Genomic DNA, 57,671 nt, shown 5'->3' on the forward strand with positions numbered 1-57,671 from the left:
GGGGGGGGGGGGCTCGGGGGGGTGCGGGGGTCGTGCGGGGGTCGTGCGGGCGGGACGTGTGGGAACGTTCCCGCGCCGGGGTCGAGTGTGGCGCTGCCGGGTGAACTCCGGGTGCCTCCGGCGTCGCCGCCGGGTGAACTCCGGGTGCGGTGCTCGCTCTGGTGCGAGGTTCCGTACTCCGTGCCCGCCCTTGAGCCCTGCACCGAGTACGGAACCTCGCACCGTTCGCGCCGCCCCTCGCACCGTGCGAGGTCACCGCGACATCGGTACCCGGGCATTCCGGAGCTTGGCGCGGAACGCGGACTCGTCCCACACGTCCTTCCAGCCGTACCGGATCACACCGCGTACCTCCGGGAAGGAGCGCAAGCGGTCCTCGCGGTACTTCTCCGCGATGACGACGTCCTCCGCCGACCGCCCTCCGCGGAGCCCTGTATCGCGGTACTTCACCTCGCCGTCGAACTCGATCACCACGCCCTGGTCCGGGAGCCAGAAGTCCACGACGATGTCCGGATCGCCCGGGGTGGTGAAGCGTCGTTGCAGCACCGGGGTGGGAGCGCCGTACTCGTCCAGGCGCACCCGGACCAGCGACTCCCCGACCGAGTCAGCGGCTGGGTCCGCGAAACCGACGGACCGCAGAGCCCGGCGCCGGCCCTTCCGTCCCCGCCGCGCGACACCGTCCAGAACGGCGTCGCGGTCCGCGCCGAGGGCGAGGAGCCGGTCGAGGGCCACCACCGCTTCCGTCGTCGGCAAGGTCATGGCGAGGTCCACGGCCGTCCGGTCGAACCCCGTCAGGGTCAGGTCGTCCGCGCGGAATCGCCACGTGCCCGCCATCGACGAGTCGAAGTCGGCGTGCACGACGAACGTCGCGTTGGTCGTCCGCGCATCGCGCCCGGGGCTGGTCAGGTGGACTCGTTCCGGCCACCGGCCTACGTACGGCACACCGATGACCGCCGCCGCCGACAGGTGCGACACGACGAAGCGGGGTCTGATCCGGTCGAGGAGTGATCGCACGAGCACGTGGTGCCGCTGCTCGGGGCGGAGGCTCTTCCACCGCTCGGTGTCGGCGTACCGACCGTGCGCGATGCGGACCAGTTCCCCGGCGCGGGCCCGGACGCGGATCGCCGCGGCCTCGTCCGGCCGTGACTCGTGCGCGACGAGGACCGTGCAGTCGGGGACGGCGGGGAAACGGGGATGAGCAGCCATGCATCGGATGCTGGCGGACACCTCGCACGGTGCGAGTGCAGCCGGATCAGACTGTGGACAGCCGCATCCGTCCACAGTCACAAGCGGATGAATCAGCAGCTGCGAGAATGAGCGGGTGAACGCACGCACCTGGGGTTGGCTCGCAGCCGTCATCGACGTCGTCCTCATCGTCGTCTTCGCGCTCATCGGGCGCTCGTCGCACGGTGAGGCCAACACGGCGCTGGCGCTCTGGACCACCGCCTACCCGTTCCTGGCCGGTTGGGCGATCGGGTACGTGACGAACGGTGCCTGGGCTCGACCGCTGCGCTTCTGGCCGACCGGTGTCGTGGTCTGGGTCCTCACGGTCTTCGTCGGTCTGGCCATCCGCGTCGCCACCGGCCAGGGCGACGTCGACGGCAACCCCCTGCCGATCTCGTTCGTCATCGTCGCGACCATCGTGCTCGGGGTGTTCCTGCTCGGCTGGCGCGCGATCGCCCGCGGTGTGCTCCGGTTCACCGCGTCGCGGTCGCGACGGGACGCCGCAGCGTCCGACGCGTGAACGGCAGCCGCGGTTCCCAGCCGACCATCCTCGACGTCGCCGCACGTGCGGGGGTCTCGAAGTCGGCGGTGAGCCGCGTGCTCTCCGGGACCGGACGGTTCTCGGACGAGACCCGCGAGCGCGTCGAACGAGCGGCAGCCGAGCTCGGGTACGTCGCGAACGCGATGGCTCGCGGGCTGGTCAGCGGTCGCACGAACACGATCGGGATGCTCGTCCGGGATGCATCGTCGATGGTCTACACCGCACTGCACGCCGTGATGGAGCGCCGCGCATCGGAGCTCGGCTACCGCGTCGTCACCACGACGGGCGTCGGTCGGGTCGAGGACGAGAAGTCCGCCCTCGCCGCACTCGTGTCCATGCGCGTCGACGGGCTCGTCGTGTGCAGCGGCCTGATGCCGTCCGCCGACATCGCCGAGTTCGCGCCCCGCATCGCCACCGTCGTCGCGGGTCGGCCCGAGCTGCACCCGGCGCTCTCGAGCGTCTACTGCGACGAGGTCGACGGTGGGGCCTCCATCGCGGACGCCGTCGCCGATGCCGGCCACACCACCGCCGTGGTGTTCACCGTCCCGCTCGACAACGCGATCACGCAGCACGCGCGGTCGTCGGCGATGCTCGAGCGACTCCGAGCACGTGGCATCCGGGTGATCGACATCGACGCGAGCTTCGTGCGGCCACCCGACGACCTCGCCGCTGACCTGGTGGACGCCGTGCAGGAGTCGGGCGTGACCGCGGTGATGTGTCCGACCGACCGGCTGATGCTCGACGTGTGCGAGGCGCTCGCCCGCCGCGGTGTCGAGGTCCCGCGCGACCTCTCCGTCACCGGGTTCGACGGCGTCTACCCGCTGGCGAGCGACTGGATCGGCTTCACAACGCTCCAGCAACCGATCGAACGCATCGGCCGCGAGGCCATCGACCTGGTCATCGGCCGCATCGACGACCCCACGCGCCCGGTCGAGCACCGCTCACTGCGCGGCACCGTGATCCCCGGCCGCACCCTGCTCCCCCGCTGAGTCCGACCCGGCGACCTCGCACCGTGCGAGGCGCCACGCGATCGGTGCGAGGTTCCGTACTCGGTGCGGCCGGACGACCCTCGCACCGATTACGGAACCTCGCACCGAACGCACCCGCGCGCACCCGCGCAGCTGCGCGAGCCCGCGCCTAGAACAACCCGCTGCGCGGCCCGTCCTCCGGCCCGTCGAACCCGCGGAACATGTCCGACACCAGCGCCTCGATCTGCGGCTCCACCAGACGTTCGACCGCCTCGGCGATCCGCGGCCGGTGGTCTATGAGCGCCAGGCACACCGCGGTGCCGGTCGACCGCGCGCACTCGTCGGACAGCGCGATCTCGTGCCGGAGCGCAGCCTTCGCCTCGTCGGACAGCGGCTCACGCGGCGTCTGCTCCCCCGCACCGGTGCCGGCCAGCTCGCCGAGCGTGAACAGGAACGGCGACCCCGGCGACGGCTCGGGGTCCACGTCGAGGCCCTGGAACTCCGGCGACAACCCCTCGGCCGGCTGGTACCCCGCGTGCCGCTTCCGCGCCGCCGCCCGCTCGAGTTCGCGCTGCAGCAGCGGCAGGTTCTTCGCCGTGTAGTCGTCGACGGCGTCCTCGACGATCGTCGAGATCCGGCCGATCAGCGCGTGCTGGACGGCGTGCGGCACGTCGGGTCCGAACCCCGCGGCCGCGGCGATCGGGGACCCGGTGCACTTCCGGCAGATGCGCGTGCGCGGGCGGGCGGTCCCGATCTGCCAGCGCGGCAGCCAGCGCAGCCACAGGTCGACCGCGCCCCGCACGCGACCGTCGATGCCGTCCATCCCTCAACAGTAGGCCTGGAGGCGCGGATCACCCCCGGCACACCGCGCCGGTCGGGCAATCCGCCGGTTCTCAGGCCTGTGGTTCCGTCACGAAGTCGATCAGCTCCTCGACACGGCCGAGCAGCTCCGGCTCGAGGTCGGCGAAGGTGCGCACCTGCCCGAGGATCCGCTGCCATGCCCGGGCGATGTCGGCCTGCTCGGCGTGCGGCCAGCCGAGTGCCTGGCAGATGCCCGCCTTCCACTCGATCGAGCGCGGGATCGTCGGCCACGCCCGCAGCCCGACCCGCGCCGGCTTGACCGACTGCCAGACGTCGACGAACGGGTGCCCGACGACGAGCACGTGCGCGCCCCACTTGCCGCGCATCACGGCGTCGGCGAAACGGGACTCCTTCGACCCGGGCACCAGGTGGTCGACGAGCACCCCGACCCGGCGCTCCCGCGTCGGCTGGAACTCGTCGAGCACCGCGGCCAGGTTGTCGACGCCGGAGAGTTCCTCGACCACGACGCCCTCGACGCGCAGGTCGGCACCCCAGACCTTCTCGACGAGTTCCGCGTCGTGCTTGCCCTCGACCATGATGCGGCTGGGGAGCGCCACCCGAGCACGCTGCGACTCCACGGCGAACGATCCGGACGCGGTGCGGAGGCGACCACCGTCGGACGCCTGCCGCACGGCGGGCGCACCCCCGGGCCTCCAGTCCGCATGGACGGAACCGACGGAACCAGCGGTACCCGCACGGCCAGCGGCACCAGCCCCGACAGCACCCCCGGCAGACCGCCCGACCGGCGCCGACGGCCGCCCCAGCGTCACCAGCTCACCCTCGAGCAGGAACTGCCCGGTGAAGGGGAAGGAGCGCGTGCGGCCCTTCCAGTCCTCGAGCGCGATGTTGCCCGCCTCGAGCCCCACCACGGCACCGGCCCACCCGGAGTCCGGGTCCTCGAGCACCATGTCCCGTTCGAGCGGCACCTGCCGCACCTTCTTCACCCCGCGCGAGCGCCAGTCCCCCGAGAGCACATCGCCGCCGTACCGGTCGTCGTCCACCCGCACGAGGGTACTGTCGACGACGGCCCGGACGACGTCGACCGCGCCGGTTCCCCATCATCTCGACGGAAGGCCCGCCCGTGCGCGCAGCGATCATCCACGCCCCGAACGACATCCGCGTCGAGGAGCGCGACCGACCCGGGCTCCTGTCCGGCAAGGACGTCGTCGTCAAGGTCCTCGCGGCCTGTGTCTGCGGATCGGACCTCTGGCCCTACCGCGGCGTCACCGAGACGAAGCAGCCCCGGCCGATCGGCCACGAGCTCGTCGGCGAGGTCGTCGCCGTCGGTGACGACGTCACCGGCCTGCACGAGGGCGACTTCGTCATCTCCCCCTTCACCATGAACGACGGCACCTGCCAGGCCTGCCGCAACGGCATGACCACCGGCTGCGACCACCTGTCCGGGTTCGGCAGCACGGACGCGTACGGCGACCCCGTCGGTGGCGCACAGGCCGAGTACGTGCGGATCCCGGACGCCGACGCCACGCTCGTCGCGGTCCCCGGTCCGGTCGACCCGGCCCTGGTGCCGTCGCTGCTCACCCTGTCCGACGTCTTCTCGACGGGGCACCACGCCGCAGTGTCGGCAGCGGTCGGACCCGGCAAGACCGTCGTCGTGGTCGGCGACGGCGCGGTCGGCCTGTCCGCCGTGCTCGCCTCGAAGCGGCTCGGTGCGGAACGCATCATCGCGATGAGCCGGCACGCCGACCGTCAGGCGCTCGCCCGCGAGTTCGGTGCCACCGACATCGTGGCGGAGCGCGGCGACGAGGGCGTCGCGGCGGTCCGCGCGCTGCTCGGCGGCGACCTGGCCGACTGCGGCGTCGAGGCCGTCGGCACCGAGGAGAGCATGGACCAGGCGCTGCACTCCGTCCGGCCCGGCGGCAACGTCGGCTTCGTCGGGGTCCCGCACGGGGTGCCGACCATCGGCACGCGCTACCTGTTCGACACGAACATCGCGATCGCGGGCGGCATGGCCCCGGCCCGGAAGTACATCCCCGAGCTGCTGCCCGACGTGCTGTCCGGCGCGATCGACCCCGGTCGCGTCTTCGACCTGGAGCTGCCGCTCGACGAGGCCGCCGAGGCCTACCGCGCGATGGACGAGCGCCGGGCCATCAAGGTGCTGCTGCGCCCGTAGCGGCGCGCGTCGTGGACGCACCGACAGACGGACGGGAGGCCCGTGGCGGCGTCGCCACGGGCCTCCCGTCCGTCGTCTGGTCGCGTCGGACAAGCGGCGGCCCGCCCGCTCAGGCGTCGCGGATCGCCAGCACCCGGTGCGGCGCGGCCGCCTCGGCCCGCCATCCGCCGGGCAGCACGTCGCGGAGTTCGGGCACCGTGAAGCTCCGGCGGATCGACCGCAGGCCGTCGACGCGGATGAACGTCCCCGCCGCCACGAGCGGTGACGCCAGCGCGTAGGCACGGTAGGCCGCCGGCGACCGACGGATGTCCGAGTGCAGGCTGCGCCCGCTCGCGAGCAGTTCGGAGTCGGTCAGGAACCCGCGCCGCTCCTCGTCGCCCAGGTGGTGCAGCACGTGGTTCGACACGACGACGTCGAACCGCTCACCCGCCGCGACCAGGTCACCGCTCGACTGCTGCCGGAACGTCACACCGGTCGGGGACGACCGCCGTGCCGCGGCGATGGCACGTTCGTCCGGGTCGACCCCGACGACCTCGAGGTCGAATCCGTCGCTCGCCGCCCACCGCACCAGCGAGCGGGCCAGGTCGCCGCCGCCGCACCCCAGGTCGAGCACCCGGCCGCGCCCGCTGGCGGGCAGGGCGGGCACGACGTGGGACCGCCAGGCCGCGCGCCAGCCGCTCACGAGCGCGTTCACGACGGCGAATCGTCGGAAGGTGCGCGCGAGGGCGCGCGGGTCGCAGTCCGGGTCGTCCATCAGTTCGGTCAGGTCGAGCGCGCGGGTGCGCAGGTCGACGGCCGGGAGGCCCGTGGTGCCGCCGCCCTGACGGCTCACGCCGCGCCCGTGGTCGCGACGGGCACGCGGGCGGGCGCGACAGCGGATTCCGCCGCGGGTTCCGCCACGGGCTCTGCCGCGGGTTCTGCCGCGGGCGACGCCTCGGTCCGCACAGCGGTGAGCCGCGCGCTCTCGACGGTGAGGCCGGGGCCGAAGGCGAGCGCGACGACGGCGCTGCCGTCCTCGAGGCCGGCGTCGACGGCGTCCCGGAGCACGAAGAGCACGGTGGCGCTCGACATGTTGCCGTGTTCGCGCAGCACCCGCCGGCTCGACTCCATGGCGCTGTCGGGCAGGCCGAGCGACTCCTGGGTGCGGTCGAGGATGGCCCGGCCGCCCGGGTGCACCGCCCACACCGGCACGTCCGACGCGGGCCGGCCGTCGAGCAGCGGTTGCACGGCGCTCGGGACGTGCAGGCCGACGAGCTTCGGCACGGCGGTGGACAGGACCATCTCGAAGCCCTCGTCCCCGATGTTCCACGCCATCTCGGGCGCCCCTTCGGGCACCACGGCCGTCGTGAAGTCGTCGAAGCGCAGACCGGCTCCGTCACGGGCGACGACCGCGGCGGCCGCACCGTCGCCGAAGACGCTGTTCGCGACGATCTGGTCGGGGTCGTTCGAGGCGCGGACGTGCAGGGTGCAGAGTTCACCGCAGACCACGAGCACGACGGCGTCCGGGTCCTGGTCGACGAACGCCGCGGCGATCCGGAGCGCGGGGAACGCGGCGCAGCAGCCCATGAAGCCGATGTGGTGCCGGAAGACGCCCCCGGGGAGCCCGAGCTGCTCGACGACGTCGATGTCGGGACCGGGCTGCGTGAACCCGGTGCACGACACGGTCACCAGGTGCGTGACGGCCTCCGGCGCGATTCCGGCACGTTCGACGGCGTCACGGGCGGCCGCGACGAACAGCGGCGGGGCGAGTTCGCGGTACCGGTCGTTCCGTGAACCGGTGGACGGCGAGCGAAGGGTGCCGTCGTCGTCACGGAAGGCCCCACCGGCACGCGCGGAGTCGAGTTCCTCGAGGACGGTGTGCCGCTGGTCGACCGCCGACCCGTCGAACGCGGCAGGGACGAGCCGTCTGCCGAGCCGCCCGAGGTCGGGTTGGGCGGAGAACAGGTCACGCACCCGGGGCTGGTCGAGGGTCGTCTCGGGGACGGCGGTTCCGATGGCGCGGATCGTTGCGGACACGACTCATCCTGTCACCGGGTCGCTGACGCGTCCCCAGGATGCACACGGCAACGGGACGCACGGCGACGGGACGCACGGAGGGCACGGCACGACCGGTGCCGTGCCCTCCGTGGTGGGACCGCCTAGGACTGCTGCGCGCGCTCCAGCACGAGTTCCCGCACGCGTGCGGCGTCGGCCTGGCCCTTCATGGCCTTCATGACCGCGCCGATGATCGCGCCGGCCGCCTGGACCTTGCCGTCCTGGATCTTCGCCAGCACGTCGGGCTGCGCCGCGAGTGCTTCGTCGACCGCGGCGGTCAGTGCGGAGTCGTCCGAGACGACCTTCAGCCCGCGGGCCTCGACGACCTGCGCCGGCGAGCCCTCGCCCGCGATGACGCCCTCGAGCACCTGGCGTGCCAGTCGGTCGGTCAGGTCGCCGGACTCGACGAGCGCGATGACCTCGGCGACGTGCTTCGGCGACACCAGGTCACCGGGGGCGGCGTCCTGCGCGTTGGCGACGCGGCTGATCTCACCGGTCCACCACTTGCGGGCGGCCTGTGGTGCGGCGCCGGCGGCGACGGTGCCCTCGACCTCGTCGAGCAGCCCGCCGTTCACGACGTCCTGGAACTCCAGGTCGGCGAAGCCCCAGTCACCCTTCAGGCGACGGCGACGTGCGACCGGAGCCTCGGGCAGCGAGGCACGGAGCTCCGCGATGACGGCCGGGTCCGGCACGACGGGCAGCAGGTCGGGCTCCGGGAAGTACCGGTAGTCGTCGGCGTCCGACTTCGGACGACCGGCCGAGGTGCGGCCGGTGTCCTCGTGCCAGTGGCGGGTCTCCTGCGTGATCGTGCCACCGGCGGCGAGGATCGCGGCCTGACGCTGGATCTCGTAGCGGATCGCACGCTCGACGGCGCGGAACGAGTTGACGTTCTTGGTCTCGGTTCGGGTGCCGAGCTTCTCCTGCCCGCGGGGGCGCAGCGAGATGTTCGCGTCGCACCGCAGGTTGCCGCGCTCCATGCGGGCTTCGGAGACACCGAGCGCCCGAACGAGGTCGCGGATGACCTGCACGTAGGCGGCACCGAGCTCGGGGGCACGGTGCTCGGCGCCGAAGATCGGCTTCGTGACGATCTCGACCAGGGGCACACCGGCACGGTTGTAGTCGACGAGCGAGTACTCGGCACCCTGGATGCGGCCGGTGGCACCACCGACGTGCGTCAGCTTGCCGGCGTCCTCTTCCATGTGGGCGCGCTCGATCGGGATGTTGTAGATCGTCCCGTCGGCGAGCTCGACCTCGACCTCGCCCTCGTAGGCGATGGGCTCGTCGTACTGCGAGACCTGGTAGTTCTTCGGGTTGTCCGGGTAGAAGTAGTTCTTCCGGGCGAACCGCGAGGACTCGGCGATCGAGCAGCCGAGCGCGAGCCCGAGCTGGATCGAGTACCGCACGGCCTGTGCGTTCACGACCGGCAGCGACCCGGGCAGCCCGAGGTCGACCGGGGTGACGTTCGTGTTGGGCTCGCCGCCGAAGAAGTTCGGGGCGTCCGAGAACATCTTGGTCTTCGTCGCGAGTTCGACGTGGACCTCGAAGCCGAGCACCGGCTCGTAGCGCTCGAGCGCCTCGTCGAAGTCCATCAGCGCGTCCTTCTGCGCCATCAGATCACACCTTCCTGCGCAGCGGACTGCTGACTCTGGTCGAGGTCCGGGACCGACGCGATGAGCGGCGCGCCCCACTGCTGTTCGAGCAGACGCTCGAGGGCGGCACCGTAGCGGTACAGCCGGGCGTCCTCACGCTGGGGCGCCATCAGCTGCACGCCGACGGGCAGGCCGTCCTCGGGCGCGAGGCCGTTCGGGATGCTCATGCCGGGGACGCCGGCGAGGTTCGCCGGGATCGTCGTGAGGTCGTTGAGGTACATCGCCAGCGGGTCGTCGATGCGCTCACCGATCGGGAACGCGGTCGTCGGCGCCGACGGGCTGACGAGCAGGTCGACCTGCTCGAAGGCGGCCTGGAAGTCCCGCTGCACGAGCGTGCGGACCTTCTGCGCCGAGCCGTAGTAGGCGTCGTAGTAGCCGGCGCTCAGGGCGTAGGTGCCGAGGATGATGCGCCGCTTGACCTCGGGGCCGAAGCCGGCTTCACGCGTGGCGGCCATGACGTCCTCGACGGTGGCACCGTTCTCGGGCGTGACCCGGAGGCCGAAGCGCACCGAGTCGAACTTGGCGAGGTTCGACGACGCCTCGGCCGGGAGGATCAGGTAGTACGCGCTGATCGCGTACGCGAACGACGGGGCGTCGATCTCGACGACGACCGCACCGGCCGACTCGAGCAGCGCGACCGTCTCCTGGAAGCGCTGGGTGACCCCGGCCTGGAACCCGTCGCCCCCGGCGAGTTCCTTCACCACGCCGACGCGCAGGCCGCGGAGCGTGTCCGCCTGCAGCCCTTCACGTGCGGCGGCGGCCATCGAGGGCCAGGCGTCCGGGATGGACGTGGAGTCCTTCGGGTCGTGCCCGCCGATGACGTCGTGCAGGAGCGCGGCGTCGAGGACGGTGCGGGACACCGGGCCGATCTGGTCGAGGCTGGACGCCAGGGCGATGGCGCCGTAGCGGCTCACCCCGCCGTAGGTCGGCTTCACACCGACCGTGCCCGTCACGGCACCCGGCTGGCGGATGGAGCCACCCGTGTCCGAACCGAGGGCGAAGGGTGCTTCGTGCGCGGCGACCGCAGCGGCCGAACCACCGCCGGACCCGCCGGGGATCCGGTCGAGGTCCCACGGGTTGCGGGTCGGACCGTAGGCCGAGAACTCGGTGGTCGAGCCCATCGCGAACTCGTCCATGTTGGTCTTGCCGAGCGGCACGAGGCCGGCGGCGCGGAGTTTCGCGACGGGGGTGGCGTCGTACGGCGGCACCCAGCCCTCGAGGATCCTGGACCCGGCGGTCGTGGGCATGTCCTGCGTGCACAGGACGTCCTTGACGGCGATCGGCACACCGGCGAGCGGCCCGAGGTCGTCGCCCGCGGCACGGCGGGAGTCGATCGACTTCGCCACCGCCAGGGCGTTCTGGTTGACGTGCAGGAACGCGTGCACGTCGCCGTCGACGGCGGCGATCCGGTCGAGGTGGGCCTGGGTGGCCTCGACGCTCGAGACGTCGCGCGCCACGAGGGCGTCGGCGAGCGCCGCGGCGCTCAGCTTCGTGATGTCGTCAGTCACTGTTCTTCGCCCTACTGTTCTTCGCCGAGGATGGCGGTCACGCGGAACCGTTCGCCGTCGGAGTCGGGCGCCCCGGAGAGCGCCTGCTCCTGCGTCAGCGTCGTGCCGACCACGTCGGGTCGGGTGACGTTGCCGAGCGGCACGGGGTGGCTCGTCGCCGGGACGTCGTCGGTCGCGACCTCGGCGACCTTGGCGACGCTCTCGACGATGTGCGACAGCTCCCCGGTCAGCTTCTCGATCTCGTCGGGCGTGAGTGCGATACGTGCGAGGTTCGCCAGGTGTGCGACCTGCTCGCTCGTGATGTCAGGCATGGTGCTCCGTCGATCGGTTCGTGGAATGCCCCACAGTCTATTGGCTGCGTCGGGCGCGCAGGCGCGGCTGTGGACAACCCCCTGGAGGCCCGGTGCCGGTCCGCCGGACCGGCACCGGGCCTCCAGGGGGTCAGCGGGTCACTTCCCGTTCTGGCCCCTCGCAGCCGGTGCGGCCGGGGCCACCGTCGCGGCGGGCGCCGGTGCAGCCGGGGCAGCGGGTGCAGCCGGAGCGGCAGGCGCTGCCGGAGCAGCCGTCGGCGTCGTCTGGTCGTCCTGCGCCGTCCCCTGCCCCGGCGAGGACCCCGACGACGACGACGAAGAAGAAGAAGAAGACGACGACTTGCTCGCCTGCCCGATCATCGCCTGGCTCGGCGCCGGCAGCGCTCCCCCGCCGACGGTCTGGTCCAGGTACGCCATCATCGACTTCCCGACCCCGAACTTCGCGCTGTACCCGGTGGTGCCCTGCAGGAACGGCCAGTTCGCCAGGCTCACGCTCCCCTGCACGTTGCCGACCCAGGTGGCGTTCGTGTACTTCGTCGACGACGCGACCAGCCAGTTCTGCACGTCGCCGTCGGTGGTGCCGGTCTTCGCGAACTTCGCCACGCTGTCCCCGGGGTTCGCACTCGCCGCGGTGCCCGAACCGGACAGGACGCCCTGCAGCGCGTAGTCGACCGTGCCCGCGACGTCCGCCGAGACGCCCTGCGTGCAGGACGACGGCGTCGGGGTGATCTTCGTGCCGTCCGCCTCGGTCACCGAGTCGATCGCGGTGGGCGTGCACACGATGCCGCCGTTGGCGAAGCCCGCGTAGGCCTCGGCCAGGTCGATCGGTGACAGCTCGTTCACGCCGAGGATCGAGGACGGCGTCTGCGTCAGGTCACCGCCGTCGGCGCGGTGGATGCCCATCGACTGCGCGAGCTGGGCGATCTTGCACAGGTCGAGCTGCTTCCCCATCTGGGCGTACGCGGTGTTGATCGACTCGACCGTCGCCGCCTCGACCGACATCGACGACGGCACGCTCTCGGCGTTGGCGACGTTCCAGGTGCCACCCGCGACGTTCTGGCAGCTGTTGGTGAACTCGGCGTTCTCGAACTGGTGCTCCGAGGTGGTGACCGAGTCGGACAGGGTGTGCCCGCTGGCGAGCCACTCGGCCAGGGTGAACACCTTGTAGGTCGAGCCGGTCTGGAACCCGCCCGAGTTGCCGTACGCGGAGTCGGCGCTGTAGTTCACCGCCGTGGCTCCGGCCGCCGCGTTGTCCCCCTGCGTGTACGTGGTGTTCTGGACCATCGACATGATCCGGCCGGTGCCGGGCTCCACGGTGACGTTCGAGCCACCGACGTCGACGCCGGCCATCGTGGCCGGCACGTAGGTGGACAGGGCGGACTGTGCCTGGTCCTGCAGGTCGAGGTCGAGCGAGGTGTGGATCTGCAGGCCCTTGGTGTCGAGCGTGGCGATGCGTGCTGCCGCGGTCTTGCCGAACGCGGGGTCCTGCAGCACCTGGTCGCGGACGTAGTCGCAGAAGTAGCCGGCGTCGTGGTTCGTCGCGGCGGTCGAGCACCCGTTGGCCGTCTCGGTGATCTTCGGAGTGACCGGCGTCGCGATCGCCTTCGTCATCTGTGCCTTCGTGATCGACCCGTGCGCCTGCATCCGGCGGAGCACGTAGTCGCGGCGCTCCTTCGTCAGCTCGTACCCGTTGGCCTTGCCGTTGTCCTTGTCGCTCGGCACGTCGATGCGCAGGTTCGACGGGTTGTTGAGGATCGCGACGAGCGTGGCCGACTGCACGAGCGACAGGTCCTTCGCGTGCACGCCGAAGTAGTGCTCGGCCCCGGCCTCGGCCCCGTAGACCCGCCCGCCGAGCCCGACGATGTTGAGGTACCCGGTCAGGATCTCGTCCTTCGAGTACTTCTTGTTCACCGCGATCGCGTACCGCATCTCCTGCAGCTTGCGCTGCGGCGTGACGCCGGCCGCGTCCTCGTAGCAGGTTTCGACCTTCTTCTCGGTGGCGGCCTGGTCCTTGCCCGTGAGCTCCTCGCACTGCTGCACCAGGACGTTCTTCACGTACTGCTGCGTGATGCTCGAGCCGCCCTGCACGTCCCCGCCGACGACGGTCGCGGCGACCCCGCGGAGCGTCCCGAGCACGTCGATGCCGCCCTCGTCGTAGTAGCGCGGGTCCTCGGTGTCGATCGCCGCCTGCTTGAGCGAGTCGGCCATCTGGTCGGCCGTCACGTTCGTGCGGTTCTCGGCGTAGAACGAGGCGATCTTGACCTGCTTCCCGCCCTGCTCCGCGTACACGGACGACACCTGCTGCGGGGTCTGCACGTCGAGGTAGGTCGGCAGGTCCTCGAAGAACGAGACCGCCCCGGACGTCCCCTCACCCGCGACGGCGACCGCCGGGGTCACCGCGACGGCGACGAGCATGCCGGCGAGCACGGACATCACCACGAACATCAGGAGAGCACCAGGCCATCGCACCACACGCATGACGGCACCGTAGGCAGCAGGGCTGTACTGGTTCTGCCCTGGAACGAGTGCAGGCTGCGGTCGCGTTCAGGTTGCCACCCAGCCCGTTCCGAGGACGGGTCGCGATCCGCGCGGGCGCACCGATCCGGCCGGGAGGCCCGCAACGGCTCCGCCACGTCGGCCGCCGGTCACGATCGGGTCACGTCCACCGCGTCGCCACGACCGGCGGGTCCGCCCGGTCGGTCAGGGCCGGCCGACCACCGCCCGCCGGTCACGGCCGGTCAGTCACGGGGCTGCAGGTCCTGCGGGCGCACGAGGTACATGTCCGGCGTGGCGCCGACGATGCCGTCACCACCCGACTTGCCGCGTCGGACCTGCTCGCGCACCAGGTCGCCGCGGCCGATGCCGATCAGGGCGACGTCGTGCAGCGATGCCGTGCCCGGCTTGAGGTAGTCGTTGTGGCCCACGGGGCGGCGGAACACGTCACCGGCCGACAGCGCATCGGCACCCCCGGCCAGGTCGAGCACGGTCGACCCGAACGACGCCCCGCCCGGATCGGTGCCGAAGTACCCGGAGCCCGCGATGGGGTCGCTGTGCGCGCCGCCGACGAACACCTGCCCGGTGGCGACGGCGAGGTCGGCCGCCGTCCGGACGTCGCTGCCCGGCGATCCGAGCACGGTCAGGGTGTCGGCGGTCATCCGACCGGACGCCAGGGCCGTCATCGCCGTGGTCGACCCGTACGAGTGCGCGACGATGTTCACCCGCGGTTGGTCGCCCGCGCGGATCACGCGCAGCCCTGCGACGGTCCGTTCGAGCCGCTCCGCCCCGGTCCGTGCGAGCCCGAGCGACAGGATGTTGGACAGGTCCGGCGTCCGGTACCCCATCCACGCGACGACGGCGGCTCCCGACCCGTTGCCCGTGGCGGCGAGCGGCGCCAGGGTGGCCTGCTCACGGGACAGGTCGTTGGCGGTGTTCGTGAAGTCGGTCATCTGCCCGGTGACCGTGAAGAACATGCCCGGCACCACGACGGTGACGTCGGCCGCGGTGTCGAGGTTGCCGATGCTGATCGCCGCACGCCCGGAACCCCGGGTGTCGAGCGCCACCAGGAAGCGCCGCGGGTCGCCGGCTTGCTGCAGCAGGGAGTCCCGGACCTGCCCGAGCATCGCGGCCCGGGCTGCACCGAGGTCGGCGTCGGCGAGGCCGGACGTCAGCGTCGCACGGTTGGCCTGGTCACGGACCGCGTACGGCACGCCCTCGAGGTTCCCGACCAGGGCGGGCGCGTGCGCGAGGAGGCTGTCCTGCTCGTCGGCGGGCAGGTGCGACCACCACTGCGCGACGGTCTGCGCGGGCGGCGGGTCGTCCTGCACCGTCGCCACGACGCCGCGGTCGGTGGCCGCGCTCCGCAGGTCGGCGGCACCGAGCGCACCGAGGTCCTCGACGAAGGCTCGTCCGTGTGCGGCGGCGAGGTCGTCGACCCGCACCGCGGTCGTCGACGACGCCGCTGCCGCCACCGGCGTCGCCACGGGAGCCGACACGGATGCCGACGCCGACACGGACGCCGACGAGAGCACGTCGTCGACCGGGACGATGCGGGTCGTGGCGGTGCTGGCGACCGTGACCTGGTGCGCCGGGGGCATGCCTGGGGCCTCGATCACTCCGAGCGAGTGCACCGAGGCGGTGAGCAGAGCCGCAGCGATGAGCAGCATTCGGGTCTCCCCCGGGAAGGCCGTCCCGACGTCCCCCTGCAGACGACGGGTGATGCTCGGTCGAGTCTATGGAGATGTCCGCGGATCATCCATGCGCGATGCAACTTGTCCCCCGAACTGGGCGCGTTCGGCGGCGCGCCGCGCTCAGCGGATGCGACCGGGCGTGCTGCGCGCCCCGGTCGGTCCTCGGTCCTCAGTCCTCGGTCGTCGGCGCTTCCGGTTCGGCGAGCGCCGCGGGACCCTCGGTCACGAGCAGGTGGAACTGCTCGGCGTCGATGATCCGGACGCCCAGCTGCTCGGCCTTCGTGAGCTTCGAACCGGCGCCCGGACCGGCGGCCACGAAGTCGGTCTTCTTGCTCACGCTCGAGGCCGCCTTGCCACCGGCGGTGATGATCGCCTCCTGTGCACCTTCGCGCGTGTAGCCCTCGAGTGACCCGGTCGCGACGACGGTGACGCCGGTCAGCACGCCGCCCTCGACGTCGGCGCTGCCCGGGCCGGGGTGGCCCGGGGTGGTGAACTGCACGCCGGCCGCGGTCCAGCGGTCGATGATCTCGCGGTGCCAGTCGACGTCGAACCAGGCGAGCAGCGCGTCGGCGATGATCCCGCCGACCCCGTCTACGGCGGCGAGTTCCTCGCGCGATGCCGACCGGATCGCGTCGAGGGACCCGAAGTGGTTCGCCAGGGCTCGGGCGGCGACGGGTCCGACGTGGCGGATGCTCAGGCCGACCAGGATCCGCCACAGGGGCTTCGTCTTCGCGGCGTCGATGTTCGCGAGCATCTCGAACGCGTTCTTCGACGGGTAGCGGCTCGGCTCACCGGTGTAGTCGGCGCCGCGTGCCTCGGGGTCGAACGGCGGGTCGGTCTTCTTGCGCGCCCGGCTGAACGGCGTGACGCGCTTCGGGGTGCCGTCGTCGTCCACCTTCTCCATGCCGGTCTCGGCGTCGCGGACGATGACCTCGATCGGGACGATGTCCTGCATCGTCAGGTCGAACAGTCCGGCCTCGGTGACGAGCGGCGGGGTCTCCGGGCGAAGCGGCTGCGTGAGCGCCGCGGCCGCGACCTCGCCGAGCCCCTCGATGTCGAGCGACCCGCGCGAGGCGATGTGCTCGACCCGACCGCGCACCTGCGCCGGGCAGCTCTTCGCGTTCGGGCAGCGCAGGTCGATGTCGCCTTCCTTCGCGGGGGCGAGCTCGGTGCCGCACTCGGGGCAGTTCGTCGGCATCACGAACTCGCGCTCGGAGCCGTCACGGAGCTCGACCACCGGGCCGAGCACCTCGGGGATGACGTCGCCGGCCTTCCGCAGCACGACGGTGTCGCCGATCAGCACGCCCTTCGCCTTGACGACCTGCTGGTTGTGCAATGTGGCCTGGCGGACGACGGACCCGGCGACCTCGGCCGGGGCCATCACCGCGAACGGGGTGGCACGGCCGGTGCGGCCGACGCTGACCACGATGTCGGTGAGCGTCGTGTGCACTTCTTCCGGCGGGTACTTGTAGGCGATCGCCCACCGCGGCGCCCGCGACGTCGACCCGAGTTCCTCGTGCAGGGCGAGGTCGTCGACCTTCACGACGACGCCGTCGATCTGGTGCTCGACCGACGAACGGCGCTCCCCCGTGGTCCGGACGAAGCCGTTGACCTCGTCGATGGTGTCGAACACCCGGTAGTGGCTGCTCGTCGGGAGTCCCCAGGTCTGCAGCAGCTCGTACACCTCGGACTGGCTGCGGACGTCGGTGCCCTGCTCGAGTTCGCGGACGGGCCACGCACCGATGCCGTGCACGAGCATCCGCAGACGCCGCAGCCGGTCGACCATCAGTGCCCGCTTCGCCTCGGACTTGCCCTCTTCCTTCTGGCGGAGGGACCCGGCGGCGGCGTTGCGGGGGTTGGCGAACACGCGCTCCCCCGCCTCGCGCTGGTTGGCGTTGAGCTCGTCGAACTCGGCGACCGGGAAGAAGATCTCGCCCCGGACCTCGACCAGGGGCGGGTGACCGGTGCCCGACAGGCGGTCCGGGATCGTGCCCATGGTGCGCACGTTGCCGGTGACGTCCTCGCCGACCACGCCGTCACCCCGGGTGGCGGCGGAGACGAGCCGACCGTGCTCGTACCGCAGGTTGATGGCCAGGCCGTCGATCTTCAGCTCGGTCAGGAACCGCACCCGCTCGGCACCGGCGTCCCGCTGCACCTTGAGGGCCCACTCGGTGAGCTCGTCGGGGCTGAAGACGTTGTCGAGCGAGAGCATGCGCTCGGCGTGCTCGACCGGCGCGAACTGCGTCGTCTGCGCCTGCCCGCCGACCGTCTGCGTCGGGCTGTCGGGCGTCAGGAGTTCCGGGAACCGCCGTTCGATCGCGTCGAGGCGGTGCACCAGGGCGTCGTAGTCGGCGTCCGACAGGGGCGAGGCGTTGCCCTCGTAGTAGTCGTGGCGCAGCTCGGTGACGCGGGCGCGCAACCGGTCGACCTCGCGCGCGGCCTGGGCGGCGTCGAGCCCGTCGGGGTCGATGGTCTCGAACGTCGCGTCGGTCTCGCTCATGGCATCAGTTCTACCGTGCACCACCGACGCGGCGTGCAGCGAGCGTGTGCCCCGGGAGCGGCGGGGTCAGGCGTCGACGGGGACGGCGCTGACCGTGGTGTCGATCGTGCACTGGCCGAGCACCCGCGTGCCGACGTAGACCACGGCCGTCTGGCCGGGAGCGACCCCGTGCAGCGGCTCGTCGACGTCGATCACGAGCACGTCGTCCTGCACTCGGGCCGTCGCGGGCACCGGGTCGGCGTGCGCGCGGATCTGCACGTCGCAGGCGAACGGCGTCGCGGGGTCGGCCGGGGCCGTGCCCGCCCAGGTGAACCGTGAGCCGGACATCGAGGTGACGGCGAGGGCCTCCTTCGGGCCGACGACGACGGTGTTGTCCTTCGGGCGGATCTCGAGCACGAACCGGGGCTTGCCGTCCGGTGCCGGGCGACCGAGGGCCAGGCCGCGGCGCTGTCCGACGGTGTAGCCGGTGGCGCCCTCGTGCGAGCCGACGACCGTGCCGTCACGCTCGACGACCTCGCCGGGCGCGGTGCCGACGCGGTCCGCCAGCCAGCCGCGGGTGTCGCCGTCCGGGATGAAGCAGATGTCGTAGGAGTCCGGCTTCTGGGCGACCGTCAGCCCGCGCTCGGCGGCCTCGGCCCGGACCTCGTCCTTCGACGGCGTCGCGCCGAGCGGGAACATCGCGTGCTGCAGCTGCTCGGCGGTCAGGACGCCGAGCACGTACGACTGGTCCTTCGCCCACGCGGCCGACCGGTGCAGCTCGCGGGAGCCGTCCGGACCGGTGACGATCGACGCGTAGTGCCCGGTCGCGACGGCGTCGAAGCCCAGGGCCAGTGCCTTCTCGAGCAGCGCCGCGAACTTGATCCGCTCGTTGCAGCGCATGCAGGGGTTCGGGGTGCGGCCGGCCTGGTACTCGGCCACGAAGTCGTCGACGACGTCCTCCTTGAACCGGGCCGAGAAGTCCCACACGTAGTACGGGATCCCGAGGGCCGACGCGGCGCGCTGGGCGTCCATCGAGTCCTCGATGGTGCAGCACCCGCGGCTGCCGGTGCGCAGGGTGCCGGGCATCCGGCTCAGGGCCAGGTGCACACCCACCACGTCGTGGCCGGCGTCGACCGCCCGGGCCGCGGCCACCGCCGAGTCGACACCACCGCTCATCGCCGCAAGAACACGCATGCCTCCAGGGTAACCCGCCGACGAAGCGGTACCGCTGGCGTACCGTTGGTCGGGCGATGGCCACGACGGGGAACGACTCATTCGACTTCCGGTCCGTCCTGCTGTCCGGGTTCCTGCCCGCTGCGCTCTTCGCGATCGGCGAGGGCGCGATCATCCCGATCATCCCGATCGCGGCCGACTCGCTCGGTGCCAGCCTGGCGTTCGCGGGCTTCGTCGCCTCGCTCATCCTGGTCGGCGAGCTCATCGGCGATGTGCCGTCCGGCATCGTCGTCGCCCGCATCGGCGAGCGGAACGCGATGATCGGCGCCGCGCTCGTGTCCGTGGTCGGGCTCGTCGTCGCCACGACGGCCGCGAACGCCTGGGTCCTGGCGCTCGGGGTGTTCCTGGTCGGTGTCTCCACCGCGGTGTTCGCCCTCGCCCGGCACGCCTACATGACCACCGCGATCCCCCTGCGGATCCGGGCCCGGGCGCTGTCGAGCCTGGGTGGCGTCTTCCGCTTCGGCTACTTCGTCGGCCCGTTCATCGCCGCCGGCGTCATCCACCTGACCGGCACCACCAGCAGCGCCTTCTGGATCCACGTCGTCTGCTGCCTGGCGGCGGCGACCGTGCTCCTGGTGCTGCGCGACCCCGCGACGGGCACACGCGGTCTGCGGTTGCCGCCACGGGCCTCCCGGCTGTCGACCGACCACGCGACGGACGCGAGCGACCAACCGACCGAACCGCCTGCCGACACCGGCGCGCAGTTCGTCCAGCAGGAGGCGCAGGGCCTCTTCCGCACCATCCGCGCGAACGGGGCGGTCCTGCTGCGGCTCGGCAGCGGCGCCGGCCTGATCGGTGCGATGCGCGCCGGGCGGCAGGTGATCCTGCCGCTCTGGGCGGTGAGCGTCGGTCTCGACGACTCGACCGCGGCCCTCGTGATCGGCATCGCCGGAGCAGTCGACTTCGCGCTGTTCTACACGAGCGGGCAGATCATGGACCGGTGGGGACGGCTCGCGAGCGCGCTGCCCTGCATGCTCGGCCTGAGCATCAGCTACTTCCTGCTCGCCTGGAGCGGCCACCTGGACGCCAGGGTCGGCTGGTTCGTCGCGATCGCGATGGGCATGTCCCTGGCCAACGGGGTCGGCTCCGGCATCCTCATGACGCTCGGCGCGGACCTCGCGCCGCGCGACGCCCCGGCACCGTTCCTGGGGGCCTGGCGGTTCACCGGCGACTTCGGGTCGGCGGCCGCACCGCTCCTCATCTCCGGCGTGACCGCCGTCGCGTCCATCGCCGTCGCGAGCGGGGTGATGGGCGTGCTCGGCCTGGTCGGCGCGGGCATCCTGCTCCGGTACGTGCCCCGGTACCTGCCGCGTCCGCTGCGCTGACGCGCTGCCGTCCCGTGCGAGGTTCCGTACTCGGTGGCACTCGGCCCACCCCGCACCACGTCCGGTTCCTCGCACCGGGTCACGGAGTGCGCACGGTGCGTCCCACGGCCTGGAGGCCCGGCGCACGTCCGCCCCGCACCCCGCGCTCGGTAGACTGCCGCTGCTCGCGGGAGTGGTGGAATCGGTAGACACGCAGGATTTAGGTTCCTGTGCCCCAGGCGTGAGGGTTCGAGTCCCTCCTTCCGCACCGAGTCCCTCCTGGCGCACCGTTGCGGTCATCCGCACGCCTCGTGCAGGTCAACCCTGCGAGGGATGGCCCGGTCACTTCCGGGCGGTACCCTCATCCCGCGGGAGTCCTCCCCGTGACTCCCGCTCCACGACCGGAAGAACCATGCACTCCGTCGCACTCGCCCTGATCCCGTGGCTCGATCCGCAGTACATCCTCGACCACTTCGGGGCCATCGCCGTGCTCGTGGTCTGCGCGATCGTGTTCGCCGAGACCGGTCTGCTCATCGGCTTCATCTTCCCGGGCGACAGCCTGCTGGTCATCACCGGCCTGTTCGCCTTCGACCGCGGTGGCGAGATCGGCGGCATCCCGATCTGGGTCGCGGCGCTGATGATCGGCGCGGCCGCGTTCCTCGGCGGTGAGCTCGGGTACTACATCGGCAAGAAGGCCGGGCCACCGATCTTCGAGCGGAAGGACAGCGGGCTCTTCTCGAAGGCGAACGTCGAGCGCACCAACGCGTTCTTCCACCGCTTCGGCCCCCTGGCCGTGATCCTGGCGCGCTTCGTGCCGGTCGTCCGCACCTTCGCCCCGATCGCGGCGGGCGTCGGCCGGATGGACTACAAGAAGTACTCGCTCTACAACGCGATCGGCGCCGTGGTCTGGGGCGTCGGCGTGACGTTCCTCGGGTACTTCATCGGGCACATCCCGTTCGTGGCGCACATCGTCCGCGAGTACATCGACATCATCCTGCTCGCCGCGGTCGTCGTGACCGTCGTGCCGATGGCGCTGACGTACCTGCGCAACGCCCGCAAGGCGAAGCACACGAACGAGGCCGAGGCCACCACGGCCCCGACCGTCGACCCGACGCTCTAGCGCCCTGCACAACCGAAGTCGCCCCGGACCACGTGATCACGTGGTTCGGGGCGACTTCGGTTGTGCGGAACGAAGAGAGCGCCGGCGCTCAGACGCCGAAGTGCTCCCGCACGATCGGCGCGATGCCCCGGAACGCCTTGCTGCGGTGCGACAGGGCGTTCTTCTCGTCGCGGGTGAGCTCCGCCGACGAGCGGTCGGCGTCGTCCGGCCGGAACACCGGGTCGTAGCCGTGGCCGCCGTCACCGACGGGCTCGGTCAGCACCTCGCCGTTCCAGACGGCCTCGACGACGTGCTCCTGACCGTCGGGCGTCACGAAGGCGGCAGCGCACACGAACGCGGCGGTCCGCTCGACGACACCCTGCAGGTTCGTGAGCAGCAGCGCGATGTTGTCCGCGTCCGAGCGGGTACCGGCGTAGCGGGCCGAGTGGATGCCCGGTGCCCCGCCGAGGGCGTCGACCGCGATCCCGGAGTCGTCGGCGAGCGCCGGCAGCCCGGTGTGCGCGACGGCGGCACGCGCCTTGATCAGGGCGTTCGCGGCGTAGCTGTCGCCGTCCTCGACCGGCTCGGGGCCGTCGTACCCGACGAGTTCGACGCCCTCGCCCAGCGCCGACCCGAGGATCTCGCGCAGCTCGACGACCTTGCCCTGGTTGTGGGTGGCCAGCACCACCTCGCGGGACGTCACGCCAGACCCAGGACCGAACGCTGGATCGCCGCGAGCGACTGGTTGCCGGCCAGGCCGAGGTCGAGCAGGACGTTCAGCTCGTCACGGTCGAACGGCGCGTGTTCGGCGGTGCCCTGCACCTCGATGAACTTGCCCGACCCCGTCGTGACGATGTTCATGTCGGTGTCCGCGGCGGAGTCCTCGGTGTAGGCCAGGTCGAGCATCGGCTCCCCCTTGACGATGCCGACCGAGATCGCCTGCACGCTGTCGGTGAGCGGGGTGGCCTTCTTCGCGATGAAGCCCTTGGCGCGGCCCCACTCGATCGCGTCGGCCATCGCCACGTACGCGCCCGTGATCGACGCCGTGCGGGTGCCGCCGTCGGCCTGCAGCACGTCGCAGTCGATGACCAGGGTGTTCTCGCCCAGGGCCTTCGTGTCGACGACGGCGCGGAGCGAACGACCGATGAGGCGGGAGATCTCGTGGGTGCGGCCGCCGACCTTGCCCTTGATGGACTCGCGCTGCATGCGCTCGTTGGTCGACCGCGGCAGCATCGAGTACTCGGCGGTGACCCACCCGGTGCCCTTGCCGGCGAGCCAGCGGGGCACGCCGTTCGTGAACGACGCGGTGCAGAGCACCTTGGTGTTGCCGAAGGAGATGAGCGCGCTGCCCTCGGCCTGCGTGCTCCACCCCCGCTCGATGGTGACGGGACGGTGGTCGGAGGCGGTGCGGCCGTCGACGCGGAGGTTGTCGGTCATGGGGTCCTTTCGGTGCGGGGCAGCGTGATGGCCCCCGTCTGGAGGTGGCCGACGCTCGAGACCTCGGGACCGAGGAAGCGCCGGGCGAGCCGGATGAAGCCGTTCTTGTCGTCGCCCGTCGCCTCGAACGAGTAGGTCGGGGCGGTGGTCGCGGCGCGCTCGAGCCCGTGCTCCACGAGCCGGCGGTAGACGTCGTTCGCGGTCTCCTCGGCGCTGGAGACGAGCGTGACCTCCGGACCCATGACGAACTGGATCGCGGCGGACATGAGCGGGTAGTGGGTGCAGCCGAGCACGAGGGTGTCGACGTCGGCGGCACGGATCGGGTCGAGGTAGCCGGCCGCGATCTCGCGCAGGGACGGCGACGAGGTGTCCCCGGCCTCGACGAACTCGACGAACCGGGGGCACGCGGCGGTGGTCAGCGTGACGTCGGCGGCGACCGCGAAGGCGTCCTCGTAGGCGCGCGACGCGATGGTGCCGACGGTGCCGATCACCCCGACGCGACCGGTGCGGGTCTGCTTGACGGCGGCGCGGGCCGCGGGCTGGATGACCTCGACGACGGGGATGCCGTACGCCTGCTCGTACCGTTCGCGGGCGTCGCGGAGCACGGCGGAGGACGCGGTGTTGCACGCGATCACCAGCGCCTTGACGCCCTGCTCGACCAGGTCGTCCATGACCTCGAGCGCGTAGCGGCGGACGTCGGCGATGGGCTTCGGGCCGTAGGGCGAGTGCACGGTGTCGCCGACGTACCGGATGCTCTCGCGCGGGAGCTGGTCGATGATGGCGCGGGCCACGGTGAGGCCGCCGACCCCGCTGTCGAAGACTCCGATCGGTGCATCCGTCACGGCACCAGCGTACCGACGCCCGCCGACCAGCACCGACGCGACCACGCGCGCCACGCAGGCCGGGCGCACGGGGTGATCCGGGCCTCCCCACCGGTACGTCACTAGTGTCGGAGACGTGACCAGCGCGCTCCTCACCGACCAGTACGAGCTCACCATGGTGGACGCCGCCCTGAAGGACGGCACCGCCGACCGCCGATGCGTCTTCGAGGTGTTCGCCCGGCGGCTGCCGGACGGCCGCCGCTACGGCGTCGCGGCCGGGCTCGGACGCTTCCTCACCGCCCTCGGCGACTTCCGCTTCGGCGACGAGGAGATCGGGTTCCTGCGCGACCGCGGCGTCATCGACGCCGGCACCGCCTCGTGGCTCGCCGACTACCGGTTCAGCGGTGACGTCCGCGCCTACCGGGAGGGTGAGGTCTACTTCCCGAACTCCCCCATCCTGCAGATCGAGGGCACCTTCGCCGAGGCCGTCGTGCTCGAGACCCTCGCCCTGAGCATCTTCAACGCGGACTCCGCGATCGCCTCGGCCGCCGCCCGCATGGTGTCCGCCGCCGACGGCCGCCCGCTCGCCGAGATGGGCTCCCGCCGCACCGGCGAGTGGAACGCCGTCGCCGCAGCCCGTGCCGCGTACATCGCCGGCTTCGGCGCGACGAGCAACCTCGAGGCCGGGCGCACCTGGGGCATCCCCACGATGGGCACCGCCGCGCACGCCTTCACGCTGCTGCACGACTCCGAGGAGCAGGCGTTCCGGTCGCAGCTCGACGCGCTCGGCAACGGCACGACCCTGCTCGTCGACACCTACGACATCGAGGCCGCGGTCGAGACGGCCGTCCGGCTCACCGACGGCAAGCTCGGCGGCGTCCGGATCGACAGCGGCGACCTGCCGTCCGTCGTCGCCGCCGTGCGTGCGCAGCTCGACCGCCTCGGCGCGACGGGAACGAAGATCACGGTGACGAACGACCTCGACGAGTACACGATCGCCGCGCTCCGGGCCGCCCCGGTCGACTCGTACGGCGTCGGCACCTCGGTCGTCTCCGGCTCGGGGCACCCGGCCGCCGGCATGGTGTTCAAGCTCGTCGCGCACCGGGACGCGGACGGCGGCGACTGGGTGCCCGTCGCCAAGAAGTCGGCCGACAAGGCGTCGATCGGCGGCCGGAAGGAGGCGGGCCGACGACTCCGCAACGGCGTCGCCACCGCCGAGATCGTGCTCACGGGTGCGCAGGTCGGCCCGGACGAGCGGCCGCTGCTGGTCCCCGTGGTCACCGGCGGCGAGGTCGACCCGGCGTTCCTCGGCACACAGGGTGTCGAGGCCGCACGCGCGCACCACAAGCGCGCGAAGGCGGAGCTGCCCGCCGACGCGTCGCGCATCGGGCGCGGCGACCCCGCCATCCCCACCCTCGTGATCTAGGGCGCGCGCGCGTCGCGTGGCGACGCTTCGTGAGCAGAAGAGGTCGGGTGTCCGGGGGCGACCCGACCTCTTCTGCTCACGATGTGCGGTCAGCTGACGCAGACGACGGACGGGAGGCCCGTGGCGGCGTCGCCACGGGCCTCCCGTCCGTCTGTCGGTCGCGTCTACTCGGACTTCATCTTCTCGTAGATGGCCTTGCAGTCCGGGCAGACCGGGAACTTCTCCGGGTCGCGACCCGGGATCCACTTCTTGCCACACAGGGCCTTGACCGGCTTGCCGGACAGGGCCGACTGCAGGATCTTGTCCTTCTTGACGTAGTGCGAGAACCGCTCGTGGTCACCGGGTTCGATCGCTTCGTCTTCGAGGAGCTTCTCGAGCTCCCGGTCCATCACGTCGAGGCCGCCGCCTGGTTCCGTCATGCTCATGGGTCCAGGGTACGACGGTCCGCCCTCGGGCGCGCCGCTCGTCCGCGCTGGGCGATCGTCACGCGGAGTCGCTCGGTGCTCGGTGCGCTGCGCCGCTCGTTGCGCTGTGCCGCTCGTTGCGCTGTGCCGCTAGTTGCGCTGTGCCGCGGCGAGCAGGTCGGGGCCGCGGCGGTCGAACAGGCGTCCGCCGGCGGAGACACCGATCACGAGCACGACGGCACCGACCCCGATGCCCACCAGGAGCGTCAGCACCGACCAGGGCTCCGGACCCTGCACGACGGCGAGCACCGCGAGACAGGCTGCGGGGACCGTGCAGAGCACGATGCCGATCACCATGGACGCCTGCGCGACCGTGGCGGTGACGCCGGCGGCCTGCGGCTGCTGGAAGGGGTGGTCGCCCGGGCGCACCGTCGGGTAGGGCATGAGCACGGACAGGACGCTCGACAACCCGAGCCCGGACAGCAGCGCGCTCGCACTCACGCCGATGAGCAGCGGGAACGCCGCCCAGTCTCCGAACAGCCGGGCGGACAGTGCGGCCCCGGCGACGATCGCGGGCGCCCCCACGACCAGCACGGGCACGACACGGCCGAGCCGGTCGCTCCACCCGGGCGCACCCGAGGCGACGTGCAGCCACACGGCGGTGTTGTCGTACGAGACGTCGTTGTGCGGCAGGAACCCGGCGATCAGCGCCATCAGCGGCAGCGGCACGAGGGCGGTCCACTGCCACGGCACACCGGCGACACCGAGCGGGATGACGACGATCGGCACGAGCAGGATGATCAGGTACGACGTGCGGTACCGCGGGTCGCGGACCCAGTAGGTGAGCGCCCGGGCGGCGACGGCCGACACCGGGGCCGAACCGAACCGGTCGAACCAGCCCAGGCCCTGGTAGCGGCGGGTGCGGGCGCGGTCGTCGACGGTCTCGAGCGCACGGCCGACGAGTGCCCACCACGCCCAGGCGAGGAGCGCGACGACGGCGACCGCGACGAGGAGCTTCAGGACACCCGCGCCGACGTGGCCGCTCGCGACCTCGGCGGGCACGGCCCACGCGGCACCCCACGGGGTCCACCCGGCGACGTCCGCGACGCGCTGCATCTCCGCGCCCTGCGGGTCGAGCCAGTCGACGCGGAGCAGCAGCGCCACCGTCGGGATCGAGAGCGCGATGATGACCAAGGCCACCAGCCACCCGGCGTCGCGGGAGCGGTCCGGCCCGATCAGCCGGGAGCCGACGGTGCAGCAGACCCGGATGAGGAGCGCGCACGTGGCGACGCCGAGGAGCCCGCCGAGCACCGCGAGCAGCCCGAGACCGGGGTCACGGGCCCAGGCGACGACCTGGCCGACCGCGACGACCACCACACCGATCACCGGGATGCCGACGAGGCCGGCGACGACGAGTCCGATCGCCAGGCGACGGCGCTCGATGCCGAACACCGCGAAGCGCCGCGGGTGGAGCTGGTCGCTCCGGCCGACGACGAGCGGCACGACCGTGAACCCGAAGGTGATCAGGGTACCGACGGGCACGATGACGGCACGCGCGACGTCCGGGTCGGCGTCACCGAGGGCGATGGTCTGCGACGCGACGAACACGGCGGCGAGGAGTCCGACGAGGCTCCCGAGCACGACGGCGACGGACCGGCGGGCGGTGCCGCGGACCTCGCCAGCGAGCAGGTCCGCCCTCAGCCGGAGAAGCTGTGCAACCATTCCATGCTCTCCGCGACGACACGACCGCCGGCGAGTTCGACGAACTTGTCCTCGAGGCTCTTGCGCCCGCGGACCTGGGCCATGGTGCCGGACGCCAGGACCTTGCCGCCGACGATGATGGCGACCGAGTCACAGGTGCGCTGCACGAGCTCCATCGAGTGGCTGGACAGCACGACCGTGCCACCGCCCCTGGTGTACCGGCGCAGGATGTCCGTGATCGTCGCCGCGCTCACCGGGTCGACCGACTCGAACGGTTCGTCGAGCACGAGCACCCGCGGCGAGTGGATCAGGGTCGCGGCCAGGGCGATCTTCTTCGCCATGCCGACGGAGTAGTCGGCGACCTGGCGGCCCAGCGCCTCGCCCAGCCCGAAGGCCTCGGCGAGGTCGGCGCTGCGCTTCCGGGCGGTGGCCCCGTCGAGCCCGCGGAGCGTGGCCGAGTAGTAGAGGAGCTGCGCGCCGGTCAGCCGGTCGAACAGGCGGAGCCGGTCCGGCAGCACACCGAGACTGCGCTTCGCCGCCGTCGGGTCGGCCCAGACGTCGTGGTCGAGCACCGTCACCGAGCCGGCGTCGGGGCGCAGCAGTCCGGTGATCATGGAGAGGGTCGTCGTCTTGCCGGCGCCGTTCGGGCCGACCACGCCGAAGATGGAGCCCTGCCGGATCTCGAGGTCGACCTCGTCGACGGCCAGGGTCTGCCCGTAGCGCTTGACCAGGCCGCTCGCCGCGAGGACGACGGGCTGGAGCGTCTGCGGCTGCTTCGGGGCGGCGGTGCGGGGCGCACGCTTCTTCGTCGCAGGCGGGGCTGCGGCGGTCATCCGCTCGGCGTCGTCGGTCGCGTCGTCCGCGTCGGTCGGGACGGGAGGCGCGGCGTCGGTCCGCGGGGCGGCCTTCGTCGGGCGCTTGGTGCGTCCCTTGCCGTTGCGCGCCTTCGCGGGGCGGGGCGCTGCGGCCGTCGTGTCGTCGGTGCGGTTGTCCGTCGTCGCGTCGTCCGTGCGGGTCTCGGTCGTCGCGTCGGTGCCGGGCGTCGCGTCGGTGCCGGTCGTCGCGTCGTCCGATTGGGTCGCAGTCGTCGCGTCGGTGCGGACGGCCGTCCCGTCGGTCATCGCGTCATCAGTGGCGGCGTCGTCCGCATCAGTGTCCCCCGTGTCGTCGTCGGCTGCGTCGTCCTCAGCAGCCGCGGCGGTGTCCGCGTCGTCGGCGTCCCCCGCCTCGGTCATCCAGGCAGCGTCGGCCGTGGCGTACACGTCCTCGTTCTCTGCTCGCGCTGGCATCGACCCACCGTACCAACGCTCTCCGACCGTCGGGAACCGTCTCGGCCAGGGTCACGAATTGAGTACGAAGCACGCAGACCCGTACCCCGCGAGGGGGTGTTTCCGTATCATTCACCAGGGCACGAAGGAGTGTTCACCACTTGGAAACCTGCTCCAGCAGGCGATCCCGGCAGCCTCCTCGCTGCGACGACCACGTCGACGCGACCGGTTCTCGGGCAACTCGGACGTTGGAAGCGCAGACTCGACGAGGCCCGCCCGTACCCCAGGGTGCGCGGGCGGACACCAGAAGGGACCAGCATGACCACGCAGATCGTGATCCTCGCAGCGGGGATGGGCAGCCGTCTCGGCCGCAGCCTGCCGAAGCCGCTCACGGAGCTCAGTGACGGCCGCACCATCATGCAGCAGCAGTTCGACAACATCCGCGCCGCGTTCGGTTCGAGCGCCCGCGTGACGATCGTCGTCGGCTACAAGTCGGAGCACATCGTCGAGGCGTTCCCCGAAGCGAACTTCGTCTACAACGAGTCCTACGACTCCACCAACACCTCGAAGAGCCTGCTGCGCGCCCTCAAGGCCACCGGCAAGAGCGGTGTCCTCTGGATGAACGGCGACGTGGTCTTCGACCCGATGGCGCTCGTCCGTGCGGCCGACATGATCGACGAGGGCCGTTCCTTCGTCAGCGTCAACACCGACAAGGTCTCCGACGAAGAGGTCAAGTACACCGTCGACGCCGAGGGCTTCATCCACAAGCTCTCCAAGCAGGTCGTCGGGGGTCTCGGCGAAGCCGTCGGCATCAACTACGTCTCCGCCGCCGACAAGCAGGCCCTCATCCGCCAGCTCGGGCGCGTCGACGACCAGGAGTACTTCGAGGGCGGCATCGAAGCTGCCATCGCCGAGGACGGGCTACGCTGGACGCCGATCGACATCTCCGACCTGTACGCGGTCGAGATCGACTTCGCCGAGGACCTCGAGCGCGCGAACAACCTGTTCGCCTGAACCACCGTCAGGACCCCCTCGGCGGTTCCGCCCGGAGGGAAACCGTGACGACAGCGAGTGCGCCGACCGCGCCCGTGGCTCCCGCACCCGCGAAGGCCCGGAGCGCCGGTCGGCGCTATCGCCAGGCCCTGTGGTTGCTGACCGTCCGCGACCTCCGGGTCCGCTACTCGACGTCGGCGCTCGGCTACGTGTGGTCGATCCTCGACCCGCTCGTGATGTCGGGGATCTACTGGTTCGTCTTCACGCAGGTCTTCCACCGCGGCTCGGTCGGTGAGGATCCGTACATCGTGTTCCTGCTGTCCGCGCTGCTGCCGTGGATGTGGTTCACCGGCGGCGTCTCGGACTCCACCCGGGCGTTCATCAAGGAATCGAAGCTCATCCGTTCGACCACCATCCCCCGCACCATCTGGGTGGCACGGATCATCGCGTCGAAGGGCATCGAGTTCCTGCTGAGCCTGCCGGTCCTGGCGGCCTTCGCGATCGCGACGGGTGCCCACCTGCACTGGCAGGTCGTGTTCTTCCCGCTGGCGATCGTGCTGCAGTGCGCGCTGGTCTACGGCCTGGGCCTCATCGTCGCCCCGCTGGTGGTCTTCTTCCGTGACCTCGAGCGCGCCACCAAGCTGGTGCTGCGGTTCCTGTTCTACGCGTCCCCGATCATCTACGGCACGCACGCGCTGCCGTCCGCCCTGCGCGACATCGCCGCGATCAACCCGCTCACCGGCATCTTCGGCATGTACCGCGCGGCGTTCTTCCCCGGCCAGCTCGACTGGCTCGAGGTCGGCGCCTCGGTGGTCGTGACCGGCATCGTCCTGGTGATCGGCTTCGCGGTGTTCCGCCGCAGCGAGCACCGCGTGCTGAAGGAGCTGTGATGACCGCGACCGACCAGACCCGTCGCACCGAGACCGTCGCACCGGTCATCTCGGTGCGCGACGCCGGCATCTGCTTCAAGCGCAACCGTCGCGCGAGCCGGAACTTCAAGGACCTGTTCGCCGGACGCGGGCGCCGCAAGCGTGCCGATGAGTTCTGGGCGCTCCGCAACGTGTCGTTCGACGTCCGCCCGGGCGAGGCGATCGGCGTCGTGGGGCGGAACGGCCAGGGCAAGTCGACCCTGCTGAAGCTCGTGGCCCAGGTCATGCTGCCCGACGAGGGCCGCGTCGACGTGGGTGCCGGCGTCGCCCCGCTCATCGAGATCACCGGTGGCTTCGTCGGGGACCTCACGGTGCGCGACAACGTGTACCTGACTGCGGGCCTGCACGGCATGTCGCGGGCCGAGATCCGCGACGCCTTCGACGAGATCATCGACTTCGCCGAGATCGCCGACTTCGTGGACACCCCCTACAAGCACCTGTCGAGCGGCATGAAGGTCCGCATCGCGTTCGCGGTGATCTCGCGGCTCGACGAGCCGGTCATCCTGGTCGACGAGGTGCTGGCGGTGGGCGACAAGGCCTTCCGCGAGAAGTGCTACAAGCGGATCGAGCAGCTCCTGGCCGGCGGCCGGACGCTGTTCTTCGTCTCCCACAGCGACAAGGACCTCCGTCGTTTCTGCGACCGGGGGCTCTACCTCGACAAGGGTCGTCTGCAGCTCGACGGCACCATCGAGGCCGCGCTGGCCCGGTACGCGGCCGACTACGGCTCCTGACCGGCCGGGGTACTCCCCCTGCACCAACACCGGTATCGCTGGCTCCCTCCACAGCCCCGGCCCTCGTGTGCGCCCCCGGGGTCCCGCCGTCGGACCCTCCCCCTAACGTTCCACCCATGCACCACCCACCAACCGCGTACGCCGTCCCGTTCGCCGTCGACCGATCGCACGCACCGCGTCGGTACGACCTCGTCAACACCGGCCCCGAGCCGGTCGACGGGCTCTCCCTCACCCATCTGGGCAACGGCTACTGCCCGCCGCTCGCGGTGCGCCGCCTCGACCCGGGCAGGTCGTTGTCGCTGGCGGTGTTCGGCGCCGACCCCGAGGACACGGGGGTCGTCATCGTGCGGTGGCGTCGGCCCGACCGGTCCGAGTACCTCTGGCGGATGTCACTCGTCGGGCCGGGGCTCCAGCCGTGACCCTGCCCCGACCTGCGCCACGGAGCAACCGGGGTGACGACCGGCCGTCAGCGCCCGTCGCGTTCGGCCGCGACGGTCCGCCACCGCTCGAGCAGCCACTCCACTGCCTCGTGGAACCGCTCGGTGGCGGCACCCGGGGTCGTGTCGCCGAAGTACCGTGCGACCCAGTGCTGCAGGCGTGCGAGCTCCTCGGCGTCGCTCGCGGCCGCGTCGACCCGGGCGAGCACCGACGGGGCGTCCGCCGCGGTCAGCCAGTTCGCGTCGCTCAGGTAGCCCCGCTCGTCGACGTCGGCCTCGGGCGAGACCGGCCGCGTGACGATGAGCGGCTTGCCGACCGCCAGCCGGTCGTAGATCATCGCGCTGATGTCCGTGATCGCGACGTCAGCGTCCGCCAGCTGCCAGCCGAGGTCACCGCCGTCGTCGTACAGGTGGTGCGCGGCGGGATCGGCGGCGTTGGCCGCGCTGATCGCCGCCACGATGCGCTCGTGCGCCGCGCGGTACGCCGGGTCGAGCACACCACTGCGCGGGTGCGGGCGGTAGACCAGCCGGTGGCGGGGCGACGCCAGCACCTGCTCGGCGATGACCGTGCCGTGCGACGCGATCGACCCGTACGCTGCGGCACCGCGGTCGCCCTCCCACGTCGGGGCGTAGAGCACGACGGTCCGGTCGTCGTCCGGGTACGGGGCCGCTCCGGCGAAGTGGTCGGCCTGCGGGCGTCCGATCGCGATGGTCCGGGCGTCCAGGTCGTAGTCCCACAGCGCCTCGGCCAGACGATCGCGTGCTGCGTCCCCCGCGATCAGGGCGTAGTCGTACGCCTTGAACTGGTTCGTGGTCATGTACATCTTGTCGCTCTCGCCGTGGTTGACGAAGACGTGCCACATCCGCCCGTACCGCATCATCTGGAAGTTGCGGGCGTTCTGGTTGACGTACAGCACCACCTTCGGCGCCTGGGTGTCGACGAAGTGCTCGAGGTCGACCACCTGCCGGGCGTAGACCGCGGGCACGGGCGACTCGTCGAGCAGGGTCAGCATCGTGCCCGGGCTCCGCGAGACGATCGCCACCGGGTGCGTCTTCGCGAGTTCGGCCAGCGGCGCGTACCACTGGCGCACCTGGTACATGTTGACCGGACCGTCGGCGAAGTACACGGCGATCTCGACCGAACCGGGCGCCGGCTTCGGCGCGGACGGCAGTCGCTGCGCGAGCTGCCGCCGGCTCCGGCGCGACGTCAGGAGTCGCTCGACGAGCCGCAGTGCGGTCCGCAGGTCGCTGATGATCGACATGGTCGTTCTCCGGGTCTGCTCGGGCGGTACGGGGCGGGCGGGTCAGACGACCGGCGGCCGCCCTGCGATGGTCATGCGTGCGACTGTGAGCCAGCCCATCGGGCGGACCGGACCGCAGTCGGTCGTCCATCCTTCGCGGATGCCCCCGAACCAGGTGGCCAGTCGGCGGGGGTGACGCCACCAGCGCGCGATCTGGATCGCGGCCCACGACCCCACGTACAGCGGTCGCAGCACCGCCGGCAGGTTGCGTCGAGCGAGCCACACCCGGTTCCGGGCGTTCAACCGGAAGTACTCGGTGTGCCGCGCCGGGTCGATCGCGGGGTGGTGCGCGACGAGGTCACCGGCGTACCAGGTCCGACGGCCGGCGTCCCACACCCGCCAGGCGAGTTCGATGCCCTCGTGGGCGTAGAAGTACTCGGCACCCCACCCGCCGACGGCCCGGTACACGTCCATCGGCAGCACGACGGCGCCTTCCCAGACCGAGAAGACCGGCGACGAATGGTCCGGCTCGCCCTTCCGGATCCGCGGCACCCACCGGCGGGGGTTCGCGGCGCCAGTGGGGTCGACGACCCGCGGCTGCACGAGGCCGAGCGACGGATCGTGCTCGAACACCGCGATCGCGTCGCGCAGGAACGTCGGCGACGGCACCGACGCATCGTCGTCGAGGAAGAACACGTAGTCGCCGTCGACGACCTCGGCCCCGGCGTTGCGCCCGGCCGGGATCCCGACGTTCTCGGGCAGGGCCAGCGCCCGAACGCCGTCCGGCAGCCCGGTCGGCGCCCAGCCGTTGCCGACGCAGACGACGTCGAGCTCGACGTCCTGCTGCGCGAGCACGCTGTCCAGCCCGCGGCGCAGGTCGTCCGGCCGGGTGCCCTGCGACAGGCTCACGACGGCGACGCGCGGTCGTCCGCGGTGCACCACCGCGTGGCGGCGCAGCGTTCCGGGCACGGTCGTGTCCTCGGTCACGCCTTGACCCGCTTCGAGGCGATGATCGCCAGGAAGTGCCCGACCGTCGCGAGCACGGCGAGCGGCAACAGCGCACCGACCAGGATCCGGCTGGCGAGCGGGTCGCCGATCACCAGGGCGAGCAGGGCGAAGACGAACGCGAGCATGCTCAGCTCGACCGAGTGGTACAGGCGGTGGAACGGCAGGAACTTCGCCAGACGGCGGAGCGATGCGAGCTTCCGACCCGACGGCGCGGTGGAGGCGTCCCGTCGGTCGACGAGCTTGTCGAGCCCGGCGTTCGCGCGGGCCACGTGCACCATGTCGTTGAGGGCCTTGTTCAGCACGATGACCAGTCCGAGTGCGCAGCCGATCGTGGTCCACATCCAGTCGGCGTCGTGGATCGGCCAGGTGGCTGCCCGGATGCCGAGCGCGACCGGGATCAGGCCCTCGGTCGTGTAGTGCCCCACCTTGTCGAGGAACACCCCGGCGGGCGACTTGGTGCCGCGCCACCGGGCGACCTCGCCGTCGGAGCAGTCGACGAGCATCTGCAGCTGGCCGAGCACGAGCGCCAGCACGGCGCCCCAGATGCCGGGGATGAGCAGGGCGGCGGCGACGCTCCAACCCACCAGGATCATCAGGCCGGTGACCTGGTTCGCGCTGACACGGGTCTTCAGGAGCACCCAGGTCAGGTACGGCGAGACGTCACGCAGGTACAGCGAGGCCGTCCAGTGCTCGGCGTTGGCGCGGGCACGGACCTCGTCCGGCTGGGCGACGGCCCGGAGCTCGGCGATCGAGGTCGGCCGTGCGGATCCGCGGCCGGTCGTGGGCTGGTCGGTCATTCGGTCACCGTCCCGTGTGGGTGGTCAGCTCGGACGTGCGGGTCAGGAACCCGATGATGAACCCGAGCCCCCAGCCCACGTGGATGCAGGGCAGCACGACGAGCAGCCAGAGGAGCGTCGGCAGCCCGGAGCGGCGCGCCACGGCGATCGACCCCAGGACGACGAAGAGCAGGTAGACGACGGGCACCACGAACCCGAGCAGCGCCCAGGCGAGCGGCGTGCCGAGCACTGCGCCGACGATGCCGACGAGCCCGGCGACGATGCCCAGTGCCATCGCCGCCACCATGGCCGGCGGCACGAAGTAGCGCAGGCCGTTGTTCGCCGGGAACCGACGGGCGAGCTCGCCGCGCCAGAGTCCGGTGGCGACGAACTGCCGCACCAGGCGCTTCAGGCTCGGCCGCGGGCGGTACGTGACGACGAGTTCGGGCGTGAACCAGACGGTCCCACCGGTCTGGCGCAGCCGCCGGTTGAGTTCCCAGTCCTGTCCGCGCTTGATGCCCTCGTCGAAGAGTCCGACGTCGAACAGCCGCTCGCGTCGGAACACGCCGAGGTAGGCGGTCTCGGCCGGGCCCGCGGTGCCGCCGACGTGGTGCGGCGTGCCACCGAGCCCGACACGGCTGCCGTAGGCCAGGGCGACGGCCCGCTCGAAGGGGGTCCGGCCCTCGGCGCGCATGATGCCGCCGACGTTGTCCGCACCGGACTCGAGGAGCGTGTGCACCGCGATGCGCGTGTAGTCGGTCGGCAGGACCGAGTGCGCGTCGACCCGGATGACGACCGGGTGCACGGACGCACGGATCGCCACGTTCAGCCCGGCGGGCGTCGACCCGACGGGGTTGTCGATCGCGCGGATCCGGGGGTCGGCAGCGCTCATCTCGGCGACGAGCTCGTTCGTGCCGTCGATCGACGGCCCGAGCGCGAGGATGACCTCGAACGGGCCCGTGTAGTCCTGGTCGAGCAGGCTGCCGACGGCGGCCCGGACCTCGGTGACCTCGTTGAGCACGGGCATCACGTACGAGACGCCCGGCAGGGGCTGTCCGTCTGACTGCATGCGTACCTCGGGGTGCTGGCTGGCGGCACGGGACGCACCGGAGCGGTGCCGCCCCGCAGAGCGACCATGAGCCTATCAAGAGGCCGAACCGCCCACCTGCGTCGACGCGGGACGCGCCCTTGACGGACTGGAGGCCCGGCGCACGTCGTGCCCCGGGCCTCCTGTCCGTCGTGTGGTGGCGTCAGCCCTTGCTGTCGAACGTTCCCAGCTTCACGTCGGCCTGGCGGGTCTGGCCGTCGCGGACGTAGCTGATCGTCGTCGAGGCGCCGCCCGCGAAGAAGCGCACCTGCGCGGTCAGGTCGGTGGCGTCGGAGACCGACGCCGAACCGATCTTCGTGACGACGTCGCCCTTCTGCAGACCGGCCTTCGCCGCGGCACCGCCGTTGGACACCGACTTGATGAGGGCGCCGACCTGGGTGGCGCTGGCGTCCTCGGTGGCGTCGCCGACCGTTGCGCCGAGGAGCCCGTGGGTCGCCGACCCGTTGTCCTTGATCTCGTTCGCGACCCGCTTGACCAGGTTGGCCGGGATCGAGAAGCCGACGCCGATGCTGCCGGCGGCCGACTCCGACGACGACGAGCTGCCCGCCGAGGCGATGGCCACGTTGATGCCGATCAGCCGGCCCTTCGAGTCGAGCAGCGCACCGCCGGAGTTGCCCGGGTTGATCGATGCGTCGGTCTGGATGACCGGGAGCGAGACGGTGGTGTTCGCGGACGAGCTGCTGCCGTTGTCCCCGTTGCCCCAGAAGTCGAAGGGACCCGAGCCGCCGTTGCCGCCCTCGTTCGAGTCGCCGCCCTCGCTGGGGGCGCTCGAGGTGACCTGGATGCTGCGGTTCAGCGTCGAGACGATGCCGTCGGTGACGGTGTTCGACAGGCCCAGGGGCGCGCCGATCGCGACCGCGGTGTCGCCCACGTTGAGCTTGGACGAGTCCGCGAACTCCATGGGCTTGAGGTCGGTCGCATCGATCTTGATGACCGCGAGGTCGACCGTCGGGTCGGTACCGATCAGCTTGCCCGCGTAGATCTTGCCGTTCGAGGTCGTGACGGTGATCCGGCCGTTCGAGCTGTCGCCGTCGAGGGTGACCACGTGGGTGTTCGTGACGATGTAGCCGTCCTTGCTCATCACCACGCCGGAACCGGTGCCGGCCTCGTTGCTCGCGGACACGTTGATGGTGACGACGGACGGGGTTGCCTGTGCCGCGACGGCCGTGACCACGGTGGCGGAGTCGTAGTCGTTGACGGTCAGGTTGCCGCCCTGCGACGAACCGGAGGACACCACGCTGCCACCGTCGTTGCCCGAGGAGACGGCCCAACCGGCACCGCCGCCGACCAGACCACCGGCGATGACCGCGGCGATGACCGGCAGGAGCAGCTTGCTGCGGCCCGAGCGGTCCTTGGTCGTCGTGGTCGCCGCGGCGCCCGAGGCGTCGTCGCTGAAGTAGTGGCCGTTGCGCTGGTTCGCGCCGTCGACGTCACCGAAGGCGCTCGTGGCCGACTGCGGAGCCTGCGCGGACGCGTTCGCGTACTCGGAGGACGAGCTCGGAGCGGTCGAGGACGTCGGCTGGGCGTACTCGCCGTAGCGGGGGCGTTCGCCGCCCGGTTGGCCGTACTGGGACTGCTGGCCGTACGGGTTCTGGGGCTGCTGGCCGTACTGGCTCTGCTGGCCGTACGGGTTCTGGGGCTGCTGGCCGTACTGGCTCTGCTGGCCGTACGGGTTCTGGGCCTGCGGCGTCTGCTGCCCGTACTGCGACTGCTGGCCGTACGGGTTCTGGCTCTGCTGGGGCTGCTGGCCGTACGGGTTCTGGCTCTGCGGCGACTGCTGGCCGTACGGCGACGTCTGCTGGCCGTAGCCGCCCTGCTGCGCACCCGAGGAGTCGCCGGAGACGGCGGGGTACGGCGCGGTGTAGCGGTCGGTCGGGTGGTCCGTCGACGACGGGATCACATCCGTGTGGTCCGGGGTCGTCTCGTGGTTCTGGTCCTGGTTCGGGCGACGGGTCTCGTCCGGCTGGTCGGAGTCGTTCGGCATCGACGTGTTCCCTCTCGTGGCCGCTGCTGCGGCGTCCTCACTGGCGGCAGGCGGAGCCGCATCGTCCGGACGGCGGTCGTCGCCCTGCCCGGTGGGCGTGGTGTCGGTCATGCTGGACGTGCTCCTTTCAAGCTCGTGCAGTCTGTCGCAAACACCTGAGCGGTCCTTCTGGCGAGGCTGCGAGCCACCCCTGGCGATCTTATGCGTGCGCTGTACACGGTGGCCCGGTCCGCCGCGGGACGGACAGCTAGGTTGGGGTCCGTTCAGCGCGACACGTCGTCGCCCGCACGGGAGGGAACCACATGCGCCAGGCAGGACCGTGGCTGCGAGCCGCCGACGGAGCGATGCTGCTCGGACCGGACGGGGTCCCCGCACCGACGGTGTTCGCCGAGATGAGCGCCCTCGCCGCCAGCACCGGCGCGGTCAACCTGGGGCAGGGGTTCCCCGACGAGGACGGACCGGCCGAGGTGCTCGAGGCCGCGGTGCAGGCGATCCGCGACGGCGTGAACCAGTACCCGCCGGGCCGGGGCACCCCCGATCTGCGGGCGGCGATCGCCGAGCACCAGCAGCGGTGGTACGGGCTCGAGGTGGACCCCGACCGCGAGGTCCTCGTCACCGCCGGCGCCACCGAGGCGCTGGCCGCGACGATCCTCGCGCTGGTCGAACCCGGTGACGAGGTGATCACCTTCGAGCCGTTCTACGACGCCTACGGAGCGCTCATCCGGCTGGCCGGCGGCGTGCACGTCACGGTCCCGCTCACCGCGCCCGACTTCCTGCCCGACGAGCGCACGCTCCGCACGGCTTTCACCGACCGCACCCGCGCCGTGCTCGTGAACACCCCGCACAACCCGACCGGCCGGGTCCTGCCCACCGAGGTGCTGCAGACGATCGTCGACCTGGCCACCGAGCGCGACGCGGTGATCATCACGGACGAGGTCTACGAGCACCTGACGTTCGACGTCCCGCACACGCCCATCGCGACCCTGCCCGGCGCCGCCGAGCGGACGGTGTCGGTGTCGAGCGCGGGCAAGACCTTCAACACGACTGGGTGGAAGGTCGGCTGGCTCACCGCTCCCCCGGCACTCGTCGACGCGATCACGACGGTCAAGCAGTACCTGACCTTCGTGAACGGCGCGCCCTTCCAACCGGCCGTCGCCGTGGGAATCCGCCTGCCCGACGCGGTGTTCACCGGCATCGCCGCCGACCTGCGCGCGAAGCACGAACTGCTCGCCGACGGGCTGACGGCGGCGGGCTTCGACGTGATGCGGCCCGACGGCGGGTACTTCGTGCTCGCCGACGCCGCGCCGCTCGGGTACCACGACGCCCGTGCCTTCTGCCTCGAACTGCCCGCGTTGGCCGGAGTCGCGGGCGTGCCGGTCTCGGCGTTCGTCCGCCCGGACCGGGTCTCCGGCTACCGGTCCCTGGTGCGCTTCGCGTTCTGCAAGCGCCGGAGTGTCCTGGAGGACGCCGCCGCACGCCTGGCGACCCTCGGAGCGCGCCCCGGCGCCTGAGACGCGACCGCGTCGGGGACGCGACCGACGCGTCAGGGCTGCCCCGGGCCTCCAGGCAGGGTGCGCAGTGCGACGTCGTAGCGCCGCAGCGACAGCGACGGGTTCACCCGTCGGACGGCGTCGGTGACGGTGGTGTCGATCGTGGCGGTGAGCGCGGTCGGCGAAGCGCCGGCCGAGGCGACCGCAACGCCCGACGGGTCGAGGACGACCGAGCCGCCGATCCCGATCGGCGGCGTCTGCCCGACCCCGACGACCCAGACGGTGTTCTCGATCGCCCGTGCGGTGAGGAGCGTGCGCCAGTGGTGCTCCTTGCCGGGGCCGCGCACCCACTCGGCGGGGAGGACGACGACGTCGGCCGCTCCGGTCTCGGGAGCGGCGAGCCGTCGCGTGACCTCGGGGAAGCGCAGGTCGTAACAGGTCTCGAGCCCGACACGGACCCCGCCGAGGTCGAAGACCGGCAGCTGCTCCGGGTCGCCGGACTCGATGCGGTCCGACTCCCGCGAGCCGAAGGCGTCGTAGAGGTGGACCTTCCGGTACGTCGCCGCCAGGTCGCCCGACGGGAGCACCGCGACCAGGGTGTTCCGGAAACGCTCCGGCGTGTCTGCCGACTCGGCGACCCCGACGACCAGGGCGATGCCGGTCTCGCGGGCGATGTCGCGGAGGCCGGAGACGAACGGACCGTCCAGGGGCTGCGCGGCCGCGACGAACCGATCGTCGATGTCGGCGGTGAAGTAGGAGGTGTACTCCGGCGTGACGAGGAGGTCCGCGCCACGGGCCGCCGCGTCGACGGCGGCGGTGCGCACGGTGTCGAGGTTGGCGACGGGGTCGTCCACGGGGGCGAACTGCGCCGCCGCGATCGTGAGGGTGGCCATGGGGCGAGCGTACCCGGGGGTCTGCGGCGGGCGGGCCTGCGGCTGGGCGTCCTGCGCCGGGCGTCTGGCGGCCGGGCATCTCGGCGGGTCGTCTCGCGGCGCGTCGTCTCGGCAGGGACACCAAGAAGGCCCCGGTCCTGTTGGACCGGGGCCTTCATGTGACGCTTGGTTGCGGGGGCAGGATTTGAACCTACGACCTCTGGGTTATGAGCCCAGCGAGCTACCGAACTGCTCCACCCCGCGGCACGTTTAGAAGCCTACACGGGGCCGTGGCGGGACACAAATCGAGTGCCCCGCCACGGTGTGTCAGTTGCCGTTCTCGGCTGCCGTGGCGGCCTCGATCGCGTCCTGGAGGCGCTGGTCGGCTTCCGCCGCGGCGACCAGGTCGTTGTCGGCGTAGGCCTCCTGGCGGTCCTGCAGGGCTGCCTTGGCGTCAGCCAGGGCCTCCTGCAGGGCGTCGTTGTCGGTCGAGCCGGAACCCGTGGAGCCGGTCGAGCCGGAGCCTGAGGAACCCGTGTCGGAACCGGACCCCGTGTCGGAGCCGGATCCGCTGTCGGAACCGGAACCGGAACCGCTGTCGCTGCCGCTGCCGCTGCCGCTTGCGCCGGAGTCGCCGGCCGCCGCACCGGAGTCGCCGCCGAACAGCGAGTTCAGCGCCTCGTCGAGGGTGTCCTCGAACGCGATCTTGTCGCCGAAGGCCACGAGGACCTTCTGCAGCAACGGGTACGAACCACTCGAGGTCGACTGCACGTAGACGGGCTGCACGTAGAGGAACCCACCGCCGACCGGGAGCGTGAGCAGGTTGCCCTGCTTCACGGTCGAGTTGCCCCGCTTCAGGATGTTCAGCTCCTGCGACACGGTCGAGTCACCGTTGAAGAGGCTCTGCACCTGCCCGGGGCCCGGGATGTTGTCGGTCTTCGGCATCGTCAACAGCGTGAGCTTGCCGTAGCCCGACGCCTTCTCGCCCTTGCCGGCACCACCCGCGTCGGAGTTCACCGCCAGGTAGCCGGTCAGCACGTTGCGGTTGTTCGCCCCGGCCGACTGCTGCGGGATGTAGGTCGTGTACAGCGAGTACGCCGTCCCCTGCCCCGGCACCTTCATCGTCAGGTAGTACGGGTCTTGCAGGTTCGCCCTGTTGGCGGTCGTCGTCGTCTGCGCGCCGAGCGCGTTCGTCGACGTCGCCGCGGTGTCGGCGTCACTGTCCGACGTCGCCGTGCTGGTCGGTTCCTGCGGGGTGTTCCACGCGTCGTCGCCCGAGTAGAACGAGTTGGCGTTGGTCACGTGGTACGTACCGAGGATCGAGCGCTGCACCTTGAACAGGTCCGTCGGGTACCGCACGTGGTCGAGGAGCTCGGCGCTCATGCTCGACACCGGCTTCATCGACGTCGGGAAGATCTTCTGCCACGTCTTCAGGACCGGGTCCTTCGTGTCCCACGTGTACAGCGTCACCTTGCCCGTGTAGGCGTCGACGGTGGCCTTCACCGAGTTCCGGATGTAGTTCACCTGGTCGGTGCGGTACGTCGAGGACTCGGCGCCGGCGATGCTGTCCGACAGGCTCTGGCTCTGCGAGTACGGGTACGCGTCGCTCGTGGTGTATCCGTCCACCACCCACTGGATGCGGTGGTCGACGATCGCCGGGTAGGCGTCGCTGTCGACGGTCAGGTACGGCGCCGCCTTCTGCACGCGGGTGATCGGGTCGCGGTCGTAGAGGATCTGCGAGTCCTTGTTCACCGCGTTCGAGAGCAGGATCTGCTCCGACTGGAACTTCGCGGCGTAGACGAGCCGGTTGAAGAAGTTCCCGAGGCTCGGACCGCCGTCGCCGGCGTAGGTGGTGGTCGCGTTGCCGCCGTTGTCGTCGTCCGAACCGGACGGGTAGTCGAGCTCCACGTCCTTCGTGCCCTTCGGCGCACCCACGATCGAGTAGGGCGGCGAGGTCTCACCGAAGTACACGCGCTGCTGGAAGTCGCCCAGTGCACCGTTCGACGGGATGCCGGACTCGAGGAACACCGGCTTGCCGTCGCTCGCGCGCTGGTTGCCGTAGGCCGCGGTGACGCCGTAGCCGTGGGTGTAGACGAACGCCCGGTTGTACTGCGTGTTCGCGGCCGAGCTGAGCCCGGCGAGGTCGATGTCGCGGACCGCGATGACGGTGTCCTCGGTCTCGCCCTTGACGTCGTAGCGGTCGACGTCGAGCTCCTTCGGGAACTGGTAGTACTGCCGGTACTGCTGCAGCTGGCTGAACGTGTCGGAGACGATCTTCGGGTCGATGAGACGGATGTTCGCCGTGGTCTGCGCGTCCTTCGCGAGCGCACCCGAGCTCGTCTCGGTCGTGGCGTCGTAGTTCTGTTCCTCGACGCCGGCGACACCGTAGGCGTCACGCGTGGCCTTGATGTTCCGCTCGATGTAGGCGGACTCGAAGGTGCGCTCCGAGGGCTTCACCTGCAGACGCTGGACGACCCACGGGTAGATGCCGCCGACGACGATCGCGGCGACGAGCAGCAGGCCCGTGCCGACGATCGAGATGCGCCAGCGGCCGATGACCGCCGTGACGATGAAGAGCAGCGCGACGATCGCCGCGATGCCCGCCATGATCTCGCGGCCGGGGATGACCGCGTTGACGTCGGTGTACTGGGCACCGGTGATGAGCGAGTTCGACTTCGTCAGCGCCGCGTACTGGTCGAGCCAGAGGCTGACGGCCTGCAGCGCGATGTAGAGCGCCGCAGTGACCGCGAGCTGGATGCGTGCGGCACGGGAGATCCGGACCTCACGACCACCGAAGCGGAGCGCACCGTAGAGGTAGCTCGCAGCGAGCGCGGCGAGGCCGGCGATGAGGACGACGGCCGACGAGTAGGCCACGATCGAGCGCCAGAACGGCAGCTCGAACACGTAGAACCCGATGTCCAGTCCGAACTGCGGGTCGGTCTTGCCGAACGGCGTGCGGTTGAAGTACTCGAGGACCATGCTCCAGCGGCCCGCGGTCGAGAGCCCGGCGAAGATGCCGAGCACCACGGGGATGCCGATCATCACGGCGCGCCGCAGCGGCTCGATGACCTGCTGGTAGCGGTCGAGCTGCGAGTTGAGCTTCGCGTAGACCGGCCGGAACCGGAACGCGAGCGCGATGCTCACGAAGACCGGGACCGCCATGCCGAGGAAGCCCGCCAGGAACATCAGGGTCCCGGCGATCCACCGGGTGGTGAGGACCTGCTGGAACCCGAGCTGCGCGAACCACGCGTAGTCGGTGTACAGGCTGGCGAAGATGAAGAAGGCGATCACCAGTGCGGCCAGCACGATGATCGTGACCACGATGGGGACCCGCGGCGAACGCCGCCCCGAGGTGGACGAGGTTGTCGTCACTTGATGTGCTCCAGACGTGTCGGACCGGCGGGCCCGGCTCGCGGCGGGCCGTCAGTGACACTGATCCTATGGGACCGGACCGAGCGTGAACCTGTACGGGGGCTCAGGACCGGGTCAGGACCCGCAGCGGGCGAGCTTCGCGGTGCTCCCGCCGTCGGCGATCGTCTGCAGGTCGGTGACGGCCTGGTCGAGCGTGGAGACGCTGTAGACGTCGAGCCCGTCCGGCACGTGCCCGACGACCTCGTCGCAGTTGTCCGCGGGGGCGAGGAACACCGTGGCGCCCGCGTCCGCGGCACCGTAGAGCTTCTGCCGGATCCCGCCGATGGGGCCGACCTCGCCGGCCGCCGTGATCGTGCCGGTGCCCGCGACGTGCTTGCCGCCGTTCAGCTTGCCCGGCGTGATCTCGTCGATGATCCCGAGCGCGAACATCATGCCGGCGGACGGACCGCCGACGTCCTGCAGGCGGATCGACACCTTGAAGGGGAACTCGTAGCGCTCGGTGACGCCGACCCCGAGCAGCGCCGTGCCCTGCTCGCTGCGCGGCGTCACCCGGACGTCCTTCGTCGCGCCGTCCCGTTCGACGGTGACGGTCGCGGGGCTCGAGGTGCCGTGCTGCGCGACGGCTTCGCGCAGGCTCACTGCGTCGGCGTTGGTCGTGAGCGACTTGCCGTCGAACGCCGTGATGACGTCGCCCTTCTCGATCGTGCCGTCGGCCGCTGAGCCCTCCTGCACGGCGCTGACCTCGAGTTCCGTGGGCAGGTCGTTCCCCTGCTGGATGAGCGCGGCGGCGACGGCTGACTGCTGCGACGCCTGCATGTCGGCGGAGTCCTGCTCGTTCACCTGCTCGGTCGTGGTGCCGCTCGGGTAGATCGCCTCGACCGGGATCACCGCCTGCGACCTGGTGAAGATCGCGCGGATCACGCTGGTCCACGACGGGCGATTCGTGGCGTCGCCCTGGATGCCGACGGTGAGCATGTCGAGGGCGCCGGCCGTCGGGTACGTCTCGTGGCCGGACACCTGGATGAGCTTGACGTCCTTCGCGTCCTTGCCCGTCCCCTGCTCCTGGGTGCCGATCGTGTTGTAGACCGGCCCGGGGACCTCGATGAGGTACGGGCTGGGCAGCAGGCTCGCCAGCAGTCCCAGCACGACCGCGCCGATCAGGAACGCCCACCCGACGGTCCGGGCACGCGAGCGACGACGGGGCGCGGGGGCGAAGAGGGTCACGCGGGGTCCTTCCGAGGTGGGCACCCGCGCCTGGAGGCAGGGTGGTCGCCCGCGTCTCGCGACGGGGCTGTTCGCCCTGGGCGCAGCGCTTCGGGCGTTCCCACGGGGGCATCCCAGGTGCGGCCCCGTGAGCAGCGATTAGCGTAGTCGGCATGCCTGATGAACCACAGCCGGGGCCGGACGACGACTTCCAGGAGATGCTGCGCAAGCTGCTCTCGGGCGAGGGGCAGATCGACCCGTCGCAGCTCGCCGGTGCCGCCGGTCTGCCGAACGACCCGGCATCCGTGGCGAACCTGATGAGCCAGCTCCAGCGTGCCGCGCAGTCCGGCGGTGACGGCATCGACTTCTCGGCCACCGCGGAACGCGCCAGCGCGATCGCTCGGGACGGCGGCCACCCCGTCGACCCGGCCACCTCGCAGGCGGCCGACCAGGCGTTCCAGGTCGCCGCGCTGTGGCTCGACGAGGTCACGACCGTCGCCGAGCTGACCGCGACCCCGAGTCTCTACACGCGTGAGCAGTGGGCCAAGGCGACCGTCCCGGTGTGGACGCAGATCGCCGAGCCGGTGGCCTTCAGCATCGCCGATGCCCTGACCGAGGCGATCGACCAGCGTGCTCCCGAGCAGCTCAAGGCGATGCTCGGTGACGTCTCGAAGGCGATGCGCGGCATCGGCGGGGCACTGTTCGCGATCCAGCTCGGCCAGGTCGTCGGGCAGCTGTCGAAGGAGGTCGTCTCCGGCGGTGACGTCGGCGTGCCGCTCCTCGACGAGCAGGTCGCAGCGCTCCTGCCCCAGAACGTCGCCGAGTTCGCCGAGGGCCTCGACGTCTCCGAGGACGAGGTCCGCATCTACCTCGCGGTCCGCGAACTCGCCCACGCCCGGCTCTTCCGGTCGGCACGGTGGCTCCGCCTGCACATCATCTCGTCCATCACGGACTACGCGCGGGGCATCCACATCCCCTTCGACCGCGTCGAGGAACTCGCGGCCGACATCGACCCGACCAACCAGGAGCAGCTGCGCGACGCACTCGCCTCGGGTGCCCTCATCCCGCCGCGGACCGCCGAGCAGGACGCCGCGCTCGCCCGACTCGAGACGATGCTCGCCCTGGTCGAGGGCTGGGTGGACACGGTCACCGCCGCGGCCACGGTCCGTCTCCCCAAGGCCGGAGCGATCGCCGAGATGGTGCGCCGTCGCCGTGCGGCCGGCGGCCCGGCCGAGTCGGCGTTCGCGACACTCGTCGGCCTCGAGCTGCGTCCGCGTCGTCTGCGTGAAGCCGCCGCGATGTGGCAGCGGGTGACCGACGAGCTCGGCGCCGAACAGCGTGACGCCCTCTGGTCGCACTTCGACCTGGTGCCGACCTCGGACGACGTCGACGCCCCCGATGCCCTCGTCGCACGGCTGCGGAACCCCTCCCAGACCGACGAGGACGACGCGTTCGACAAGGCCCTCGAGGACCTGCTGAACGACTCGACCGGTGCGCGTCCGCACGAGGACGAGTCCGGCCGCGTGGCCGACGACACCGAGGGCGGAGCGGGCGACGAGCCCGGGAACGACACGGGCGACCAGCCCCGCTGAGTTCTCCACAGATCCCTCTTGTGACCCCACGCGTGCCGCACACTCCGGCAGCGTGGGGTCATGGGCATCCGCATCGATCCGACGCTCGAGTTCGTCTGGCGTGACCCCGCCACGGTCCAGCTCGGGGTCGATCCTCCACGCGCCGTCGTCGCGGTGCCCACCACGGGGGAAGAACGGTTCCTCAACGGTCTGCGACGCGAGACCGGGCACGACGTGCTGGCAGGCCTGGCGGCCGCGTCGGGGTGCTCGCCGGAACGTGCTGCCGGTGTGCTCGGGGCCGCGTCGCCCGCGGTGGTCGAGGTCCTGCCCGAGCCGCTCGAACGCATCGAGGTGCACGGCGCCGGTGTCCTCGCCGACGCCGTGGCGACGTTCCTGTCCGGCGAGGGCGTGACGGTCAGCCGCACCACCGCGCCCGCCGGGGGGCCGATCGTGCTGCCCGAGCCCGAACCACGCCTGGCCGTGGTGGTGGCCGACCACGTCGTCGACCCGGCGCTCCGAGCCGCGTGGACCCGCCGGGGTGTGCCGCACCTGGCGGTCGTCGTCGGCGACGGACGCGTCCGTCTCGGGCCGTTCGTCGTGCCGGGAGCCGGGCCGTGCCTCCAGTGTGCTGAGTACGCACGCGTCGACGACGACCCGGCCTGGCCAGCCATCGCGGCCCAGGTGTGGGGGCGGCACCCGACACCGCTGTCACCGTGGCGGTCGGCGGCGGTGGCCGCCGCCACGACGCGGATGCTGCTGGAACGGCTCCCGCTCCGGACGCAACGAGCCGACCCCGACCAGCTCGTCTTCGAGCGCGACGACCTGTCGGTCAGCCGTTCGCCGGTCCGGCCCCATCCGCGGTGCGCGTGCCGAGCACTGCCAGGAACCGACTCGGAGCCCGGGCTCCCCCACGAGTGGAGCCCTGTTGCGACCACGTGATCGTGACGGAACGGCGGGCGCGCGTCAGCCCGACGTAGAACAGGCGTCGTTCCTCGTCCACCTCGGTGTCGGTCGACGCGTGCGAGATCGGCAGGAGCCCCTCGGCGGCGCCGGCGATGACCACGTGCGGCCACTCCAGGCCCTTCGACGAGTGCAGCGTCGCGAGCGTGACGGCGTCGACCTCGGGCTCGTGGTGCGTCGCCGCACGGTCCACCAGGTCCTGGGTGAACTGCTGCATCGTCGTGCCGGCGGGGGCGTCCTCGGCCAGGCCCATGATCGCCTGCAGCGCTTCCCACTGCTCGCGGACTGCGCCGGTGCCCTCCGGCGGCGTCTCCGTCCAGCCGCTGACCTGCAGCACCAGCCGGACCCGTCGGGTCAGCTCGTCGTCGGTCTGCCGGATCGCCTCGCCGCGCATGTGGTGGACGGCGAGCTTGACCTCCGGGCGGTTGAAGAACCGGGTCCCGCCCTGCACGCGGTACGGGATGCCGTTCCGGCCGAGCGCGGACTCGAGCGCAGCGGACTGCGCTCCGACGCGGAAGAGCACGGCGCAGTCCCCGTAGGACGCTCCGGCTCCGACGAGCTCGGCGATGCGCCGGGCGATGGTCTGTGCCTCGTCACCGTCGTGGACGCAGGCCAGCACGACCGGTTCCGGGCCCGGTTCCTGGCTCTGGGCCACCAGGTCGAGTGCCCCGGGCTGGCCGCGCATCAGCGTGTTGGCCGCGGACACGACCTCGCGGGTGGAGCGGTAGTTCCGCTCGAGACGCAGGACCGACCCGCGCGGGAACTCCGAGCCGAACCCGAGCAGGTAGTCGCTCGAGGCGCCGGCGAACGAGTAGATGGTCTGACTGGCGTCGCCGACGACGCACAGGTCGTCCCGGCCACCCAGCCAGGCCCGCAGCAGGTCGTGCTGCACCGGCGAGACGTCCTGGTACTCGTCGACGACGAAGAACCGGTACTGCTGCCGCACGTACGACGCCACGCGGGGTTCGGACTCGACCATGCCGAGGGTCGCCAGCAGGACGTCCTCGAAGTCCAGCTGCCGCCGGTCGTCCTTCAGCCGCTCGTACGCCTTCATCAGGTCGATGACCCGACGCGGCGTGGTGTCGCGCGGCATCACCCGGTCGGCGGCGGCGGCCTCGTACTCGTCGAGCGAGAGCATCTGCACCTTGCGCCACTCGACCTCGGCGGCCAGGTCGCGGAGCACCGGGGTGTCGACGTGCATGCCGACCGTGTCCGCGGCGTGGGCGATCATCCGCCCCTTGGACTCGACGATCTTGGGGGCGTGCCCGCCGACGGTGTCCGGCCAGAAGTAGCTGAGCTGCGCCATCGCGGCGGCGTGGAAGGTGCGCGCCTGGACCGTCCCGGCCCCGAGCGCGCGCAGGCGCGACCGCAGTTCGCCGGCGGCACGGGTCGTGAAGGTCAGCGCCAGGACGTGGTTCGGCGCGTAGGTCCCGGTGGCGACCCCGTACGCGATCCGGTGCGTGATCGCGCGGGTCTTGCCCGTCCCGGCGCCGGCGAGCACCGCGACCGGACCGAGCAGGGTGCGGGCGACCGTCCGCTGCTCGGCGTCGAGCGCGGCGAGCAGTTCGTCGGGCGACGGCGGCCGGGGTTCGACTGCCCCGGAACCCGTTGCACTGCGCGGACCGGTGACGCTCACGGCAGGTCCAGCGGCCCGCCGTACCACTCCTCGATGATGGCGCGGGCGATCGAGGTGCGTCCCGGCAGCAGCAGGGTGTCGCCGGCGCGCTCGCGGATCTCGTCGCGCGAGAACCACCGGACGTCCAGGATCTCCACGCCGTCGGGGCGGGCGGTCGTCGGGTCACCGCCGGCTGCGCGGGCACGGAAGCCCACCATCAGCGACGCCGGGAACGGCCACGGCTGCGAGCCGAGGTACTCGGGCTCCTCGACACGGACGCCGGACTCTTCCCAGACCTCGCGGCGGACGGCGTCCTCGAGCGACTCCCCCGGCTCGACGAACCCGGCCAGCAGCGAGTACCGGTCGGCGTCCCACGCGGCGTTGGAACCGAGCAGGATCCGGTCGTCGGCGTCGACGACCCCCACGATGATCGCCGCGTCCGTGCGCGGGAAGAGGTCGTGCCCCTCGGGATCGCGGCGGACCCATCCGCCACTCACGACGGCGGTGGGTGAGCCGGTGCGCGGCGAGAAGCCGTGCACGGCGTGCCAGTTGGCCATCGCCACGGCTTCGACAGCCAGGCCCTGGTCGCGCGGCGAGAGCTCGGTGCCGAACATCCGGAGGCTCTGCCAGGCGTCGTCGTCGGGTTCGATGGCGGTGGCCGTCGCGCTGTCGATCAGGGCGGCGACGAAGCGGGTACCCGCCGGGGCATCGGCGGCGTCCGACACCGCACGGCCGAGGTACAGGGTCACGGTGTCGGCCGGGATCTCCGCCGCGGTCACGAAGCGCAGGGTGCCGTCGGCGTTCCGGAGCATCTCCGCACCACGCACCGGCAGGTACCGGGTGTGCTCGTCCTCGCGCAGGACGCGCTCGACGTCGTCGGTCGTGCGGAACTCGGCGTCGCGGTCGAGTTCGTTGCGGGAGAGCGGGAGCCGGGCGGCGAACTCGACGGTCACGGCGGGAGAGCTCCTCGGATCGGGTGCGGACGTGCAGGAGACGTGCGGTGGGCGTGCGGGCCGCCGAACAGCGTGGCGTGCAGCCGTGCACGCGTCACGCGCCTACCCTGAGGGGCATGGCGGGATCCCAGTTCACTCTAGCCGCGTTGGCGACGACGGCCGTTCCAGGTCTCCTCGTCACGGGCACGCGCACGCTCGGCTCGGCCGCGGCCGGCGACTACGAGTCGGCGCTCCTCCGCGACGCCGACGGCACCGAGATCGTCATCCGCCGCCCCCGGAACCAGCGTGCCGAGGCGCGGCAGTCGGCCGACCTCGTCGCCATCCGCGCGCTGAGCGCCGGCATCCGCACACGCCTGCCGTTCGGCGTCGCCGAGTACCGCGGCCAGGCACCGATCGGGTCGACGCGCGCCATCGTCACGACGCGGCTGGCCGGGGCTCACCCGACCCTCGCGTCGCTCGTCGAGCGCCCCGACCTCGCCACCAGCGTCGGCCGTGCCCTCGCCGCGATCCACCAGCTGCCGACGAGCTTCGTCTCCGACGCCGGCCTGCCGTCGCTCACGCCGTTCGAGGTGCTCCGGTCCGCCGTCTCGGTGATGGACCGCGCCGTGGCGACCAAGCTCGTCCCTGCCGCGCTCGTCGAACGCTGGGAGGGTGCCGCCCGCGACCAGCAGCTCTGGCAGTTCACGCCGACCGTCGTGCACGGTTCGCTCGGCACCGGCGCCCTGCTCGTCGACGGCGACGCGGTGACCGGGGTCCTCGACTGGGGCGAGCTGCGGCTCGGCGACCCGGCGAAGGACCTCGCCTGGGTGCTCGCCGGCCGCCGCGACGCCTTCGACACCGTCCTCAGCGCCTACGAGGCGAACGGCGGCGGACGCGACCGCCAGCTCGCACAGCGTGCACGCGTGCACCACGAACTCGAGACGGCGCACTGGCTGCTGCACGGCGTCCAGGCGAAGAGCACCGAGGTCGTCGACGACGCCGTCGCGATGATGCACCGCCTGGTCGACGCGGTGCACGCCCCGAGTGCGGAACCACTGCAGTCCGTGTCACCCGAGACGATGGAGATCGGCGAGGTGGAGCAGCTGTTGTCCTCCACCGAACGCCGCCACGGCTGACGCTTCGTGAGCAGGAATGGTCGGGTCGCTGCGGCGCACCCGACCATTCCTGCTCACGAAGTGCGGTAGGAGTCGTGGACGCGACCGCTTGGAGGCCCGGCGCGGGTCCGGCGGACCGGCACCGGGCCTCCAGGGCGGAGCGCGACACGGGCGGCGCGCGACACGGGCGCAGCGCGACACGGGCGCAGCGCGCGCGACGGGCGCAGCGCGCCCGTGGGACGTCAGCCGATGGCCTCGGACCACGCACGCTCGAGTCCGGCGCGGTCGAGCAGCTCGGTCGGACGGACCTCGAGGTCGTCGGCGACGAAGTAGAACACCGCGTCGACCTGGTCGAGCGGCCGCCCGGTGAACTCGGCGTAGGCGACGCGGTACAACGCGAGCTGCAGGGTGCGGCGGGCCAGGTCGTCCGCCCCCGACGGCGCCTTGCCCGTCTTCCAGTCGACCACCTCGGCACGCCCGTCGATCTCGTAGACGGCGTCGAGCTTGCACACGACGCTGTGCCCGAGGAACGGGATGTGGATCTCGCGTTCGACCTCGATCGGTGTCAGCCCGGCCCACCGTGAGCGGGCGAACGTCGCCTGGAAGTCGGCGAGTCGACGGGCGTCGTCGTCGGTGACCACGGCGTCCGGCGACGAATCGGCGAGCTCGTCGGCATCGAGGTCGAGCTCGCCGTCCCACACGTCGAGCGTCTCGAGCGCGCCGCCGCTCCGCGCCCGCTGTTCCACCCACTGGTGGAAGAGCGTGCCGAGCCGCGTGGCCCGGTACGGTCGCTCCGGCATCGGCCGGCGGAGCCGCTCGGCCACCGAGTCGGGTTCGGTCAGGTAGTCCTTGAAGCCCGACGCCGGGACCCGGTGCGGGACGGCGACCGCGTGCTTCGCGTTCCGGGTGGCGTGCCGTTCGGCGAGCAGCAGGTCGATGTCCGCGGCGAAGCGTCCCGCAGCACCGGGGTTCGCGTTCCGCACCCGCTCGGCGGCGGCGAGGACCCGCGGTGCGCGCTGCCCGAACGGCACGTGTGGCCAGGTCTGGGTCGCGCCGCTCTCCCCCATCGGGTTCTCGTCGTGCACCGTCGTCTCCGGGATCGCCGCACCGTCGATGACGCCGGCGTCCACCAGGTCGCGCAGGTATCGGCTCGGCTCGGTGGGTCGGACTCCGCCCGCCCAGAACGAGCCGGACACCAGCAGGTCGTGCTTGGCACGGGTCAGGGCGACGTAGGTCAGCCGGCGTTCCTCGTCCTCGTTGCGGGCCTTCACCTGTTCCTTGAAGGCGTCGATCGCCGTGGTGACGTCCTTCTGGGTCTCCTGCCCGCGCCATGCGAGTCGCGGCAGCTCGGCCGCGTCCCCGCGGAACTCGTACGGCAGCCGGCCGAACCCGAGCCAACCCGACGAGCCCTCCTGCGGACGCGCCGGCAGGCCGCCCTCGACCATCCGGGGCACTGCGACGGCGTCCCACTCGAGCCCCTTGGACCCGTGGATCGTCAGGATCTGCACGGTGCCGGCCTCGGGCTCCTCGGACCGCGGGCCCATGTCGTCCCGTCGGGCTGCGGCGTCGATCCACCCGAGGAACGAACCGAGGTCGGCGCGGTCGTCGGTCGACACGAAACCGGCGAGCTCGTCGATGAAGGCGTCGAGGTACGCGCCGCTGCCCTGTTCGTGCGCGGCGACCTCGATGTCGAGTCGCATCTCCTGCACGACGAGCGTCACGAAGTCGACCAGGTCGCTCCCCGCGCGTGAGCGGAGCATCGCGAGCTGCCCGCCGAGCGCACGCATTCGGCTGCGACCCGCGGGGGTGATGCCCTCGAGCGCGCCGTGCTCGTCGGGTGCGGTCGCGACGAAGTCGAGCGCGTCGACGATCGACCCGTGCTCCCCGGCAGCCACCGAGGCACGGAAAGCCGCGGTCAGGTCGTCATCGAGGCGCTGCTGGGTGTGGTCGCGCTGGAACAGCCACCGGGCGAGCTGGTGCAGGGCGACGATGTCCGCCGCCCCGACCCGCCACCGTGCACCCGCGAGCAGCCGGATCAGGTCGTTGCCGGCCGCCGGGTCGTGCAGCACGCGCAGGCACGCCACCAGGTCGACGATCTCCGGACGCTGGAGCAGTCCGCCCGTGCCGAGCACGTGGTAGGGCACCCCACGGGAACCGAGCGCCGCCGTGAACGCCGCGAGGTCCTTCCGAGCCCGCAGCAGCAGCGCCATCGAGCCCGCCGGGTCCTGCCTGCGGTGGTCCTGGAACCACGCCGCGACCTCGTCGGCCTCTTCCGGCAGGGTCTCGGGGAACACCACCCGCACGGCGCCGGCGTCCGCACCCGGCCGGGGCGAGAGCCGTTCGACGTCGACCTCGGACGCCTCGGACAGCGGTGACACGATCGCGTTCGCCCCCGCGAGCACGTCCACCGGGTTCCGCCAGCTGGTCGACAGCGCGAAGGTGACGGGTTCGGCCACGCCGGGTTCGTCGCCGCCGAAGTCGTGCGGGAACCGGGCGAGGTTCGCGGCACTCGCACCGCGGAAACCGTAGATCGACTGGTGCGGGTCGCCGACCGCCATCACCGAGTGCCCGCGGAACAGCCGGGCGAGGAACCGGGTCTGCACCACCGAGGTGTCCTGGTACTCGTCGAGGAGCACCACCCCGTAGCGGCTCCGTAGGTCCGTGACGACACGAGGGGCCGACTCGGCCGCGGCGAGCGCGAGGGCGATCTGGTCGGAGAACTCCACGAATCCTCGGTCGACCTTCTGTCGTCGGAAGTCGGCGACCAGGTCGGCCAGGGGTTCGAGGGCGCCGATCGCGGCGACCGCGTCGGTGATCGCCTTGTAGGGCTTGCCGCGGTTGCCGGGGAGTTCGAGCAGCTCGGAGAACTCGATCGCGAACCGGCGCAGGTCCTCCGGCTCGACGAGGTGTTCCGAGGTGGCGCCGGCGAGTGCGACCACGGCTGCGGTCAGGGTGTCGACGTCGCGGTCGAGCCCGGCGAGCCGGTCGTCGCGGGCGGCCACCACGACCCGACGGGCGAGCTGCCAGGCCGAGGGTTCGGTCAGCACCTGGGACTCGCCGTCACGCCCGACGAGCAGGGCGTTCTCGCGGAAGACCGCGTTGGCGAAGGCGTTGTACGTCGAGACGGTGGGTGCCTCGAAGGCGTCACCGGGGGTGATCAACCCCACGTCCTCGAGCGCGCGGATGCGGTCGTTGATGCGGACGGACAGCTCGCCGGCGGCCTTGCGGGTGAAGGTCAGTCCGAGGACCTCGTCGGGGCGGACGAGTCCGTTGGCCAGCAGCCAGACGACGCGCGAGGCCATCGTCTCGGTCTTCCCGCTGCCGGCACCGGCGACGACCAGCGCCGGCACGAGCGGTGACTCGATGACGGCACGCTGCTGGGCGGTGGGACGAGGGCGGCCGAGGGCGTCGGCGATGGCGTCGGCGCCGTGCCGGATGACGGGCGGTGCAGCGGCAACCGTGCCGTCCGCAGCGGCAGCCGTGCCGGTCGCGTCACCCGTGTCGGTCGTGTCGGTCGTGTCGCTCACCAGGTCACCTCCGCCACCACGTGGACCCGGCACTCGACCCCGGTCCGGGCCTTCTCGCAGTGGTCGTCCACGTTCGCCACGAACGTGCGTCCGGCCATGCCCCGCGCCACCCCGTGCAACCGCTCGCGGTAGGCCTCGCGCGCCTCGGCGTCGAACGCGTGCTGGGTCCGCTCGGAGTACGCCTGCCCGCCGCGGGGGTTCTGGACGAAGACCAGCCGAGCGTCGGTCATCGGCGACCCCGCCGGCACGCCCTCGACCGCGCCGTCCTCGACCGCGAGTTGGTAGGCGCCGAGCTGTGGGTGTTCCGGCATGTCGTTCTTCTCGCTGGGCATCGACCGGCCGGTCTTCAGGTCGACGACGCTCACGCGCCCCTCGGGGTCGACCTCGATGCGGTCGATGCTCCCCCGGATCCGGGCGGGCCCGGTCACGAGCGCGAACGAGGTCTCGGCGCCGAGCAGTCGACGGCCGGCGCTGGCGAAGGTGCGGAGGTAGTCGCTCAGCCCCTCGATCATCCGCCGGGTCCTGGCACGTTCGCGGTCGGCGACCCAGGGCGACTCGAACGTGAGCTCGTCCCACCGCGCCTCGACCCGCTCCCACAGCGACTCGACGTCGATCTCGGTGGCGTGCTCCATCGCTTCGTGCACGATCGTGCCGATGCCCATCGCCGGGCTCGGGGCACCGCCGCCGAAGGTCTGCGCGAACCAGTGCACCGGGCACTCCTCGAAGGTGCCGATCCGCGACGGCGACACCGACACGGCCGGGGCGACGGGTTCGCCGCCCTCGATCTCGGGCGCGGGCTCGGCGTCGAGGCCGACCAGGGGGTCGTCCGTGGTCGGCTCGGCGAGCCCGTACCACTCGTCCGGAGCCGCCCCGGGGACCTCGGCCTCGGCCAGGCGGGCCAGCGCGGACGCGGCCTCGTGGTCGCCGGAGCCCACCACCCGGCGGCGCAGCGACCCGGCGAGCCCACGCAGGGAAAGCGGATGGACGGTCGGTTGACGGTCCGGCGGAACCGGGACGAGCCGGACGAAGGGTGACGGCGACTCGTCGTCGTTCGCGACCGTGCCGATGACGACCTGGGTGGTGGCGCGCGAGACGGCCCGGGCGAACAGCCGGAGTTCGTCGGCGACCACGGCGGCACGGTCGTCGATGGGCGAACGCTCGACCCCGGCGGCAGCGCGGACCAGCCCGTCCGGGTCGAGCAGACTGCCGCGCACCCGGGTGTTGGGCCAGACGCCGTCCTGCAGACCGAGCACCACGACCACGTCGCACTCGAGCCCGATGGTCGCCGACGGCGTCAGCACCCGCACCCGGCCGGCGGTCCGGTCGGGGCCGATCGAGTCCTCTGGCAGATCCGCGCCGAGCAGGTCGTCGACGAAGACCCGCGCGGGCGCGTCCGGCGTGCGCTCGACGAAGCGCTTGGCGGCGGTGAACAAGCCGACGACGGCGTCCAGGTGGCGGTCGGCTTCCCCGGCGCCGACCCCACCTGCGGCGGACTGGGCACCCCATGACTTCGCGAGACCGCTGCGCTCCCAGAGGCCCCAGAGGATCTCCTCGATGCTCGATCCCGCCTGGGCGTCGGCACGCGCCTGCACCAGGCTCCGGGCCAGCCGGGTCGCCCGTCGTGCGAACCCGGCGTCCACCGTCGCCAGGCGCTCCGGTGCGCCCAGGGCATCGACCAGCAGTTCGTCGGCGGTGCGGCTGCCGTCGCCCGCGAGTTCCTCGCGCCGCAGGGCGAGCCGGAGCCGGCGCATGGCCAGGGTGTCGAGGCCGCCGAGAGGCCCGGTGGCGAACGCGGTGGCCAGGGCGGCGTCCAACGGCAGGACGTCGAGCGCCACCGCAGCCGCGTCGAGCAGCGCCCGCGCCGCGGAGTCGTCGCGCGGACGGACGGGCGCGGCACCGGCGGTCGCCGGGACCTCGGCCACGGAGAGTGCCCGGACGAGTTCGGGGATGGCAGCACCGCTGCGGGTGACCACGGCCATCCGGTGCCACGGCACACCGTCGAGCAGCCGGTGTTCGCGCAGTCGACGGGCGATCGCCACGACGAGCGCGGAACGGCTGGCGGCCTCGAGGTGCACGACGGCGTCGGACCGCGCATCCTGGTCGCCTGCCGACGCGCTGCGCTGCCGACCGGCCGCCGCGGTGCCGATGCGACCCGTGACGCCGGTGACCAGGGCACGGATCGGGGCGGGGTGCCGGTGCACGGCGCCGAGGAACAGCTCGTCGACGCGGTCGACCCCGAGTCGCACGGCCAGCCGACCGAGGACGTCCGGTTCGGCGCCGCGGAACGCCGAGGCGGCGATGTCCGGGTCGCCGAAGGCCACGACCTGCACGCCGTAGCGCGCGAGTGCCCCGAGCAGCGCGATCTCACCCTCCACCAGTTCCTGCGTGTCGTCGACCACGACCAGGCGCAGGGCGGCGATGCTCGCGGGGAGCTCGTGCCGCAGCACCGCGGCAGTGGCGTACGCCACGAGTTCGCCGGAGTCGAGCCCGGTCGGCCGGAACGCGGTGACCGATGCCCGGTAGTCGTCCACGAAGTCCCCGACGGCCCGCCACTCGGGCCGTCCGAGCTCGTCGCCGAGTTCCCGCATGTCGTCGGGCTCGACGCCGGCCGCCACCGCACGCATCATGACGTCGCGCAGGGCGGTTCGGAACCCCGCTCGCTCCCGGACGACGGCGGTGATGGGGTCGGGCCAGGTCGGACCAGCTCCGTCGAGTTCGTGCCCGGCGAGCAGGTCGGCGATGATCCGGTCCTGCTCCCCGCCGGTCAGCAGGGTCGGGGGTTCCTGCCCCTGCACCGACGCCGCGTGGGTGACGATCTGGAACGCCAGCGAGTTCACGGTGCGTGCGAGGGCACCCGGCACGACCCGGTCGACGGCCCGAGCGAGCCGGTCGCGCAGCGCCGTCGCGGCCGTCCGCGCCGAGGTCAGGGCGAGCACCGTCGCGTGGCCGTCGGGGGTGATCGCGTCGGGTCGGGTCAGCCGGTCGGCGACGAGCCGCGCGAGCGTGGTCGTCTTGCCGCTGCCCGGCGCACCGATCACCGCGGCGTGACGGCCGTCCGGCAACGCGAGCACCGCGGCCTGCGAGGGGTCGTCGACCAGTGCGCGCGCGAACCCGGTGTCCTCGGGAGCGGGCATCAGCGTGGTCTGCGGCACGCTCGTACGGTACCCAGGACCGCCGACAGCACCGCTGCGGACGCGCGGGGCACCGGTCGTCACGCCGTCGAG

The 57,671-nt window shown here is 71.8% G+C and carries 44 protein-coding genes and 2 tRNA genes; 15 read left to right on the plus strand and 31 right to left on the minus strand.

Features of this window, described 5'->3' with window-relative positions; all coding sequences use genetic code 11:
• Positions 1-252 precede the first annotated feature (252 nt).
• Complete coding sequence (locus DEJ02_RS11730) at positions 253-1,203, minus strand: hypothetical protein (RefSeq protein WP_111033205.1); 951 nt, start codon at positions 1,201-1,203, stop codon at positions 253-255.
• A 115-nt stretch (positions 1,204-1,318) separates the two neighbouring features.
• On the opposite strand from DEJ02_RS11730, the gene DEJ02_RS11735 reads away from it, so the two are divergent.
• Together DEJ02_RS11735 and DEJ02_RS11740 are read left to right on the plus strand one after the other, a co-directional pair.
• Positions 1,319-1,741, plus strand: a complete 423-nt coding sequence (locus tag DEJ02_RS11735) for a DUF3054 domain-containing protein (protein WP_258378724.1) — start codon at positions 1,319-1,321, stop codon at positions 1,739-1,741.
• On the plus strand, positions 1,738-2,751 hold the full coding sequence (locus tag DEJ02_RS11740) for a LacI family DNA-binding transcriptional regulator (RefSeq protein WP_111033207.1): 1,014 nt from the start codon (positions 1,738-1,740) through the stop codon (positions 2,749-2,751). Before DEJ02_RS11735 ends, DEJ02_RS11740 begins: the two co-directional genes overlap by 4 nt.
• 148 nt (positions 2,752-2,899) lie before the next feature.
• Here DEJ02_RS11740 and DEJ02_RS11745 read toward each other — a convergent pair whose 3' ends face one another.
• Both DEJ02_RS11745 and DEJ02_RS11750 read right to left on the minus strand, forming a co-directional pair.
• Positions 2,900-3,553 (minus strand): hypothetical protein, encoded by a 654-nt coding sequence (locus DEJ02_RS11745; protein WP_017886998.1) that lies wholly within the window; start codon positions 3,551-3,553, stop codon positions 2,900-2,902.
• Positions 3,554-3,623: 70 nt separating this feature from the next.
• On the minus strand, positions 3,624-4,592 hold the full coding sequence (locus DEJ02_RS11750; protein ID WP_111033208.1) for a DUF3097 domain-containing protein: 969 nt from the start codon (positions 4,590-4,592) through the stop codon (positions 3,624-3,626).
• A gap of 80 nt (positions 4,593-4,672) precedes the next feature.
• Here DEJ02_RS11750 and DEJ02_RS11755 point away from each other — a divergent pair, with 80 nt between their 5' ends.
• Positions 4,673-5,722, plus strand: a complete 1,050-nt coding sequence (locus tag DEJ02_RS11755) for a zinc-dependent alcohol dehydrogenase family protein (RefSeq protein ID WP_111029525.1) — start codon at positions 4,673-4,675, stop codon at positions 5,720-5,722.
• 109 nt (positions 5,723-5,831) lie between these two features.
• Here the strand turns inward: DEJ02_RS11755 and DEJ02_RS11760 are convergent, their stop codons facing one another.
• The 9 genes from DEJ02_RS11760 to mnmA all read right to left on the minus strand — a co-directional run bounded on the left by DEJ02_RS11760 (position 5,832) and on the right by mnmA (position 19,084).
• On the minus strand, positions 5,832-6,554 hold the full coding sequence (locus tag DEJ02_RS11760) for a methyltransferase domain-containing protein (RefSeq protein ID WP_111033209.1): 723 nt from the start codon (positions 6,552-6,554) through the stop codon (positions 5,832-5,834).
• Positions 6,551-7,738 carry a type III polyketide synthase gene (locus DEJ02_RS11765; RefSeq protein WP_111033210.1) on the minus strand — a complete coding sequence of 396 codons (1,188 nt, stop codon included), beginning with the start codon at positions 7,736-7,738 and terminating at the stop codon, positions 6,551-6,553. Before DEJ02_RS11765 ends, DEJ02_RS11760 begins: the two co-directional genes overlap by 4 nt.
• A gap of 122 nt (positions 7,739-7,860) precedes the next feature.
• Positions 7,861-9,366 carry an Asp-tRNA(Asn)/Glu-tRNA(Gln) amidotransferase subunit GatB gene (gene gatB / locus DEJ02_RS11770; RefSeq protein WP_035807593.1) on the minus strand — a complete coding sequence of 502 codons (1,506 nt, stop codon included), beginning with the start codon at positions 9,364-9,366 and terminating at the stop codon, positions 7,861-7,863.
• On the minus strand, positions 9,366-10,913 hold the full coding sequence (gene gatA / locus DEJ02_RS11775; protein ID WP_027464607.1) for an Asp-tRNA(Asn)/Glu-tRNA(Gln) amidotransferase subunit GatA: 1,548 nt from the start codon (positions 10,911-10,913) through the stop codon (positions 9,366-9,368). The genes gatB and gatA overlap by 1 nt, the downstream gene beginning before the upstream one ends.
• An 11-nt stretch (positions 10,914-10,924) precedes the next feature.
• Positions 10,925-11,224, minus strand: coding sequence for an Asp-tRNA(Asn)/Glu-tRNA(Gln) amidotransferase subunit GatC (gatC, locus tag DEJ02_RS11780; protein ID WP_017887005.1), 300 nt, complete (start codon positions 11,222-11,224; stop codon positions 10,925-10,927).
• 138 nt (positions 11,225-11,362) lie between these two features.
• On the minus strand, positions 11,363-13,702 hold the full coding sequence (locus tag DEJ02_RS11785) for a transglycosylase domain-containing protein (RefSeq protein WP_111033211.1): 2,340 nt from the start codon (positions 13,700-13,702) through the stop codon (positions 11,363-11,365).
• Positions 13,703-13,962: 260 nt separating this feature from the next.
• Complete coding sequence (locus DEJ02_RS11790; protein WP_111033212.1) at positions 13,963-15,387, minus strand: alpha/beta hydrolase; 1,425 nt, start codon at positions 15,385-15,387, stop codon at positions 13,963-13,965.
• Between the two features lie 193 nt (positions 15,388-15,580).
• The gene (ligA, locus tag DEJ02_RS11795; RefSeq protein ID WP_111033213.1) at positions 15,581-17,911 is read right to left on the minus strand and encodes an NAD-dependent DNA ligase LigA; all 2,331 of its coding nucleotides are present in this window, start codon (positions 17,909-17,911) and stop codon (positions 15,581-15,583) included.
• A gap of 66 nt (positions 17,912-17,977) precedes the next feature.
• The gene (gene mnmA, locus DEJ02_RS11800; protein ID WP_031259645.1) at positions 17,978-19,084 is read right to left on the minus strand and encodes a tRNA 2-thiouridine(34) synthase MnmA; all 1,107 of its coding nucleotides are present in this window, start codon (positions 19,082-19,084) and stop codon (positions 17,978-17,980) included.
• 56 nt (positions 19,085-19,140) lie between these two features.
• Here mnmA and DEJ02_RS11805 point away from each other — a divergent pair, with 56 nt between their 5' ends.
• From DEJ02_RS11805 to DEJ02_RS11815, 3 genes are all read left to right on the plus strand, one after another.
• Entirely contained in the window at positions 19,141-20,448 is a 1,308-nt protein-coding gene (locus DEJ02_RS11805; protein WP_111033214.1) for an MFS transporter, read from the plus strand.
• 166 nt (positions 20,449-20,614) lie between these two features.
• Positions 20,615-20,695, plus strand: a tRNA-Leu gene (locus DEJ02_RS11810).
• Between the two features lie 144 nt (positions 20,696-20,839).
• The gene (locus DEJ02_RS11815; protein ID WP_027464603.1) at positions 20,840-21,547 is read left to right on the plus strand and encodes a DedA family protein; all 708 of its coding nucleotides are present in this window, start codon (positions 20,840-20,842) and stop codon (positions 21,545-21,547) included.
• A gap of 88 nt (positions 21,548-21,635) precedes the next feature.
• Here DEJ02_RS11815 and rdgB read toward each other — a convergent pair whose 3' ends face one another.
• From rdgB to murI, 3 genes are read right to left on the minus strand one after another with little or no spacing between them, the layout of a single operon-like run.
• The gene (gene rdgB, locus DEJ02_RS11820) at positions 21,636-22,229 is read right to left on the minus strand and encodes an RdgB/HAM1 family non-canonical purine NTP pyrophosphatase (RefSeq protein WP_027464602.1); all 594 of its coding nucleotides are present in this window, start codon (positions 22,227-22,229) and stop codon (positions 21,636-21,638) included.
• On the minus strand, positions 22,226-22,963 hold the full coding sequence (rph, locus tag DEJ02_RS11825) for a ribonuclease PH (protein WP_111033215.1): 738 nt from the start codon (positions 22,961-22,963) through the stop codon (positions 22,226-22,228). The genes rdgB and rph overlap by 4 nt, the downstream gene beginning before the upstream one ends.
• The gene (murI, locus tag DEJ02_RS11830; RefSeq protein WP_111033300.1) at positions 22,960-23,805 is read right to left on the minus strand and encodes a glutamate racemase; all 846 of its coding nucleotides are present in this window, start codon (positions 23,803-23,805) and stop codon (positions 22,960-22,962) included. The genes rph and murI overlap by 4 nt, the downstream gene beginning before the upstream one ends.
• A gap of 115 nt (positions 23,806-23,920) precedes the next feature.
• Here murI and DEJ02_RS11835 point away from each other — a divergent pair, with 115 nt between their 5' ends.
• Positions 23,921-25,210, plus strand: coding sequence for a nicotinate phosphoribosyltransferase (locus DEJ02_RS11835; protein WP_111033216.1), 1,290 nt, complete (start codon positions 23,921-23,923; stop codon positions 25,208-25,210).
• 164 nt (positions 25,211-25,374) lie between these two features.
• Here DEJ02_RS11835 and DEJ02_RS11840 read toward each other — a convergent pair whose 3' ends face one another.
• From DEJ02_RS11840 to DEJ02_RS11850, 3 genes are all read right to left on the minus strand, one after another.
• Positions 25,375-25,635 (minus strand): DUF3039 domain-containing protein, encoded by a 261-nt coding sequence (locus DEJ02_RS11840; RefSeq protein ID WP_111033217.1) that lies wholly within the window; start codon positions 25,633-25,635, stop codon positions 25,375-25,377.
• 129 nt (positions 25,636-25,764) lie between these two features.
• Positions 25,765-27,336, minus strand: coding sequence for an ABC transporter permease (locus tag DEJ02_RS11845; RefSeq protein WP_111033218.1), 1,572 nt, complete (start codon positions 27,334-27,336; stop codon positions 25,765-25,767).
• The gene (locus tag DEJ02_RS11850; protein WP_258378725.1) at positions 27,312-28,604 is read right to left on the minus strand and encodes an ABC transporter ATP-binding protein; all 1,293 of its coding nucleotides are present in this window, start codon (positions 28,602-28,604) and stop codon (positions 27,312-27,314) included. Before DEJ02_RS11850 ends, DEJ02_RS11845 begins: the two co-directional genes overlap by 25 nt.
• Positions 28,605-28,901: 297 nt before the next feature.
• Between DEJ02_RS11850 and DEJ02_RS11855 the strand changes: the two genes are divergently transcribed.
• From DEJ02_RS11855 to DEJ02_RS11870, 4 genes are all read left to right on the plus strand, one after another.
• Entirely contained in the window at positions 28,902-29,597 is a 696-nt protein-coding gene (locus DEJ02_RS11855) for an NTP transferase domain-containing protein (protein ID WP_017887019.1), read from the plus strand.
• A gap of 44 nt (positions 29,598-29,641) precedes the next feature.
• Positions 29,642-30,466: an ABC transporter permease gene (locus DEJ02_RS11860; protein WP_084741093.1), complete on the plus strand. Its 825-nt coding sequence runs from the start codon at positions 29,642-29,644 to the stop codon at positions 30,464-30,466.
• Positions 30,466-31,236 carry an ABC transporter ATP-binding protein gene (locus tag DEJ02_RS11865; RefSeq protein ID WP_071405446.1) on the plus strand — a complete coding sequence of 257 codons (771 nt, stop codon included), beginning with the start codon at positions 30,466-30,468 and terminating at the stop codon, positions 31,234-31,236. The genes DEJ02_RS11860 and DEJ02_RS11865 overlap by 1 nt, the downstream gene beginning before the upstream one ends.
• A gap of 116 nt (positions 31,237-31,352) precedes the next feature.
• Positions 31,353-31,655 (plus strand): hypothetical protein, encoded by a 303-nt coding sequence (locus DEJ02_RS11870; RefSeq protein ID WP_071405447.1) that lies wholly within the window; start codon positions 31,353-31,355, stop codon positions 31,653-31,655.
• A 47-nt stretch (positions 31,656-31,702) separates the two neighbouring features.
• Here DEJ02_RS11870 and DEJ02_RS11875 read toward each other — a convergent pair whose 3' ends face one another.
• The 5 genes from DEJ02_RS11875 to DEJ02_RS11895 form a co-directional block, all read right to left on the minus strand.
• A complete protein-coding gene (locus tag DEJ02_RS11875) occupies positions 31,703-32,935 on the minus strand; it encodes a CDP-glycerol glycerophosphotransferase family protein (RefSeq protein WP_111022640.1) in 1,233 nt (410 codons plus the stop codon).
• 42 nt (positions 32,936-32,977) lie between these two features.
• A complete protein-coding gene (locus tag DEJ02_RS11880; RefSeq protein WP_111033302.1) occupies positions 32,978-33,853 on the minus strand; it encodes a glycosyltransferase family 2 protein in 876 nt (291 codons plus the stop codon).
• Between the two features lie 44 nt (positions 33,854-33,897).
• The gene (locus DEJ02_RS11885; protein WP_111033219.1) at positions 33,898-34,719 is read right to left on the minus strand and encodes a CDP-alcohol phosphatidyltransferase family protein; all 822 of its coding nucleotides are present in this window, start codon (positions 34,717-34,719) and stop codon (positions 33,898-33,900) included.
• A 4-nt stretch (positions 34,720-34,723) separates the two neighbouring features.
• Positions 34,724-35,767, minus strand: coding sequence for a glycosyltransferase family 2 protein (locus DEJ02_RS11890; RefSeq protein WP_071405450.1), 1,044 nt, complete (start codon positions 35,765-35,767; stop codon positions 34,724-34,726).
• Positions 35,768-35,948: 181 nt separating this feature from the next.
• Positions 35,949-37,901: a S1C family serine protease gene (locus DEJ02_RS11895; protein ID WP_258378726.1), complete on the minus strand. Its 1,953-nt coding sequence runs from the start codon at positions 37,899-37,901 to the stop codon at positions 35,949-35,951.
• A 191-nt stretch (positions 37,902-38,092) separates the two neighbouring features.
• Here DEJ02_RS11895 and DEJ02_RS11900 point away from each other — a divergent pair, with 191 nt between their 5' ends.
• Positions 38,093-39,301, plus strand: a complete 1,209-nt coding sequence (locus tag DEJ02_RS11900; protein WP_111033220.1) for an aminotransferase class I/II-fold pyridoxal phosphate-dependent enzyme — start codon at positions 38,093-38,095, stop codon at positions 39,299-39,301.
• 32 nt (positions 39,302-39,333) lie between these two features.
• Here DEJ02_RS11900 and DEJ02_RS11905 read toward each other — a convergent pair whose 3' ends face one another.
• The 4 genes from DEJ02_RS11905 to DEJ02_RS11920 form a co-directional block, all read right to left on the minus strand.
• Positions 39,334-40,173 carry a carbon-nitrogen hydrolase family protein gene (locus tag DEJ02_RS11905; protein WP_111033221.1) on the minus strand — a complete coding sequence of 280 codons (840 nt, stop codon included), beginning with the start codon at positions 40,171-40,173 and terminating at the stop codon, positions 39,334-39,336.
• 166 nt (positions 40,174-40,339) lie between these two features.
• A tRNA-Met gene (locus tag DEJ02_RS11910) sits at positions 40,340-40,416 on the minus strand.
• 63 nt (positions 40,417-40,479) lie between these two features.
• Entirely contained in the window at positions 40,480-43,473 is a 2,994-nt protein-coding gene (locus tag DEJ02_RS11915; RefSeq protein WP_181440341.1) for a UPF0182 family protein, read from the minus strand.
• 165 nt (positions 43,474-43,638) lie between these two features.
• A complete protein-coding gene (locus DEJ02_RS11920; RefSeq protein WP_111029540.1) occupies positions 43,639-44,748 on the minus strand; it encodes a PDZ domain-containing protein in 1,110 nt (369 codons plus the stop codon).
• Positions 44,749-44,900: 152 nt separating this feature from the next.
• Here DEJ02_RS11920 and DEJ02_RS11925 point away from each other — a divergent pair, with 152 nt between their 5' ends.
• Complete coding sequence (locus tag DEJ02_RS11925) at positions 44,901-46,319, plus strand: zinc-dependent metalloprotease (RefSeq protein WP_084741096.1); 1,419 nt, start codon at positions 44,901-44,903, stop codon at positions 46,317-46,319.
• 60 nt (positions 46,320-46,379) lie between these two features.
• Entirely contained in the window at positions 46,380-47,237 is an 858-nt protein-coding gene (locus DEJ02_RS11930; protein ID WP_111033222.1) for a TOMM precursor leader peptide-binding protein, read from the plus strand.
• On the opposite strand, the gene DEJ02_RS11935 is transcribed toward DEJ02_RS11930, so the two are convergent.
• Positions 47,128-48,894: an ATP-dependent helicase gene (locus tag DEJ02_RS11935; RefSeq protein WP_181440342.1), complete on the minus strand. Its 1,767-nt coding sequence runs from the start codon at positions 48,892-48,894 to the stop codon at positions 47,128-47,130. The two genes, DEJ02_RS11930 and DEJ02_RS11935, sit on opposite strands and share 110 nt — an antisense overlap.
• The gene (gene nudC, locus DEJ02_RS11940) at positions 48,891-49,826 is read right to left on the minus strand and encodes an NAD(+) diphosphatase (protein WP_111033223.1); all 936 of its coding nucleotides are present in this window, start codon (positions 49,824-49,826) and stop codon (positions 48,891-48,893) included. Before nudC ends, DEJ02_RS11935 begins: the two co-directional genes overlap by 4 nt.
• Positions 49,827-49,942: 116 nt before the next feature.
• Here nudC and DEJ02_RS11945 point away from each other — a divergent pair, with 116 nt between their 5' ends.
• Complete coding sequence (locus DEJ02_RS11945) at positions 49,943-50,941, plus strand: phosphotransferase (protein ID WP_111029543.1); 999 nt, start codon at positions 49,943-49,945, stop codon at positions 50,939-50,941.
• Positions 50,942-51,162: 221 nt separating this feature from the next.
• On the opposite strand, the gene DEJ02_RS11950 is transcribed toward DEJ02_RS11945, so the two are convergent.
• Positions 51,163-54,447 (minus strand): ATP-dependent DNA helicase, encoded by a 3,285-nt coding sequence (locus tag DEJ02_RS11950; RefSeq protein ID WP_111033224.1) that lies wholly within the window; start codon positions 54,445-54,447, stop codon positions 51,163-51,165.
• Complete coding sequence (locus DEJ02_RS11955; RefSeq protein ID WP_181440343.1) at positions 54,444-57,599, minus strand: UrvD/REP family ATP-dependent DNA helicase; 3,156 nt, start codon at positions 57,597-57,599, stop codon at positions 54,444-54,446. Before DEJ02_RS11955 ends, DEJ02_RS11950 begins: the two co-directional genes overlap by 4 nt.
• Between the last annotated feature and the right edge of the window lie 72 nt (positions 57,600-57,671).

Source organism: Curtobacterium sp. MCLR17_042 (assembly GCF_003234695.1).
Classification (GTDB): domain Bacteria; phylum Actinomycetota; class Actinomycetes; order Actinomycetales; family Microbacteriaceae; genus Curtobacterium; species Curtobacterium flaccumfaciens.

Excerpts from the sequence above, each read along its gene's own strand:
- DEJ02_RS11895 (WP_258378726.1), bottom strand. The coding sequence starts at position 37,901 with ATGACCGACACCACGCCCACCGGGCAGGGCGACGACCGCCGTCCGGAC.
- DEJ02_RS11790 (WP_111033212.1), bottom strand. The coding sequence starts at position 15,387 with ATGCTGCTCATCGCTGCGGCTCTGCTCACCGCCTCGGTGCACTCGCTC.
- DEJ02_RS11855 (WP_017887019.1), top strand. The coding sequence starts at position 28,902 with ATGACCACGCAGATCGTGATCCTCGCAGCGGGGATGGGCAGCCGTCTC.
- DEJ02_RS11845 (WP_111033218.1), bottom strand. The coding sequence starts at position 27,336 with ATGGTTGCACAGCTTCTCCGGCTGAGGGCGGACCTGCTCGCTGGCGAG.
- rph (WP_111033215.1), bottom strand. The coding sequence starts at position 22,963 with ATGACCGACAACCTCCGCGTCGACGGCCGCACCGCCTCCGACCACCGT.
- DEJ02_RS11840 (WP_111033217.1), bottom strand. The coding sequence starts at position 25,635 with ATGAGCATGACGGAACCAGGCGGCGGCCTCGACGTGATGGACCGGGAG.
- DEJ02_RS11785 (WP_111033211.1), bottom strand. The coding sequence starts at position 13,702 with ATGCGTGTGGTGCGATGGCCTGGTGCTCTCCTGATGTTCGTGGTGATG.
- DEJ02_RS11865 (WP_071405446.1), top strand. The coding sequence starts at position 30,466 with ATGACCGCGACCGACCAGACCCGTCGCACCGAGACCGTCGCACCGGTC.
- gatB (WP_035807593.1), bottom strand. The coding sequence starts at position 9,366 with ATGGCGCAGAAGGACGCGCTGATGGACTTCGACGAGGCGCTCGAGCGC.
- DEJ02_RS11875 (WP_111022640.1), bottom strand. The coding sequence starts at position 32,935 with ATGTCGATCATCAGCGACCTGCGGACCGCACTGCGGCTCGTCGAGCGA.
- DEJ02_RS11745 (WP_017886998.1), bottom strand. The coding sequence starts at position 3,553 with ATGGACGGCATCGACGGTCGCGTGCGGGGCGCGGTCGACCTGTGGCTG.
- DEJ02_RS11870 (WP_071405447.1), top strand. The coding sequence starts at position 31,353 with ATGCACCACCCACCAACCGCGTACGCCGTCCCGTTCGCCGTCGACCGA.
- DEJ02_RS11890 (WP_071405450.1), bottom strand. The coding sequence starts at position 35,767 with ATGCAGTCAGACGGACAGCCCCTGCCGGGCGTCTCGTACGTGATGCCC.
- gatC (WP_017887005.1), bottom strand. The coding sequence starts at position 11,224 with ATGCCTGACATCACGAGCGAGCAGGTCGCACACCTGGCGAACCTCGCA.
- DEJ02_RS11730 (WP_111033205.1), bottom strand. The coding sequence starts at position 1,203 with ATGGCTGCTCATCCCCGTTTCCCCGCCGTCCCCGACTGCACGGTCCTC.
- mnmA (WP_031259645.1), bottom strand. The coding sequence starts at position 19,084 with ATGCGTGTTCTTGCGGCGATGAGCGGTGGTGTCGACTCGGCGGTGGCC.
- DEJ02_RS11850 (WP_258378725.1), bottom strand. The coding sequence starts at position 28,604 with ATGCCAGCGCGAGCAGAGAACGAGGACGTGTACGCCACGGCCGACGCT.
- DEJ02_RS11905 (WP_111033221.1), bottom strand. The coding sequence starts at position 40,173 with ATGGCCACCCTCACGATCGCGGCGGCGCAGTTCGCCCCCGTGGACGAC.
- DEJ02_RS11885 (WP_111033219.1), bottom strand. The coding sequence starts at position 34,719 with ATGACCGACCAGCCCACGACCGGCCGCGGATCCGCACGGCCGACCTCG.
- ligA (WP_111033213.1), bottom strand. The coding sequence starts at position 17,911 with ATGAGCGAGACCGACGCGACGTTCGAGACCATCGACCCCGACGGGCTC.
- DEJ02_RS11815 (WP_027464603.1), top strand. The coding sequence starts at position 20,840 with ATGCACTCCGTCGCACTCGCCCTGATCCCGTGGCTCGATCCGCAGTAC.
- DEJ02_RS11900 (WP_111033220.1), top strand. The coding sequence starts at position 38,093 with ATGCGCCAGGCAGGACCGTGGCTGCGAGCCGCCGACGGAGCGATGCTG.
- DEJ02_RS11925 (WP_084741096.1), top strand. The coding sequence starts at position 44,901 with ATGCCTGATGAACCACAGCCGGGGCCGGACGACGACTTCCAGGAGATG.
- DEJ02_RS11945 (WP_111029543.1), top strand. The coding sequence starts at position 49,943 with ATGGCGGGATCCCAGTTCACTCTAGCCGCGTTGGCGACGACGGCCGTT.
- DEJ02_RS11805 (WP_111033214.1), top strand. The coding sequence starts at position 19,141 with ATGGCCACGACGGGGAACGACTCATTCGACTTCCGGTCCGTCCTGCTG.
- DEJ02_RS11930 (WP_111033222.1), top strand. The coding sequence starts at position 46,380 with ATGGGCATCCGCATCGATCCGACGCTCGAGTTCGTCTGGCGTGACCCC.